General features: G+C 63.8%; 52 protein-coding genes, 2 tRNA genes, 1 pseudogene and 1 riboswitch (2 of these 56 cut by a window edge). Of the genes and pseudogenes, 29 read left to right on the top strand and 26 right to left on the bottom strand.

The annotated features are described in order from the left end of the window. Positions 1 to 572 carry the 3' portion of an alkaline phosphatase D family protein gene (locus V1278_RS03740; protein ID WP_334379738.1) on the top strand. 1,003 nt of this gene lie to the left of the window's left edge, so 572 of the gene's 1,575 nt are visible here — the last part of the coding sequence; its start codon lies beyond the left edge, outside the window; it ends in the stop codon at positions 570 to 572. A 372-nt stretch (positions 573 to 944) separates the two neighbouring features. Next, the gene (gene typA, locus V1278_RS03735) at positions 945 to 2,771 is read left to right on the top strand and encodes a translational GTPase TypA (RefSeq protein WP_334365669.1); all 1,827 of its coding nucleotides are present in this window, start codon (positions 945 to 947) and stop codon (positions 2,769 to 2,771) included. Between the two features lies 1 nt (position 2,772). Here the strand turns inward: typA and V1278_RS03730 are convergent, their stop codons facing one another. After that, complete coding sequence (locus V1278_RS03730) at positions 2,773 to 4,626, bottom strand: hypothetical protein (RefSeq protein ID WP_334365670.1); 1,854 nt, start codon at positions 4,624 to 4,626, stop codon at positions 2,773 to 2,775. A gap of 163 nt (positions 4,627 to 4,789) precedes the next feature. Here V1278_RS03730 and V1278_RS03725 point away from each other — a divergent pair, with 163 nt between their 5' ends. After that, positions 4,790 to 6,040 carry a flavin monoamine oxidase family protein gene (locus V1278_RS03725; RefSeq protein WP_334365671.1) on the top strand — a complete coding sequence of 417 codons (1,251 nt, stop codon included), beginning with the start codon at positions 4,790 to 4,792 and terminating at the stop codon, positions 6,038 to 6,040. 149 nt (positions 6,041 to 6,189) lie between these two features. Here the strand turns inward: V1278_RS03725 and V1278_RS03720 are convergent, their stop codons facing one another. The 4 genes and pseudogenes from V1278_RS03720 to V1278_RS03705 all read right to left on the bottom strand — a co-directional run bounded on the left by V1278_RS03720 (position 6,190) and on the right by V1278_RS03705 (position 9,297). After that, on the bottom strand, positions 6,190 to 6,597 hold the full coding sequence (locus tag V1278_RS03720) for a thiol-disulfide oxidoreductase DCC family protein (protein WP_334379737.1): 408 nt from the start codon (positions 6,595 to 6,597) through the stop codon (positions 6,190 to 6,192). Between the two features lie 10 nt (positions 6,598 to 6,607). Further along, complete coding sequence (locus V1278_RS03715) at positions 6,608 to 7,927, bottom strand: SDR family oxidoreductase (protein WP_334379736.1); 1,320 nt, start codon at positions 7,925 to 7,927, stop codon at positions 6,608 to 6,610. 5 nt (positions 7,928 to 7,932) lie between these two features. Next, positions 7,933 to 8,400, bottom strand: coding sequence for a DUF2269 family protein (locus V1278_RS03710; protein ID WP_334379735.1), 468 nt, complete (start codon positions 8,398 to 8,400; stop codon positions 7,933 to 7,935). Further along, positions 8,397 to 9,297 (bottom strand): annotated as a pseudogene (locus V1278_RS03705) (alpha/beta hydrolase family protein). The gene V1278_RS03710 and the pseudogene V1278_RS03705 overlap by 4 nt, the downstream one beginning before the upstream one ends. 290 nt (positions 9,298 to 9,587) lie before the next feature. On the opposite strand from V1278_RS03705, the gene V1278_RS03700 reads away from it, so the two are divergent. Together V1278_RS03700 and ppa are read left to right on the top strand one after the other, a co-directional pair. Then, on the top strand, positions 9,588 to 10,097 hold the full coding sequence (locus V1278_RS03700) for a GNAT family N-acetyltransferase (RefSeq protein WP_057842744.1): 510 nt from the start codon (positions 9,588 to 9,590) through the stop codon (positions 10,095 to 10,097). Positions 10,098 to 10,196: 99 nt separating this feature from the next. Further along, the gene (gene ppa / locus V1278_RS03695) at positions 10,197 to 10,727 is read left to right on the top strand and encodes an inorganic diphosphatase (RefSeq protein ID WP_028348406.1); all 531 of its coding nucleotides are present in this window, start codon (positions 10,197 to 10,199) and stop codon (positions 10,725 to 10,727) included. A gap of 267 nt (positions 10,728 to 10,994) precedes the next feature. On the opposite strand, the gene folD is transcribed toward ppa, so the two are convergent. From folD to V1278_RS03680, 3 genes are all read right to left on the bottom strand, one after another. After that, positions 10,995 to 11,879, bottom strand: coding sequence for a bifunctional methylenetetrahydrofolate dehydrogenase/methenyltetrahydrofolate cyclohydrolase FolD (folD, locus tag V1278_RS03690; protein ID WP_334379734.1), 885 nt, complete (start codon positions 11,877 to 11,879; stop codon positions 10,995 to 10,997). 85 nt (positions 11,880 to 11,964) lie between these two features. Then, on the bottom strand, positions 11,965 to 12,282 hold the full coding sequence (locus tag V1278_RS03685) for a DUF167 domain-containing protein (protein ID WP_028348404.1): 318 nt from the start codon (positions 12,280 to 12,282) through the stop codon (positions 11,965 to 11,967). 27 nt (positions 12,283 to 12,309) lie between these two features. Then, positions 12,310 to 12,600, bottom strand: coding sequence for a YggT family protein (locus V1278_RS03680; protein ID WP_334365679.1), 291 nt, complete (start codon positions 12,598 to 12,600; stop codon positions 12,310 to 12,312). Between the two features lie 184 nt (positions 12,601 to 12,784). Here V1278_RS03680 and V1278_RS03675 point away from each other — a divergent pair. After that, positions 12,785 to 12,860, top strand: a tRNA-Ala gene (locus tag V1278_RS03675). A gap of 130 nt (positions 12,861 to 12,990) precedes the next feature. Here V1278_RS03675 and V1278_RS03670 read toward each other — a convergent pair. From V1278_RS03670 to V1278_RS03655, 4 genes are all read right to left on the bottom strand, one after another. After that, complete coding sequence (locus V1278_RS03670; RefSeq protein WP_334379733.1) at positions 12,991 to 13,803, bottom strand: enoyl-CoA hydratase; 813 nt, start codon at positions 13,801 to 13,803, stop codon at positions 12,991 to 12,993. A gap of 113 nt (positions 13,804 to 13,916) precedes the next feature. Further along, a complete protein-coding gene (locus tag V1278_RS03665) occupies positions 13,917 to 14,717 on the bottom strand; it encodes a glutamine amidotransferase (protein ID WP_334379732.1) in 801 nt (266 codons plus the stop codon). A gap of 166 nt (positions 14,718 to 14,883) precedes the next feature. Continuing rightward, positions 14,884 to 15,663: an SDR family NAD(P)-dependent oxidoreductase gene (locus tag V1278_RS03660; RefSeq protein WP_334379731.1), complete on the bottom strand. Its 780-nt coding sequence runs from the start codon at positions 15,661 to 15,663 to the stop codon at positions 14,884 to 14,886. 230 nt (positions 15,664 to 15,893) lie between these two features. After that, positions 15,894 to 16,397 carry a tellurite resistance TerB family protein gene (locus tag V1278_RS03655; RefSeq protein ID WP_334379730.1) on the bottom strand — a complete coding sequence of 168 codons (504 nt, stop codon included), beginning with the start codon at positions 16,395 to 16,397 and terminating at the stop codon, positions 15,894 to 15,896. A 371-nt stretch (positions 16,398 to 16,768) separates the two neighbouring features. Here V1278_RS03655 and V1278_RS03650 point away from each other — a divergent pair, with 371 nt between their 5' ends. Next, positions 16,769 to 17,245 (top strand): hypothetical protein, encoded by a 477-nt coding sequence (locus V1278_RS03650; protein ID WP_334379729.1) that lies wholly within the window; start codon positions 16,769 to 16,771, stop codon positions 17,243 to 17,245. A gap of 6 nt (positions 17,246 to 17,251) precedes the next feature. Here the strand turns inward: V1278_RS03650 and V1278_RS03645 are convergent, their stop codons facing one another. The 3 genes from V1278_RS03645 to V1278_RS03630 form a co-directional block, all read right to left on the bottom strand. Further along, positions 17,252 to 18,661, bottom strand: a complete 1,410-nt coding sequence (locus tag V1278_RS03645; protein ID WP_334379728.1) for an adenylate/guanylate cyclase domain-containing protein — start codon at positions 18,659 to 18,661, stop codon at positions 17,252 to 17,254. A gap of 103 nt (positions 18,662 to 18,764) precedes the next feature. Beyond that, complete coding sequence (locus tag V1278_RS03640; RefSeq protein ID WP_334379727.1) at positions 18,765 to 20,150, bottom strand: cytochrome P450; 1,386 nt, start codon at positions 20,148 to 20,150, stop codon at positions 18,765 to 18,767. A 519-nt stretch (positions 20,151 to 20,669) separates the two neighbouring features. Further along, entirely contained in the window at positions 20,670 to 21,119 is a 450-nt protein-coding gene (locus tag V1278_RS03630) for a cupin domain-containing protein (protein ID WP_334379726.1), read from the bottom strand. Between the two features lie 620 nt (positions 21,120 to 21,739). Here V1278_RS03630 and V1278_RS03625 point away from each other — a divergent pair. The 6 genes from V1278_RS03625 (at position 21,740) to V1278_RS03600 (ending at position 28,553) form a co-directional block, all read left to right on the top strand. Further along, positions 21,740 to 23,431: an MFS transporter gene (locus tag V1278_RS03625; RefSeq protein WP_334365690.1), complete on the top strand. Its 1,692-nt coding sequence runs from the start codon at positions 21,740 to 21,742 to the stop codon at positions 23,429 to 23,431. A gap of 318 nt (positions 23,432 to 23,749) precedes the next feature. Next, a complete protein-coding gene (locus tag V1278_RS03620; RefSeq protein ID WP_334365691.1) occupies positions 23,750 to 24,871 on the top strand; it encodes a TRAP transporter substrate-binding protein in 1,122 nt (373 codons plus the stop codon). 113 nt (positions 24,872 to 24,984) lie between these two features. Further along, positions 24,985 to 25,590, top strand: a complete 606-nt coding sequence (locus V1278_RS03615; protein WP_334365692.1) for a TRAP transporter small permease subunit — start codon at positions 24,985 to 24,987, stop codon at positions 25,588 to 25,590. Further along, entirely contained in the window at positions 25,587 to 26,936 is a 1,350-nt protein-coding gene (locus tag V1278_RS03610) for a TRAP transporter large permease (RefSeq protein WP_334365693.1), read from the top strand. The genes V1278_RS03615 and V1278_RS03610 overlap by 4 nt, the downstream gene beginning before the upstream one ends. A 31-nt stretch (positions 26,937 to 26,967) precedes the next feature. Next, positions 26,968 to 28,383 carry an amidase gene (locus tag V1278_RS03605; RefSeq protein WP_334379725.1) on the top strand — a complete coding sequence of 472 codons (1,416 nt, stop codon included), beginning with the start codon at positions 26,968 to 26,970 and terminating at the stop codon, positions 28,381 to 28,383. Continuing rightward, entirely contained in the window at positions 28,380 to 28,553 is a 174-nt protein-coding gene (locus tag V1278_RS03600) for a hypothetical protein (protein WP_334365695.1), read from the top strand. The genes V1278_RS03605 and V1278_RS03600 overlap by 4 nt, the downstream gene beginning before the upstream one ends. A 21-nt stretch (positions 28,554 to 28,574) precedes the next feature. Here V1278_RS03600 and V1278_RS03595 read toward each other — a convergent pair whose 3' ends face one another. Beyond that, complete coding sequence (locus V1278_RS03595; protein ID WP_334365696.1) at positions 28,575 to 28,796, bottom strand: hypothetical protein; 222 nt, start codon at positions 28,794 to 28,796, stop codon at positions 28,575 to 28,577. Between the two features lie 231 nt (positions 28,797 to 29,027). Then, on the bottom strand, positions 29,028 to 29,306 hold the full coding sequence (locus V1278_RS03590) for a hypothetical protein (RefSeq protein WP_334365697.1): 279 nt from the start codon (positions 29,304 to 29,306) through the stop codon (positions 29,028 to 29,030). Between the two features lie 208 nt (positions 29,307 to 29,514). On the opposite strand from V1278_RS03590, the gene V1278_RS03585 reads away from it, so the two are divergent. After that, entirely contained in the window at positions 29,515 to 30,543 is a 1,029-nt protein-coding gene (locus tag V1278_RS03585; RefSeq protein WP_334365698.1) for a polysaccharide deacetylase family protein, read from the top strand. A gap of 75 nt (positions 30,544 to 30,618) precedes the next feature. Here V1278_RS03585 and V1278_RS03580 read toward each other — a convergent pair whose 3' ends face one another. From V1278_RS03580 to V1278_RS03560, 5 genes are all read right to left on the bottom strand, one after another. Further along, positions 30,619 to 31,023 carry a hypothetical protein gene (locus tag V1278_RS03580; RefSeq protein WP_334365699.1) on the bottom strand — a complete coding sequence of 135 codons (405 nt, stop codon included), beginning with the start codon at positions 31,021 to 31,023 and terminating at the stop codon, positions 30,619 to 30,621. Positions 31,024 to 31,145: 122 nt separating this feature from the next. Next, positions 31,146 to 31,221 (bottom strand) — tRNA-Thr (locus V1278_RS03575). 95 nt (positions 31,222 to 31,316) lie between these two features. Next, complete coding sequence (locus tag V1278_RS03570) at positions 31,317 to 33,095, bottom strand: heme biosynthesis protein HemY (protein WP_334379724.1); 1,779 nt, start codon at positions 33,093 to 33,095, stop codon at positions 31,317 to 31,319. Positions 33,096 to 33,103: 8 nt separating this feature from the next. Continuing rightward, positions 33,104 to 34,324, bottom strand: a complete 1,221-nt coding sequence (locus V1278_RS03565) for a COG4223 family protein (protein WP_334379723.1) — start codon at positions 34,322 to 34,324, stop codon at positions 33,104 to 33,106. Between the two features lie 110 nt (positions 34,325 to 34,434). Then, a complete protein-coding gene (locus tag V1278_RS03560; protein ID WP_334379722.1) occupies positions 34,435 to 35,190 on the bottom strand; it encodes a uroporphyrinogen-III synthase in 756 nt (251 codons plus the stop codon). A gap of 144 nt (positions 35,191 to 35,334) precedes the next feature. Here V1278_RS03560 and tsaD point away from each other — a divergent pair, with 144 nt between their 5' ends. From tsaD to V1278_RS03545, 3 genes are read left to right on the top strand one after another with little or no spacing between them, the layout of a single operon-like run. Beyond that, positions 35,335 to 36,408, top strand: coding sequence for a tRNA (adenosine(37)-N6)-threonylcarbamoyltransferase complex transferase subunit TsaD (gene tsaD, locus V1278_RS03555; protein WP_334369082.1), 1,074 nt, complete (start codon positions 35,335 to 35,337; stop codon positions 36,406 to 36,408). Position 36,409: 1 nt separating this feature from the next. Beyond that, the gene (locus V1278_RS03550; RefSeq protein ID WP_334379721.1) at positions 36,410 to 37,390 is read left to right on the top strand and encodes an NAD(P)H-dependent glycerol-3-phosphate dehydrogenase; all 981 of its coding nucleotides are present in this window, start codon (positions 36,410 to 36,412) and stop codon (positions 37,388 to 37,390) included. A 2-nt stretch (positions 37,391 to 37,392) separates the two neighbouring features. Further along, entirely contained in the window at positions 37,393 to 37,806 is a 414-nt protein-coding gene (locus V1278_RS03545) for an EVE domain-containing protein (RefSeq protein ID WP_334365704.1), read from the top strand. Positions 37,807 to 37,875: 69 nt separating this feature from the next. On the opposite strand, the gene V1278_RS03540 is transcribed toward V1278_RS03545, so the two are convergent. Continuing rightward, entirely contained in the window at positions 37,876 to 39,030 is a 1,155-nt protein-coding gene (locus tag V1278_RS03540; RefSeq protein WP_334365705.1) for a DNA topoisomerase IB, read from the bottom strand. Between the two features lie 369 nt (positions 39,031 to 39,399). Here V1278_RS03540 and acs point away from each other — a divergent pair, with 369 nt between their 5' ends. The 6 genes from acs to cysN all read left to right on the top strand — a co-directional run bounded on the left by acs (position 39,400) and on the right by cysN (position 48,130). Continuing rightward, positions 39,400 to 41,352: an acetate--CoA ligase gene (gene acs / locus V1278_RS03535; RefSeq protein WP_334379720.1), complete on the top strand. Its 1,953-nt coding sequence runs from the start codon at positions 39,400 to 39,402 to the stop codon at positions 41,350 to 41,352. A gap of 327 nt (positions 41,353 to 41,679) precedes the next feature. Next, the gene (locus V1278_RS03530) at positions 41,680 to 42,192 is read left to right on the top strand and encodes a L,D-transpeptidase (protein ID WP_334379719.1); all 513 of its coding nucleotides are present in this window, start codon (positions 41,680 to 41,682) and stop codon (positions 42,190 to 42,192) included. Between the two features lie 176 nt (positions 42,193 to 42,368). Beyond that, positions 42,369 to 44,087 (top strand): methyl-accepting chemotaxis protein, encoded by a 1,719-nt coding sequence (locus V1278_RS03525; RefSeq protein ID WP_334379718.1) that lies wholly within the window; start codon positions 42,369 to 42,371, stop codon positions 44,085 to 44,087. 160 nt (positions 44,088 to 44,247) lie between these two features. Next, positions 44,248 to 45,267, top strand: a complete 1,020-nt coding sequence (locus V1278_RS03520) for a sulfotransferase family protein (protein ID WP_334365709.1) — start codon at positions 44,248 to 44,250, stop codon at positions 45,265 to 45,267. A gap of 5 nt (positions 45,268 to 45,272) precedes the next feature. Beyond that, a complete protein-coding gene (cysD, locus tag V1278_RS03515; RefSeq protein WP_334365710.1) occupies positions 45,273 to 46,235 on the top strand; it encodes a sulfate adenylyltransferase subunit CysD in 963 nt (320 codons plus the stop codon). Then, positions 46,235 to 48,130, top strand: coding sequence for a sulfate adenylyltransferase subunit CysN (gene cysN / locus V1278_RS03510; RefSeq protein ID WP_334379717.1), 1,896 nt, complete (start codon positions 46,235 to 46,237; stop codon positions 48,128 to 48,130). Before cysD ends, cysN begins: the two co-directional genes overlap by 1 nt. Here the strand turns inward: cysN and V1278_RS03505 are convergent. Together V1278_RS03505 and V1278_RS03500 are read right to left on the bottom strand one after the other, a co-directional pair. Further along, positions 48,096 to 48,707: a thermonuclease family protein gene (locus V1278_RS03505; protein ID WP_442893690.1), complete on the bottom strand. Its 612-nt coding sequence runs from the start codon at positions 48,705 to 48,707 to the stop codon at positions 48,096 to 48,098. The two genes, cysN and V1278_RS03505, sit on opposite strands and share 35 nt — an antisense overlap. Positions 48,708 to 48,755: 48 nt before the next feature. Next, positions 48,756 to 48,965 (bottom strand): DUF1674 domain-containing protein, encoded by a 210-nt coding sequence (locus V1278_RS03500; protein ID WP_334365712.1) that lies wholly within the window; start codon positions 48,963 to 48,965, stop codon positions 48,756 to 48,758. Positions 48,966 to 49,124: 159 nt separating this feature from the next. Between V1278_RS03500 and V1278_RS03495 the strand changes: the two genes are divergently transcribed. The 5 genes from V1278_RS03495 (at position 49,125) to purH (ending at position 54,799) form a co-directional block, all read left to right on the top strand. Then, on the top strand, positions 49,125 to 50,474 hold the full coding sequence (locus V1278_RS03495; protein ID WP_334365713.1) for an RsmB/NOP family class I SAM-dependent RNA methyltransferase: 1,350 nt from the start codon (positions 49,125 to 49,127) through the stop codon (positions 50,472 to 50,474). Positions 50,475 to 50,637: 163 nt separating this feature from the next. Continuing rightward, positions 50,638 to 52,353, top strand: a complete 1,716-nt coding sequence (locus tag V1278_RS03490) for a heparinase II/III family protein (protein ID WP_334365714.1) — start codon at positions 50,638 to 50,640, stop codon at positions 52,351 to 52,353. A 67-nt stretch (positions 52,354 to 52,420) separates the two neighbouring features. Beyond that, a complete protein-coding gene (locus V1278_RS03485) occupies positions 52,421 to 52,696 on the top strand; it encodes a type II toxin-antitoxin system RelE/ParE family toxin (RefSeq protein ID WP_334369084.1) in 276 nt (91 codons plus the stop codon). An 11-nt stretch (positions 52,697 to 52,707) separates the two neighbouring features. Then, positions 52,708 to 53,022 (top strand): HigA family addiction module antitoxin, encoded by a 315-nt coding sequence (locus V1278_RS03480; RefSeq protein ID WP_334365715.1) that lies wholly within the window; start codon positions 52,708 to 52,710, stop codon positions 53,020 to 53,022. Positions 53,023 to 53,102: 80 nt separating this feature from the next. After that, positions 53,103 to 53,183: riboswitch (ZMP/ZTP riboswitch) on the top strand. Between the two features lie 23 nt (positions 53,184 to 53,206). Beyond that, on the top strand, positions 53,207 to 54,799 hold the full coding sequence (gene purH / locus V1278_RS03475) for a bifunctional phosphoribosylaminoimidazolecarboxamide formyltransferase/IMP cyclohydrolase (protein ID WP_334379716.1): 1,593 nt from the start codon (positions 53,207 to 53,209) through the stop codon (positions 54,797 to 54,799). A gap of 204 nt (positions 54,800 to 55,003) precedes the next feature. Here the strand turns inward: purH and V1278_RS03470 are convergent, their stop codons facing one another. Further along, positions 55,004 to 56,389, bottom strand: coding sequence for an MFS transporter (locus tag V1278_RS03470; protein WP_334379715.1), 1,386 nt, complete (start codon positions 56,387 to 56,389; stop codon positions 55,004 to 55,006). Positions 56,390 to 56,517: 128 nt separating this feature from the next. Here V1278_RS03470 and ggt point away from each other — a divergent pair, with 128 nt between their 5' ends. Continuing rightward, positions 56,518 to 56,683, top strand: the 5' end (the start) of a protein-coding gene (gene ggt / locus V1278_RS03465) for a gamma-glutamyltransferase (RefSeq protein ID WP_334379714.1). 1,574 nt of this gene lie beyond the right edge of the window; the window shows 166 of its 1,740 coding nt (coding positions 1-166); it begins with the start codon at positions 56,518 to 56,520; the stop codon falls past the right edge of the window.

Below are 56,683 nucleotides of genomic sequence, written 5' to 3'. Positions count from 1 at the left end.
CGGAAAGCTTTTTCCTCGGGCCGGCGCAACTCGCGTGGCTGAAACGGGAACTGTTGAACTCGCACGCCACCTGGAAGGTGATCGCATCCGACATGCCGCTCAGCATCATCGTCTATGACGATGCGCCCAACAGAAAAGGCTCGGAAGCCGTTGCGCAAAGCGACGGCCCGCCGCGCGGCCGCGAGCTGGAGATCGCCGACCTCCTGCGTTTCATCAAGACGTCGGGCGTGGTCAACACCGTGTGGCTGACCGCGGATGTGCACTACGCGGCCGCGCATTACTACAATCCCGACAAGGCGCAGTTTCAAGAATTCGATCCCTTCTGGGAGTTTGTCGCTGGTCCCCTGCACGCCGGCAGCTTCGGCCCGAACGACCTCGACAACACGTTCGGACCCGAGGTGAAGTTCATCAAGGCGCCGGGACCCGGCAAACAGAATTTGCCGCCGTCCGCCGGAATGCAGTTTTTCGGCCACGTCAGGATCGACGGCGGCAGCGGACAGATGACGGTGACCTTGCGCGACCGCGCCGATGTTGCGCTGTGGTCGACGACACTCGATCCCAAGCCGGTCTAAATCGAGCATGACGAGCAAGTCTCGACCATGGGATCGCTGCGGAACCGGTCCAGCCACTGCAAAGAGGCGGCCAAAGCCCAGTTTGACCAAGTTTTGCGCAGTTTATCCCACCCCCGAAACGGGCAGTCGAGCCCGGCGCCATACCCAAAATCGGCTAACCAAATGCCAAACGAACCATTGTTTTTTGGCGTTTTCTGAATATATTGCGCCGCAACGCGTAAGGTGTGCCCGGTCCTTTTGGCCGGGCTTCCTTTTTGGGGCAGGTTTGAGCCATGGCCCCGTTCGCATCCCAGGTTTGAGCGCGATCCGGAAAAGTGGGTCCCGGTTTTCCGGTGAGATCGCGCCTCCACATGCACGACCAGAAGAAGAGCCATGAACCTTCGTAACGTCGCCATCATCGCCCACGTCGACCACGGCAAGACCACCCTTGTCGACCGTCTGCTGCAGCAATCCGGCACCTATCGCGAGAACCAGAAGGTCACCGAGCGCGCGATGGACTCCAACGATCTGGAGCGCGAGCGCGGCATCACCATTTTGGCCAAGGCCGCCTCGGTGCAGTGGAAGGACACCCGCATCAACATCGTCGACACCCCCGGCCACGCCGATTTCGGCGGCGAAGTCGAGCGCATCCTGAACATGGTGGACGGCGCGCTGGTGCTGGTCGACGCCGCCGAAGGCCCGCTGCCGCAGACCAAGTTCGTGGTCTCCAAGGCGCTCAAGGTCGGGCTGAAGCCGATCGTCGTGATCAACAAGGTCGACCGTCCCGATGCGCGTCCGACCGAAGTCATCAACGAGGTATTCGACCTGTTCGCGGCGCTCGACGCCAGCGAGGAGCAGCTCGATTTCCCGATACTTTACGGGTCGGCCAAGCAGGGCTGGATGGCCGACAGCCCGGACGGCTCGCAGGATGCCGGCATGCAGCCGTTGTTCGACCTGATCGTGCGCCACGTCGCGCCGCCGAGCGTCGAGCAGGGCCCGTTCCGGATGATCGGCACCATTCTGGAAGCCAATCCCTATCTCGGCCGCATCATCACCGGTCGCATCACCTCAGGCGCGATCAAGCCGAACCAGCAGGTGAAGGTGCTGGGCGCTGACGGCAAGACAATCGAACAAGGGCGTATCACAAAGATCCTCGCCTTCCGCGGCATCGAGCGCACTCCGCTGGATGAAGCCGAAGCCGGCGACATCGTCGCGATTGCGGGCCTGACCAAAGGCACCGTCGCCGACACCTTCTGCGATCCTTCCGTCGAGATGCCGCTGGTGGCGCAGCCGATCGATCCGCCGACGGTGTCGATGTCATTCATCGTCAATAACTCGCCGCTCGCCGGCACTGAAGGCGACAAGGTGACCTCTCGCATGATCCGCGACCGCCTGCTGCGCGAGGCCGAAGGCAACGTCGCGCTGCGCGTGGTCGAGGCCGCCGACAAGGATTCCATGGAAGTATCGGGCCGCGGCGAATTGCAGCTCGCGATCCTGATCGAGACCATGCGCCGCGAAGGCTTTGAACTCTCGGTGTCGCGTCCGCGCGTCGTGCTGCAGAAGGACGAAGCCACCGGCCAGTGGCAGGAGCCGATCGAAGAAGTCGTGATCGACGTCGACGAGGAGCATTCCGGCGTCGTCGTGCAGAAGATGAGCGAGCGCAAGGCCGAGATGATCGAGATGCGCCCCTCCGGCGGCAACCGCCTGCGGCTGGTGTTCTACGCGCCGACCCGCGGCCTGATCGGCTACCAGGGCGAACTGCTCACCGATACCCGCGGCACCGCGATCATGAACCGCCTGTTCCACGGCTACGCGCCCTACAAGGGCGACATCCAGGGCCGCCGCAACGGCGTGCTGATCTCCAACGACCAGGGCGAAGCAGTGGCCTACGCGATGTTCAAGCTGGAAGACCGCGGCCCGATGATGATCGAGCCCGGCTGGAAGGTCTACAAGGGCATGATCGTCGGCGAGCACACCCGCGACAACGATCTCGAGATCAACGTGCTCAAGGGCAAGCAGCTCACCAACATCCGCACCACGTCAAAGGACGAGGCGGTGCGTCTGACGCCGCCGATCAAGATGACCCTGGAAAAGGCGCTGGCCTATATCGAGGACGACGAGCTGGTCGAAGTGACGCCGAAGTCGATCCGCCTGCGCAAGAAGTTCCTCGACGCCAACGACCGCAAGCGCGCGGAAAAGGCCAAGGAAGCGGTGGCGTAAACTATCCTGCTGCGTTGGATGCCAGGGCGCTGTCGACCACGGCGACGGCCTTGCCAATATCCGCAAGGTCGATGGCCTCCTGAAGCGCGATGACATGCGGGGCCTGAAACGTTTCAGGCTCGCGGCAAACGTCCCAATAAGCGGTATGGGTGAAGAAGTCCGCGGCGCCATCCCCACGCGTCGCGACCGGGTAGTCGACGATGTGCGACCCGAAGATCGGCGCGAGCTTGCCACCGATCGCGTCGCCCCAGAAGATCTGCACCATCGGAAAGAAGATGTTGGTCCATCGGGTCAGGCCGAACAGCGCGCCATGATGGACCTGTTTCTGCCCTGTCTTCGGATTGCGAAAAGTAAGCAGGCCGTCATTGTCGAGACGTTTCGGCGGGCAAGTCGGGAATTCGCGCTCGGCAACGCGACGGCAGAAATCGGATTCGAGAAGACGGCGGGTATTGCCGATGCACATCAGGAAGGTCGCATGGCTCAGCGCGCTTCCTAGTGTTACGAAATCGGTTACAAGCCATGTCTTTGTCTTTTTATCTTCACCGGCCTTTTCCGCTGCCGCCGCGATGCTCGCGACGGCACGTCGCGCTTTCTCCCGCAGGGCCTTCTTGTCGGCAGCGGATGCCGTGCCGCTTGGCTGCCAGGAGGCGGTGTCGATCTCGTCAAAATCGGTTCCGAAGGTCGTGACCGGAGGCAGATCTCGGCAAATCCGGCTGAAATAGGCGCGCAGCATGTCATATGCGACGACGGTTCCGAGGCTGTGGGCCACGACGATGATGCGGTCGTAATAGCCACTCTGGTGCAGGTTATGAAGCGCGTTCACCGCCTCTACTCGGATCGCGCGGCGCACTGCGACATTGGCCGGCGAGGCACGGAAATAGCGCGCCGCGTCGCCGAGATATGGCTGGAGGAACGCAGCGTTGACGATGAGATAGATGCCCAGGATGGCAAAGGCCACCGGCGCGCTCCAGGGTGAGTTCAAGCCCCAGGGCCATGCCGTAACCAAAGTCTCCATGAAGGGCGTGTCCGAATGCCAGAGTCGGTCGACGCCGACGAACATGCCGGCCACGATCAGCGATATTAGAAGCGCACGCCAGAACGCCCGCAAGCCGGGTTCTCCGGTTAGGAGGTAGGTGGCGATCAAGCCGATCAGCGTTGGGAGCGCTACGATGGTGGCGAGCTCGGCCGCATCCGGTAATTTCTCCGTCGGCTCCCAAAGCGGATTGAACTCAACGCCAAAGTAGACCGCGCTGACAATCACGCCGATCACGCAAAACGCGGCAAGCTTTCTGATGAGACGGAAAGCCCGCCATTTCAGCGCGATAAAGAAACCGAATACCAGCGAGCTGAAGATCAGCAGGAACGGAGCGACCAGCAGATTCTGGACGACAGAGACTTGCGCAAAAATGACCGCGCCCTTTAGCGCCAGCAGGGCGAGAGAAAGATTCATGAAAGACAGGAAGATGGACGCGACCCACCAGAGCCCGTTGATCCCCTCCTTCATGATCGGGCCCTTTCGGCAAAGCTCGTACAGCCAGAGCAAAACTGCGACCGGCTTGGTTTCGCTCATCAGGTGGGCCCAATAAAGTTCGTGGAAATCGACCGCGCGCTTGTCCCTTGATTCGGGCACCTCGTTGGTTGTCATTACCGTCAGGTCGATATCCGCGCCGTCCCGTTGGGGATGGCTCCACAACCTTCGGCCCGCGTCATAGGGATTTTCACTGTTCAACCAGACGCCCTTGACGACGCCACGTACGGTTTCCAGCGCCCGCTGGCTCCCAATGCCATGGACGACGAGCACCGCCGTTCGCTTGTGAACCTTGTCGAATTCGGCATCGGTCATGGTCATGGTCATGGGGAAAATTCCTGCCTAAAAAGTAAAAAGGGAATGGTTCATTCAACACAACTTCAGGCAGAGTGACAAGTAGCTTTGCGCTGGCCACGCAAATCGGCAACTGGCTTCAAGGCGGCGTTACGGCCTATTCAGCCCTCTGCGCGAACGTGCTAGAGCCTTGCGCATGACGTCTCTCCCCTCCTCAGTCGATGTCGCCATCATCGGCGCCGGCGCCGCCGGGCTTGGCGCCGCCAATGCGCTGAAAAATTCCGGCCTCTCCGTCATCGTGCTGGAAGCGCGTGAGCGCGTCGGCGGCCGCGCGCATACCATCATGGCCTCGCCTGACGTCACCTTCGACGTCGGCTGCGGCTGGCTGCATTCGGCGGATGAGAACTCTTTTGTCAAAATCGCCGAACAGCTCGGTTTCGCGATCAACAGGTCACTGCCGCCATGGCGCGAGCGCGCTCACGGCAAGGCATTTCCGCAAGCCGAGCGCGACGACTTTATGCACGCGCTCAATGCGTTCTACGACCGCGCCGAAGCTGCGGCGGCCGAAGCCGAGAAGAGTGGCCGCGACTGCGCCGCAAGCCTTTATCTGGAGCCTGGCAATCGCTGGAACCCGATGATCGATGCGATCTCGACTTACGTCAACGGCTGCGAGCTCGACCAGGTCTCGATCCTCGACATGGACGCCTATGAAGATACCGACATCAACTGGCGCATCCGCCGCGGCTATGGCGCGCTGATAGCGGCCTATGGCGCCACGTGCCCGCTTGCGCTCAACTGCGCGGTGACGCTGATCGATCATTCCACCAAGCGCGTCCGCATCGAGACGTCGCGCGGCACGCTGACGGCCGACAAGGTGGTCATCACGGTACCGACCAGCCTGATCGCCGACGAAGGAATCCGCTTTCACCCGCCGTTGCCGCAAAAGGTCGATGCCGCGCGCGGCCTGCCGCTTGGCCTCGCCGACAAGGTGACGCTGGCAGTGGATGAGCCCGAGGCGCTGCCCGTAGAGGGCAATCTGCGCGCCGCCACCATGCGCACCGAAATGGGCACCTATCACATCCGACCGTTCGGCCAGCCCTGCATCGAAGGCTTTTTCGGCGGCCGCTTTGCGCAATCGCTCGAAGATGCCGGCCCGGGCGCGCTGGCCGCAGCAAGCATCGACGAGATCGTCTCTATCCTCGGCAACGATTTTCGCCGCAAGCTGAAGCCGCTCGCGGAATCACGCTGGGCGCACGATCCCTTCGCCCGCGGCTCCTATTCACACGCGCTGCCGGGACATGCGGGAGATCGCGAGGTCCTCGCCGCGCCCGTCGATGGTCGGCTGTTCTTTGCAGGCGAAGCTACCTCGCCGGAGTTCTTCTCGACCGCGCATGGGGCAAGGGACAGCGGTGAGCGGGCGGCGGACGAAGTTTTGACCAAGCGCTGAGCCTGACATCCGTCATTGCGAGCCACCCGGTCGGCGCGAAGCGCCGCCGGATGACAGGCTCCGCGAAGCAATCCATTTCGCGGCTTGCCGAGACATGGATTGCTTCGTCGCTTTGCTCCTCGCAATGACGGTTGAGGCGACGTTCTTTCCTACTCCATCACCCTCGCCCGCATCTCCGCGTCCGGCACGAAGCACTCGTCATACTTCCCGAATATCCGATAGCGGTTTTTCGCTACGAGGCCGTACACCGCATCGCGCAGCGGCTTCGGTACGGCAAACAGCGCACGCGTCCATCGCCAGCCCGGCAGCATGCCGAGTACGGTCAAAGCGGCGTCCGATTTGAGATACGCGACGCCTCCATGCACCACCGCGTTGGTATCGGGATCATGAGGGTCGATACCAAACGCCTGTGCCAGCCGTGTGCCATAGGGCGACTGGATCGCGGTGAAACGAAACCTCCGCGCGACGTCGCGTTTCGCGACGAAGCGGACCCAGCGCGAGCAGAAGACGCAGACGCCGTCATAGAGGATCACGTCATCGTCGGGCCATCGGGTCACGGGTTTGGGCTCATCGGTTATCCAATGTCAGCAGCGCCACCAGCATCAGCACGACCGCAGGCCCCGTCTTCACCAGCGCGCCGAGCGGCTCGATCCAGAGGTCCGGCGTCAGGATTGCGGCACCGGCCATATAGCCGAGCGAGGCAATGATACCCGCCACCAGGCCAAATGCCGAGGTGCGGCGGAACGCGATCAGCACGCCGATGGTCATATCCATCAGGCTGGTACCCACCGTGATGGGCGCGACGAGCGCCGGCGGAAAGCCGTGGCCGCGCAGGATTCCTGCCGCCGCGTCATAGGAAATCACCAGCGCAATGAAGCCGGAGACGACCCAGAACAGCACGAGGCTTGCGATCATCAGCGCCTTGATCGGGAATAGCCGGGCGAACCATTTGTCCTGGATGGTCGCTACGCGTTTTCCCGCCATTTGCCCGATCGTCTTCGGTATGATGCCGGTGGCGGCCATCCAGCCCGCGGGGCTGCCGCTGACGCCGCGCCGCAGCTCCGCAATCGCCGTGGTTCGCATCGGCGGCGTCCAGCCGAGCAGGCTCGTGAGGTCGCCGAGCCTGGCGCCGAGATCGAGCAGGAACGCCGGCATCACAATGCGCCACCATTTGCCGGTGCCGAACACCTCGCGAAATTGATCGATCACGTCGCCGAGCGTGACCGGCTGCTCCTGCATCAGGTCCCACGTCACCGCGTTCGCCTCGCCCGGATCGCGCGCGGCCAGCCAGGCAATCGTCGCCGCGATATCCTCCATGGCGACCGGCTGGAATGGCGTCAACCGTTCGGCGGGCGAAAGATCGATCGGAAGTGCTGCGACCGAGCGCAGCATGGCGCTGCCGCCATAGGCAGCCAATGCCACCACGAAACCCGGCCGCAGGATCGTGTACGGGACGCCGGAATCGGCGATCAGCCGTTCGGCCTCGCGCTTGGTGGTGCTGAAAGCGGTGGCGTCGGTCTCGGCGACACCGGGAATCGAGATATGCACCAGCCGGATCGCGAGGCGGCTTTCGCGGATCGCATGCAACAGCCGCGCGACGAATTCGCGATGCACGGCGGCGGTGTCGCTGCCGGGGCCATCCTGCAGCACGCCGACGCAATTGACGACGAGGCCGATGCCGTGATCGCGCAGCAGTCGCGCAAGTGCTGCCGCATCCATCGACATGAGCGGCAGTTCGAGATCGAGCGCGCCGTTCTTTTGCGAAGCGGATAATTTCCGGGCGACGCCGACCACGCGAAACCCCCTCCCGCGCAGATCGTCGGTCACGAAGCGGCCGATCAGGCCGGAGGCGCCGAGCACGAGGATTTTTCGGATGTCGGCGTTCATGCTGCCTAGAACGGTTTGGCGATCATCAGCCAGAGAATAGCCATGACCGAGCCAAACCCGGGAATCCCAAACAGAAACCAGCGGTGGAAAAGTGCGAAGTAGCGCGACGGCAACTCCCGGTTTTGCTCCGCCGCCTTGCGCGCGAGATCGCGCATTTCAATCTGCATGAAGACGACCGGCACCCAGAACAGCCCCGCCACCGCATAGAGCCCGAGCGAGATCATCAGCCAGCGTTCGCTCCACGCGGTGGAAGACAGCCACATCAGCGCGCCACCGCTCACCGGCTGCAGCAGCACCGCCGTCAGCGTGAACAGCATGTCGGCGACCACGACGGTCTCTGCCGTGCGCGCGATGAACGCCACGTCCCGGCTGCGATGGGCCATCAGCATGAAAAATGCGATGCCGGCGCCGGTGCCGAGAATGACGATCGCGCCGAATACATGCAGATACTTGACGAGGAAATACAGCGTCATCGCTTGACGGCCGGGGTGCGGGACCGCGCCCTCAAGGCACGATCGAGTTCAGGTCCGGCAAGATTTACACCGCCTCCAGTTTCGACCAGCCAGTGGCCTTCACTGCCATGGGCCGGCAGCACGCGAAAATCGGCCTTGCCGCCCGCGGCGCGAAACGCATCGGGCCAGTTGACGCGACAACGCGGGCGAAAAGTAGCTGTCATTGGCCGCCACCAGCCAAGTCACCCTCACGCGTGCGGCCTTGCCGAATTCGCCCGCGGCAGCCATCAGCGTGTGCGGCGCGCAGACGCGGCTGGAAGAATCATCGGCATGCCCGCCGCGCCCCGGCGCGAACGCGATGATGGCCGCAACGTTCTTCGGATCTTCACCGGCCAGCGCCAGTGCACCCCAGGCACCGGCCGAATGGCCGATCACGACCATGCCCTCGGCACGGATGAAGGGCTGCTTGCGTATGAAGCCGGTGGCAGCGGCGATCGCATCCGCCACAACGCGGCCAGACTTGGCGTAATCAGCCTCGTCGCAACCGCCCTGATCCTCCAGGTATGTTCCGCCCGTCGCGCCGTGGCCCGGGCGTTCAGGAACCAGCACGGCAAAACCGCGGGCCACGAGCCATCCGGCGAGCGCGCGGTATTCGAGCGGCGGCATCTGCGCCCGCCGCAGCACGTTCTGGGTCGAGGCGTGCGCAATCACGGCAAGCGGAAACGGCCCCTTGCCCGGCGGCCTGAACAGCACCGCATGCGCGGCAGTGACAGGATCGGAAGCAGGCACCATCCATTGTTGCAACCGGTGCGGCTCGCCTTCGGGGCCCTGCGCGCCAAGGCTGGGCTGCGCGATGGCGGCCTTCACACCGAGCGCGGCAACGAGGACCAGCGCAGGAAGCATGTTTAGGGGACGCATGAAATGGCCTGGTGCAGCCGAGGGAAGGGCGTATTGCGAGGTCACCAACAGAATACCGCCGGCGAATCAAATCCTGCGCATTTTTCCGTGAACAGAATTCACCGAGCCGTTTGGTTGGATGATTTTAACAACGATTCCGCCGCCACTGCCTCGGCGAAACACCTGATGAGACAGCCACCTTGTCCTCTTTCGGTACAGAACGACACGAAACTGATGCAGAAAATCCACAGGTTAACCGATAATTAACGATGGACCTTGAAGCCGGCCCGCCGACTTGCTTTGATCAGGATATGAGCACAACCCTGATAGAGGTTCGACCGGCCAAGGCTGCGGATGCAGCCGCGGTGGCGTCTACCCATGATGAAGCCTGGCGCTCGGCCTATCAGGGCATCATTCCCGGCGCCGAGCTCGAAAAACTCATTAACCGTCGCGGCCCGCAATGGTGGGATAGCGCAATCCGCAAAGGCAGCCGCGTCAGCGTGCTAGTGTTCGGCGACAAGGTCGCAGGCTACGCCAATTACGGCCGCAACCGCGCCCGCAGCCTGCATTTCGAAGGCGAGATCTACGAGCTTTACCTGCGGCCGGAATTCCAGGGTCTCGGCTTCGGCCGCCGCCTGTTCACCGCCGCCCGGCGCGATCTGATGCAGAGCGGGCTGAAGAGCATGGTGATCTGGGCGCTGTCGGACAACGATCCGGCGACGGAATTCTACCGCGCGCTCGGCGGTCGCATGGTGGCCCGCTCCTCGGAGAAGTTCGGCGCCAAATCGCTCGATAAAGTCGCTTTCGCCTGGACCAACTGAAGCTATTTCAGGCTTTTCCCTGCTCGGCTGCGGGTCTAAAGGGACCCTGACGCGCGCCTGATTCCCGGCGTGCCCTTTAAACGCCAAGCGGAGCCCCTTATGCGCATTGACGCCATCCCGATCGGAGTAAATCCGCCACACGACGTCAACGTCATCATCGAGGTGCCTGTTGGCGGCGAGCCGATCAAATATGAGATGGACAAGGAAGCCGGCACGCTGGTGGTCGATCGCTTCCTCTATACGGCGATGCGCTATCCCGGCAATTACGGTTTCATCCCGCACACGCTGTCCGGCGACGGCGACCCCTGCGACGTGCTGATTGCCAATACGCGCGCCATCGTGCCGGGCGCCGTGATGAGTGTGCGGCCGGTCGGCGTCTTGCTGATGGAAGACGAGGCCGGCGGCGACGAGAAGATCATCGCCGTGCCATCCTCAAAACTCACCCAGCGCTACGACAAGGTCCGGAACTACAACGACCTGCCCGACATCACGCTGCAGCAGATCCAGCACTTCTTCGAGCACTACAAGGACCTCGAGAAGGGTAAATGGGTGAAGGTATTGCGCTGGTGCGGCGCCGAGGACGCCCACCGCCTGATCCTGGAAGGCATCGAGCGCGCGAAGAAGAAGTAGCGGCCTTCGTGTCCCGGACGCGGTGCAGCCTAGGCGATGCGAAGCATCGTCCGGTAACGCTGCGCCGCAGAGCCGGGACCCATTGCGCCTATGCGCCGCCTCATCGGGAACGCGGCGCGGCCATTTCCGCCGTCATTGCGAGCCACCCGGTCGGCGCGAAGCGCCGCCGGATGACAGGCTCCGCGAAGCAATCCATAGCTCCGCAAGCGGAGGAATGGATTGCTTCGTCGCTTGCGCTCCTCGCAATGACGAGGAGAGAGCGTCGCGTCACACCGCCGGCTTCGGCAGCCCGTGAATCGCACAGGCCGCACGTAGCGTATTCACCAGCAGGCACGCCACCGTCATCTGGCCGACGCCGCCCGGCACCGGCGTAATCGCGCCGGCGACTTCGGCGACTTCCTTGAAGGCGACATCGCCGACCAGCCGCGTCTTGCCGTCGGCTAAAGGCAGGCGGTTGATGCCGACGTCGATCACGGTGGCGCCCGGCTTGATCCAGTCGGCGCGCACCATCTCGGGCTTGCCGACCGCGGCATAGACCAGATCGGCGCGGGCGCAGAGTTGCGCCAGATCCTTTGAGCGCGAATGCGCGACCGTCACGGTCGCATTTTCATTCAGCAGCAATTGCAGCAGCGGGCGGCCAACCAGGTTGGAGCGGCCGATGACGATCGCGTTCATGCCTTCCAGCGAGGCATGCACGCTCTTGGTCAGGATGATACAACCGAGCGGCGTACACGGCGACAACGCGGCAAAGCCGCCGGCCAGCCGGCCAGCATTGTTGGGATGCAGCCCGTCGACATCCTTGGCGGGGTCGATCGCGTTGATGATGGTTTCGGTGTGAAGCGATTTCGGCAGCGGCAATTGCACGAGAATACCGTGCACGGCGGGATCGTGGTTGAGCTTTGCGATCAGCGCCAGGAGATCGGCTTGCGCGACGTCGGCGGGCAGCTTGTGCTCGAACGAGGCCATGCCGGCGGCCTGGGTCTGGGTGTGCTTGCTGCGAACATAGACCTCGCTGGCGGGGTCGTTGCCGACCAGCACCACCGCAAGGCCCGGTGTGACCTGATGCTCGCCTTTGACCCGCGCGACCTCTTCCGCGACACGGGCGCGAAGCTCCGCCGCAATGACCTTTCCGTCGACAATGCGTGCCGTCATCTCAATCCTTTGTCTTCGTCTTGACGCATGATCTTTTCGAAAAACCGGTTCTCACTTTGCGCTTCCGCGGCCCTCCGGGTCCGGATCATGCTTTGGCGGCGGCTACCTTTCGCAGCGTTTCGCCGAGAATTTTGGGATCGCCATCAACGGCGACCTGCTTGATGCGCGAGGTCATACCCGACAGGATCTTCACCCTCGCCTTCGGGACGCCGAGCACCTTGGCCAGCAGTTCCGTGACCGCACGGTTGGCCTCGCCGCCGTCGGCGATGGCGCGGACGCGAACCTTCACCACCGAGCGGCCGTTGGCGAGCGTTTCAATGCCATCGATATCGTCGCGGCCGCCGCGCGGCGTCACCCGCAGCGCGACACTGATGCCGTCGGTGGAGTAGCGCCAGGGATCCATCAGGCCTTCAGCTATCAGTGCTCGCGGTCAGATGACGTTGGGATAGATGTAGTAGAGGATTACCCGCTGGACGAGCATGATGATCAGGATCAGGATGATCGGCGAGATGTCGAGCCCACCCAGGTTGGGCATGAACCGGCGGATCGGTGCCAGCGCCGGCTCGGTAATTCGGTACAGGAATTCAGCCACCGCCGCGACGAACCCGTTGCGCGTGTTCACGACATTGAAGGCGATCAGCCAGGACAGGATGGCCGCGGCGATCAAAAGCCAGACGTATAGGTCAAGGACAATGATGACGATGTCGAGGATAGCGCGCATGGGAGGGGGAGCTCGCGAGGAGGGACAAACAGCTAGATATCGGTTCATCCTCTCGCAAACAAGGGAAGTTCCCGGCAAAATCACGCCAAAATCGGTACTTTCACCGTTCTTGACTTGGCCTAGGGCCGGACTGTAAATGGCGCCGATTGTCGGCTGCTTCGGACGATGTCGAGGCGGTCGCGACGGGGCCATAGCTCAGCTGGGAGAGCGCGTCGTTCGCAATGACGAGGTCGGCGGTTCGATCCCGCCTGGCTCCACCAGCCTTCGCTCGCTTCGCGAGCTTCGGCTGGGCAAGCCACACCGTGCCCTATCGTAGCGAAGCAAGCGAAGGCTGCCACGCCATAGCCCGCAGGGCGAAGGCGGGCCGACAGACCCGACCCCGATCCCCCTTCACTTCCCCGTAAACCGCGGCGGCCGCTTCTCGACAAAACTCGCCACCCCCTCCCGGAAATCGCTCCCCTTCAGCGCGATCTGCATTTCGCGGTTGGCATCGATGGTGGCTTCGGCGAGCGTCTGGAACGGCACGTCATAGAGCTGGCGCTTGATTACCGAAATCGCGCTGGGCGAGACGAAATCGGCGAGATCGAGCGCATAGGCATACGTCTGCTCGCGCAACTGGTCCGGCGGATAGATCCGGTTGACCAGCCCGATGCGCAAGGCTTCCTCGCTGGAAACCCGCCGCGCCGACATCAGCAAATCCAGCGCATTGGCGTGGCCGACGATGCGCGGCAGCATCCAGCTAATGCCGTGCTCGGCGATCAGCCCGCGGCGCGCAAACGAGGTGGTGAAGACGGTATTGTCGGCCGCAAAGCGCAGATCGCAATAGAGCGCGTGGACCAGGCCGATGCCGGCGGTAGCGCCGTTGAGCATGCCGATCACGGGCTTTGGGATGGCAGGATAATAGGCGTAGCGCGTCTGCCAGTCCGCCCGGCGGTTCATGTCGAAGGGCGGGATGTTCTCGCCGCGCCTGATCTCGCTGGGGTCGATGGCCTGCAACGCCTCCATGTCCGCACCTGCGCAGAAGGCGCGGCCGGCGCCGGTGAGCACGATGACGCGGACATCGTCATCGGCGCTGGCGGCCTCCATTGCATGGCGCACGTCGCGCTCCATGGTCGCGGTCCATGCGTTCATGCGGTCGGGGCGGTTGAGCGTGATGGTCGCGATCTTGTCGCTCACCTCGTAGAGAATATGCTGATAGATCACCGCGGGTCTCCCTGTCATTCTTGTCATTGCCGTGCGGGCTCAGGAGCGCGATCCTATCACATCAGCAGTTCTTGAAAGACGTGCGGTGGCGCGGATGAAATTCCGCGTGGCGGCTATTCGGCCGCTTCCAGCAGAGCCGCGTGCGGCGCGCGCACGATCCAGCCTGCAATGAAATTCTTCAGCCACGCCCGCTCGACGACGTCGTGCACGGCGCGGCCTTCGAAATGAAGGTGACGCGGCTGCGCGCCCGGCGAATCCATCCGCACGCATCCGCGCGTGGTCCAGCGATGCATCATGGCGTAGGTGACGTCGGGATGAAACTGGAAGCCGAACGCGTGGCCGTGCCGAAACGCCTGCACCGGAAAGTCATCGCCTTCGGCAAGCAGTTCGGCGCCATCAGGCAGTTGAAACCCTTCGCCGTGCCAGTGGTAGACGAGCTCCGGCCAGTCCGAACAGAGCGCGTGACCGGCAGCGGTTGGGCGGATCGGATAGTAACCGACCTCGACCCTGCCTTCATGATGCGGCGCGACCGGCGCGCCCAATTGTTTGGCAAGCATCTGGGCCCCCAGGCAGATGCCGAGAAACGGCCGCCGCTCGCGCAAGGGAATTTCGATCCAGTCAATCTCGCGGCGGACATACTCGTCGGAGTCGTTGGCGCTCATCGGGCCGCCGAAGATGACCGCGCCGGCATGCTGGGCCAGTGTTTCAGGCAACGGGTCGCCGAACCGCGGACGCCTGATATCGAGGGGATAGCCGAGCGCGCGCAGCGCGTTGCCGACCCGGCCGGGCGTCGAGCTTTCCTGGTGGAGAACGATCAGAACCGGTGACAGGGATGCGGCGTCAGGCGCGGCCAGCGCCCCTCTGCCCGGAAAGGGCACGATGTTGTCGCCATTTTTGCTCGACCGGAACGACATCGACGTTGCTCAGGTGCCTCGAATCGAAACCATACCTAAGTGAGTGTTAATTTCGGGTGAGTTCACGCACACATACAAAAATGTAAGCAAACCGCGGGCCAGATGCGGTCAGCGCGCTGGCCCGCGGTGCGAACAGGCAAGAACACCGGAAAAACTCGGGGTTTCTTCAGCGCTGGCGGAGCTGGAAGCGGCCGATCGCTCCGAGGACAAAGGAGCGCGGAACCAGCCGGAGCAGGAACGGCACAATCTTGATGCCGAGGCCCGGCAACACTGCCCGTTTGTTCGCCATCAATCCGCTGTAGGCCTGCTGCGCGACATCGGCCGACGACATATTGAGGATCGACGAATCATAGCCGGGTCTAAATCCGGCGCGCGCCTGAAATTCCGAAGGCACGGGTCCCGGACACAACACCGTCACGCGCACGCCATGTGGCGCCAGTTCTGCGCGCATCGCTTCGGTGAACGACAGCACATAGGCCTTGGACGCGTAATAGACCGCCATTCCCGGCCCCGGCAGAAAGCCCGCGATCGAGCCGACGTTGAGAAGGCCGCCGCGATTTCGAATCAGGTGATCGGAAAACCGCAGTGACAGGTCGGTCAGCGCGCGGATATTGACAGCGATTATCTCAAGCTGGTTGGAGCGATCACGCTGGATTGCTCTGCCAAACACGCCAAATCCGGCGTTGTTGACGAGGTATTCAACCTCCATGCCGGAGGCGGTCAAGGCCTCGGCAATCCTGTCGCCGCAGTCGGGTTGCGCTAGGTCGCAGGGAATGACGATCGGCGCCGCGCCGCCGGCCGCCTTGATTTCCGCCGCCAACGCTTCCAGGCGATCCGCGCGCCGCGCCACCAGCGCCACGCGATGACCCTTCGATGCAAAAACGCGCGCCAGCTCGGTGCCTATGCCCGCCGATGCACCAGTAATCAGCGTCACACGCTCGGTCACGGTTGAATGCTCTTAAAAATCAAATCAGGGTTATGCCGCCAGCACGGGAACGAGAGCATAGGCGCGCGGTGTGGCGCAAGCCATCCCCCAAACATGGCGCCATGCCGGCCTGTGTGCTCCCACATGCTGAAGTCCCTATGTTTTCAGGCTTATCGCGCACTGTCGCAGCCGGTTGCGGCGCACATCAAAGTTTCGTCATCTGCAATGATGCGTGGCTGCGCCGCGCATTGTCACATTGCTGCGTCTTCGGCCTTCGGCGCACCTGCAGACGAGACCGGCTGCCGCTCAGCCACCCGATGCTTGAGATCGATCCGGTCGCGCGAGGAAATGCCGAGCAGGTCAGCCGCGCGCCAGACGACGTTATCCTCGAACTCGCTGACCTGGCCGTCCGCGTATACCAGTTCCCACATCATCTCGATGATGCGAAGCCGGCCCTCTTCGTTCACCGAACGCATGATGACGCTGGTGAAACGATAGAGATCGACCGCATCGCCTTCCGCCCGCGTCGCCGACGCGATCAAATGATCCGCCGTCCCGGGATCGAGCTTGAAGCGGCTTTCGATCAAACTGTGCAATTTGCGCTTCTCGATCACGCTCGGCTCGCCGTCGAGCGAGACGACATGGACCAGTAGTGCAGTCGCCGCGAGAAGATACCCGGTATCGTCGAACGCGAAATCCTGATCCGCGTTGGGGGCGACGATGTCGGCAATGAATTGGCGCAGTCCGTCGAGCATCAATCTACCTGCAAAGTCTTGTAAAGCCTGTCGGTCGAATATGGGTTTAAAATCTGGCCTCCGCAATCAACGCCTGGCTGCGCGGGCAGATTAAATCGGCGTCACCTTTGAAGTAACCAAAACATCTGCATCGAGAATTTGGTTGTACCTGCAGGCAGTCACAGAGCCGTCGCTTATCGGTGAGTCAAAGCGCGCCGGCTGAGGTTCAAGAGCGCCACCGCCGAGTGCGTCGAAAGACAGGACATGTCCGCCAAGATCTGACCCGCGCGATTTGCCGCAGCCAGCAAGGTGTCATCCAATTGCAAATCATTCGCATTTGCATTAGAAAACGAACTCGTTGTTTCAATGAGTGATTTCTTGGGGGAACGCGCATGACCAACTTCCGCTTTGCGCTCGGCGCCGCCGTTGTGCTCGGAGTCGCCTCGGGCGCCGCGCTTGCGGCAGGTGACCTGTCGCGACAGACGCCGATCGAGGTGACGGTCGATCTCGGCTCGCCCGGCAAACACGAATTCGCGCCGAAGCAACTCAAGTTCGAAACCGGCAAGCTCTACAAGCTGATCCTACGCAATTCGAGCAACGATCCGCACTACTTCACCTCGCACGCGTTCTCGCAGATGGTGTTCACGCGCAAGGCGCAGGTGACGCAGCAGCAGAACGGCAAGACCGTTACGCTCGCCGAATTCAAGGGCGCGATTCGCGAGATCGAGGTCTATCCGGGACAATCCGCCGAATGGTGGCTGGTGCCAATCGCCGCCGGCCGTGCCAGCGACTTGCGCTGCGACATCAAGACCAGCGACGGCAAGACCCACGCCGAACTCGGCATGACCGGTGAGATCGTGATCGAGTAGTATCGTTTAAGGTATCTCGTACACCATCACCTTGTCGGCGATGCCGCGCAGTGCCGCTTCCTTCTGGATCGGCCTGATCGCCTGTTTCGCCAGAATGGTGGCAACGCCCGGCGATTCGATCACAGGTCCTGTGATGTGGATCTCCTGCGAGGTCGACAGGTGCTGCACCCTTGAAGCGATGTTGACGGTCTGACCGAAATAGTCCTGTCGCTCGTTCAGCATGACCGCCAGGCACGGACCTTCGTGGATGCCGATCTTGATAATCAGGTCCTCCCGGCCGCGCTCGGCATTCAGCGTCGCCATTGCCGCCCGCATGCGCAGGCCCGCGACGATCGCATGTTCCGGCCTGATGAAGGTCGCCATCACGGCATCGCCGATCGTCTTCACGACCGCGCCCTTCTCCGATGCGATGATTTCGAGCAGCGCGTGGAAATGCGCCCGCACCAGGTCGAAGGCGGCGAGATCGCCGACCCGCTCATAGAGCGCGGTGGAGCCCTTGAGGTCCGTAAACAGGAAGGTCAGCGAGGTGATCTTGAGGCGCTGATCGACGTTGAGGTTATCCGCCTTGAAGACGTCGCGAAAAGTCTGGTTGGACAGCATCCGCTTGGCGGTCAGGATCGGCTTGCGTTTGCCGAGCAGCTCATGGAGCGTGTCGTTGGCGATCCAGACCGCGGGCAGCACCCGGTGGTCCGTCTGGTTTTCCAGCGACAGCCGTAGCGGTCCCGGCCGCATCACCGTCGAGCCCGTAGGCGGGTGCAGCTTGTTGAAGACGATCGAAAACTGTTGCCGCTCGCGGGTCGGTTCGCCCTGGACATCGAAGAAATGCGCCGAATGCGTCACCGGCTCGAACACGATCACGAACTGGTTGGGCAATTGCAGCGACAGCACTGCCTTTTCGCCCGCCGGCAACTCGATGGCTTCGAGCGAGACTTCATCGATGAGCCGCTTGATCGATTCCTCGCTCAGGTCCATCCCCGAGCTCCAGAACATCTGGCGGTTATATTCCCAGATCGGCAGCGTGTTGGGATCGTGTGCCGCAATGCGCCTGACGCGCGGGCTGACCGTGAAGGCGACCTCGACGCGGTCGTCGACCGACGCCTCGTAACCTTGGGCGCATAGCGCGCAATTGTAATCGTCGTGGCGCAGCGATTTCAGGGTGTTGTGCGCGCCGAGCACGCCACCGCAGCCGGGGCACAGCACATTCCAGGTGAGATCGAACAGCCCGAGCCGCGCCGAATGCAGGAAGGCCGAGATGACCTTTTCCTCGTCGAGCCCGTAGCGCGCGGAGAAATCCAACAGGTTGATTCGGTTGAGGTCGCGGTCCTCGCCCTTGGCGATCAGTTGCGAGATGGCGTCGACCACCGCGGGGTCGGCGGTCTGCTTCAAGACTGCGAACTGGGCCTGAGTATCGCTCATGGTGACAACCTAGATGACGCTCCCAAGACGACTGCGCAAGGTGTGCTCCCTTGTCTGACGCATTTTCTTCGCGTGGTCCGGCAATCGGCCGATCAAAAAAAGACTACCGAGGCGTGATGGCAAACATCGGCGAACGGTCGGGCTGCGTCGTCACCACGCCGATCGGCATCACCGGATCCTTGTCGACCAGCGTGACGCGAAACGCGCCGATCATCTTCGCCAGCGCCAGCGTCGCCTCGACCAGCGCGAAATGCGCGCCGATGCAAACGCGGGCGCCGACGCCGAACGGCAGATAGGCGAAGCGGTCGGGCGGCGTTCCCGTCATGAAGCGGGACGGGATAAACGCGCTCGGATCCCGCCACAGCTTTTCGTGCCGATGAAGCAGCCACGGCGCGATCAGGATGACGTCCTTCTTCTTGACCGGCAGACCCGCGATAGTATCCGGCCCGATCGCCGCGCGGGCGATCAGGAACGCCGGTGGATAGAGCCGCATCGTTTCGTCGATCACCGCGCGGGTGAATTTCAGCCGCTCGATATCGGACGCGCCGTTGACGGCCGCGGTCTGTACTTCGCTCGCCACCTGCTCCTGCGTGGCAGGATCGAGCGCCAGGAGATAGAGCGCCCAGAACAGTGCGGTCGCCGTCGTCTCATGGCCGGCGAGAATCATGGTCGCGACCTGATCGCCGAGTTGTTCGTCGGAGAAGGCTTCGCCGGTTTCCGGATCGCGCGCATCGCCCATCAGGTCAAACAGATCGCGCGCCGGCGCGCCCTCCTGCTTGCCGGCAGCGCGGCGCTCGGCCATCAGCATGCCGATGAATGCAGTCCAGCGCTTGCGGAAGCGGCCGCGCGCAATGTCCTGCGGGCTTGGCCAGTTCAGCGGCAACAGCAAATCCAGAAAATGCGGGCGCGCCAGCCGCTCGCCATATTCCATCACGAAATCGCGCAAGGCGGCGCCATGGCGATCCATCCCGAACGAGAACATGGTGCGGCCGGCGATCTCGAGCGCCATCCGCTGCATCGCCTCGCGCAGGTCAACGTGTCCATTGCTGGTGCCTCTCAGCTTGGCGACTGTCTGGTCGGTCGCCGCCAGCATGTGCGGAATGAGCGGCATCACCGCGCGCGGCGTGAATGCCGGCGCCAACGTGCGGCGCTGATGCTTCCACGCGCGCCCTTCCGCGATCAAAAGGCCCTCGCCGAGAATTGGACGCAGCACCCGGATGCCGGCAGGCGTGCGCGTATAATTTTCGTAATTGTCGACCAGCACATGCTTGATCGCATCCGGCGCGTTGAGAATGAACGTGCTGCGTCCGAAGAAGCGGCCCTGGACGATATCTTCCTCATAGGCCCGCTGGCCCCAGCTACCGATCGGGCTTTCGCGGATGGCCTTCATCCGCCCGAACACTGTCATGTCGTCGGGCGCCCGCGGCGGGCTCGGCGGCACCAGCGGTGCGCGCGCGACCGTCGTGTCGTAGGCTTCGGCTATGCTCATCGGCGCCACTCTCGTAGCCCGGACAGTCGCGCGAATGCGCGCCCCGTTGGCTCATGCGGGCTACGGCTCCAACTATGCATTCGATCCGGGCGCCACAAAGGCGCTCCTGTCAGGAAACAGCTAATAAGTCAGTTCGGCAACCGCAATCCGGTTCTCGGAGGCCGGCCAGGCCCGCGCCACGATCCGCTCCTGGTTGAATAATGCCACCACGGGGCGGTTGACCTCCGCGTTGCTTGACAGCCTGGCCGAGCTCGCGGCGCTGGTCTTCGGTCGAGGAACGGTTCGGTTGTTCGAGCTTGTCATCGGAGCGTGATGGCCAGCAGGTTGTGTCGAAGGTCGGACTTAGTTCGCTGAGCCCGGACTGCTTGCAATATCATTGCATCGCCCCAGAGGCGTTCAGTCCGCAATTAACGCGCTCAGTCACTTGTCAATAGGTAAGTCTGCGCCCGATTCAATCAGCCACCCACGTCGGCGGCTGAATTGAATTGCGGAAGCGGATCATGTCGCCACGACAAGCGGCTATTTCGCCGCTACGGTTGTGGGTTTTCCCTCCTCGCCGGCGAAGACTACCAGGACCTTAGCCGGAACATTGCCCTTATTGAAAAGCTGGTGCGGGTGATTGAGAGCCTCGATGTACGCTTCGCCGGCTTTGTATTGATGCGGCTGTCCGCCGTGACTCTGCAACTCTACCTCGCCCTCTAGGACGTACACGTAGGTCGGTACCGGGTGCTCATGCAATGGCGTGCGGCCGCCTGGCTCGATGATCCCAATAACGGAGATGATCTCTGGCTTGTCTGTCTTCGGATAGGCAATCGGCTGCTTGTCTCGAGTTTGACCCGTTTTCAGCAGCGGCTGGGTCTTGAACCCGGCCGGCAGCGCACTGTCCTGGGCACGTACTGTCGCGGCTGCCGCCACGAGCCAGATTGCGGCCAGCGTGCCAGCAGTTGAAACAAAACGCGTGGGCGTCATGGAATGTCCTCCTGGTTGCGAATGCGGCCCCCACGAGAGCAGACAGGATCATGCGCCAGGCTCGCAACGCCCGCAGCGGATAGCTGTTGTCGTCTTCTCCGAATGATTACCTCGCATCTGGTCGAGCCGCTGTTCGCGCGCGTCGCGGAACCGCTCAATTCCAATCGTCATGGCGTGTCCCGCTTTGGGGTCACATTCAATGATTAACTGGAATGATATCAACCCCAAGCACGCGTTCTATGCGCAATTTGCCGCGCATCGCGAAAGCGATGGCCATGAGCATCGTTCGGAGCCCGCTGGAACCTTCTTGCAGGTCAGGGCCGGACACTGCCCTTGAGTCCTTCCGCCTTCTTTGCTGCGAGCGCTTCCCTGGTGCGCTGGCTGATCAACCGGCGCTCCTTCTCTGCAGGGGCGGCGTAGAGCAAGAGATCGGCGTCAGCGCCCAAGCACCAACCGCCGCGACAGCCGCATTCTGAAACCTTCCGTTGCTTTTCAATGCCTTAGCTGTGCGATAGCACCGCCGATAGTGCTGCTTCGACTGGACAGGCCAGGGCTTTCGCAGGCATCACTTTACATTCGCATGGAATCAAGCCGGTGACAGAACGCCAACGGAACCGATCATGACCGACCAGCCGAAACGCTCGCGTCTTGCGACTGACGGGATCGCAGCGCCGTTGCGGCACGCGGTGTTCCGGCGCATCTGGCTCGCCAGCCTCGTTTCCAACCTGGGGATCTTGATCCAGGGCGTCGGCGCGGCCTGGGCGATGACGCAGATGACTGCTTCGGCCGACAAGGTCGCGCTGGTGCAGACCGCGCTGATGCTGCCGATCATGCTGATCTCGATGCCGGCCGGCGCCATCGCCGATATGCACGACCGCCGCATCGTCGCGCTGGTCTCGCTCGGCATCGCGCTTGTCGGCGCAACCGCGCTCACGGTGCTGGCGTGGCTCGGCCTCGTTACGCCGAATATCCTCCTGGCGCTGTGCTTCGTCGTCGGCAGCGGCATGGCGCTGTTCGGGCCGGCCTGGCAGGCCTCGGTGACCGAGCAGGTGCCGGCGGAGACGCTGCCGGCGGCGGTCGCACTCAACGGCATCAGCTACAACATTGCGCGCAGCTTCGGTCCGGCGATCGGCGGCATCGTAGTCGCCACATCAGGCGCCGTGGCGGCGTTTGCCGTCAATGCGGTGCTGTATCTGCCGCTGATGGTGGTGATGTTTCTGTGGAATCGCGCCAACGAGCCGTCGCGCCTGCCGCGCGAACGGCTCAACCGCGCCATGGTCTCCGGCGTGCGCTACATCACCAATTCGCCGTCGATCAAGATCGTGCTGACGCGCACGCTGGTCACCGGCATCATTGGCGGCTCGGTCTCGGCGCTGATGCCGCTGGTCGCCCGCGATCTCCTGCATGGCGGCGCGCAAACCTACGGCATCATGCTCGGGGCCTTCGGCATGGGCGCGGTGTTCGGCGCGCTGAATATCGGCGAGGTACGGCGGCGCATGAGCGGCGAGGCCGCAGTACGCGCCTGCGCGATATCGATGGCCGGCGCGATCGCGGCGGTCGCCCTGAGCACCAACGCGGTCCTGACGGCGATTGCGCTCGTGCTCGCTGGCGCGGTGTGGATGCTGGCGGTCGCCCTGTTCAATATCGGCGTGCAGCTCTCAGCGCCGCGCTGGGTTGCGGGCCGCTCGCTGGCGGCTTTCCAGGCGTCGATCGCCGGCGGCATTGCGGTCGGAAGCTGGGGCTGGGGACACCTCACCGACCTCGCCGGCGTGGAGATTGCGCTATTGGTTTCGGCTGGCCTGATGCTGATCTCGCCCCTGCTCGGCATCTGGCTGCGCATGCCGCCGGTCGGCGCGCGCAACGAGGATGCCACCGAACTGCTTGCCGATCCCGAGGTGCGGCTGTCGCTCACGGGGCGCAGCGGACCGCTGGTGGTCGAGATCGAATATCGCGTCGCGCAGGATAACGCGCGCGCGTTTCACAATGTGATGCAGGAAGTGCAGCTCAGCCGCCAGCGCAACGGCGCCTATGGCTGGTCGATCGCGCGCGACATCGGCGACCCCGAATTATGGACCGAGCGCTACCATTGCCCGACCTGGCTCGATTATCTGCGCCAGCGTAACCGTGCGACGCAGTCCGAGCGCGCCCTGCACCAGCGCGCGATCGACTTTCACCTCGGGCCGGAGCCGATCCGCGTCCGCCGCATGCTGGAGCGGCCGTTCGGCTCGGTCCGCTGGAAGGAAGATACCCCCGACCGCGCCGCCAACGAGGTCTTGCCGGTGGTCGCGACCGCAGCCGGCAGCAGCACCTGATCCATCGATAAGGGCGACGCGCCGCGGCCATTGGGCGCAGAAATGGCGCGGGAATAAATCAGCCCAACTTGATTCAGCGTACCGCCGACACCGCGCCACCGATTTCCTGCGACTAAAGTGCAAGACGTCGGTGCGCCGCCGAACGCGAACAGGTCCTGCTTCGCGCCTGCGAGATAGCAACGTTACCCTGCCAATTGAGCGATTCATAACGAGCCCGCGCACTTCCCGCTTGCCAAAATGCCGCGCAAGCCTTTGACTTGTCGTTGAGACAAACAAGCCTGCGGCGACAGCGGGCGACATCTCAACCGGGAGGAGCTCATGAGCAAGCGTAGCGATACAAAAACGACGCGGCGCCGTTTCCTGACGGCCGCGGCCGCCGGCGGTGCGGCGATTGCGATGCCACAAGTCAGCCGGGCGCAGACGGCGACCTTGAAGATGCAGGGCTCGTGGGGCAAGGCCGACGTCTTCAACGAGATGGCCGAAGATTATGTGAAGCGCGTCAACGAGATGGCGGGAGGCCGGCTGCGTATTGACTATCTGGTGGGCGGTTCGGTTGTGCATCCGTTCCAGGTATTCGACGGCGTGCATGGCGGCCAGATCGACGCGGCCCATACGGTGACCGTCTACTGGTACGGCAAGCACAAGGCCGCATCGCTGTTCGGCACCGGGCCGGTGTTCGGCTTTAATGCCAACGAGGGTCTTGGCTGGATTCACAACGGCGGTGGCAAGGAGCTGTTCGAAGAACTCCAGACCCAGATCATGAAGGTCAATATCAAGAGCTTCTTCGCAATGCCGATGCCGACCCAGCCGCTCGGCTGGTTCAAAAAGCCGATCACCAGTGATGCCGACCTGAAGGGGCTCAAGTACCGCACCGTGGGTCTGGCTGCCGACTTGTTCCAGGTGATGGGCGCCTCTGTCGCGCAGCTTCCGGGCGGCGAAATCGTGCCGGCCATGGAGCGCGGCGTGATCGATGGATTCGAGTTCAACAACCCGACATCGGACAGGCGCTTCGGCGCGCAGGACGTCGCCAAAAACTACATGTTAGGCAGCCACCATCAGGCGACGGAATATTTCGAGATCATGTTCAACCGCACGAAATACAATGCGCTGGCGGCCGAGCAGAAGGCGATCCTGCAGTATGCTGCAGAGGCAGTCTCCTCCGCCAACGAATGGAAGGGGATGGACTATTACTCCAAGGACCTGCAGGAGCTGATCAACAAGGACAAGGTCAACGTCCAGCGGACGCCGAAGTCCGTATTCGATGCGCAGATCAAGGCATGGGACGGCTTGATCGCCCAGCTCGGGTCGGATCCATTCATGAAGAAGGTGATGGACTCGCAGAAGGCATGGGTGCGCCGCGTGGTTTACTACAACATGACCAACGCGACGGATTATCGTGGCGCCTTCGAGCATCACTTCCCGGGTGTGCTCAAGGTCTGACGAGCTCGCAGCGCTTGATCGGCGGTACGAATAATGGGCGGCGCGGTTGACGCGCCGCTCAGCCAGCAACTGGGGGACATCCGGATGTGCGATTTACCGCGAGCTCAACTCGCATGAAGAAATTTCTGTTTTTCATCGATGAACTCAGCACATGGGTCGGCAAGGCGTTCGCCTGGCTGATTCTCGTCCTCACGCTCGGTGTCAGCTACGAGGTGTTCATGCGCTACGTGCTGCGTGCGCCGACCACCTGGGCGTTCGACATCAGCTACATCACCTATGGCGCGATGTTCCTGATGGCCGGCGCCTATACGCTGTCGCGCAACGGCCATGTGCGCGCCGACGTGGTCTACCGCCTCTGGTCGCCGCGCACGCAGGCGACGATGGATCTCATTCTTTACATTCTGTTCTTCCTGCCGGCGATTGCGGCATTGATGTATTCGGGCTGGAATTATGCCGATATGTCGGTGCGCTTCCGCGAAGTCAGCATCTTCAGTCCGGCCGGCGTGCCGGTGTTTCCGCTGAAAGCGCTGATCCCGATCACCGGCTTCCTTTTGTTTCTGCAGGGGCTCGCTGAAGTGATCCGCTGCGTGCTGTGCATCCGCACCGGCCGATGGCCGCAACGCCTGCACGACGTTGAGGAGACCGAAAGCCTGATCATCCGCGAGCATCAACAGCAGCAGGCAGCAGCGGAGCCAAGCGAGAGGGGGGCGGGCGCATGACCGACCCTCAACTCGGCATGTTGATGCTGGGGCTTTTCATCTTCATCATCATGCTCGGCTTCCCGATCGCCTTCACGCTGATGGCGATGGGCGTCTCGTTCGGCTACTACGCGTACTACACGCCCGGTCAGGAGTTCTTCCAGAACCGCATCTTCACGCTGCTGGTGCAGAAGACGTTCGAGGTCACATCCAGCGACGTGCTGGTCGCAGTGCCGCTGTTTCTCTTCATGGGCTATCTGGTCGAACGCGCCAATATTCTCGACCGCCTGTTCCACTCGCTGCAATTGTCGATGAAGAACGTGCCCGGCGCGCTCGCGGTGGCCACGCTCATCACCTGCGCAATGTTCGCGACCGCCACCGGCATCGTCGGCGCCGTTGTCACGCTGATGGGCCTGCTGGCATTGCCGGCGATGCTGCGCGCGGGTTACGACACCAAGCTGTCGGCTGGCGTGGTCTGCGCCGGCGGCTGCCTCGGCATCCTGATTCCGCCGAGCATTCTCCTGATCGTCTATGCAGCGACCGCCGGCGTTTCGGCGGTCAAGCTCTATGCGGCCGCATTCTTTCCGGGGTTCTTGCTGGCCTTGTTCTATGTCCTCTACGCGATGGCGCGGGCGATCATCAATCCCGCGCTGGCGCCGAAGCTGCCGCCCGAGCAGACCAATGTGCCTCTCAGCACGGTGATCTGGGCGCTCGCCACGTCATTCCTGCCGCTGGCGCTCCTCATCGTCGCCGTGCTCGGCGCCATCCTGTTCGGCTTGGCGACGCCGTCCGAAGCGGCGGCGGTAGGCGCTCTCATGAGCATCGTTCTGGCAGCGGCCTATCGCTCGCTCAACTACACGATGATGCGCGAGTCGGTGTATCTGACCGTGCGCGCGACCGCGATGGTCTGCTATCTGTTCATCGGATCGTGGACGTTCTCCGCGGTGTTTGCTGTCCTCGGCGGACAGTCGGTGGTCGAGCAGTTCTTCACCTCGCTGAATCTGTCGCCGGTGCAGTTCCTGCTGCTGACCCAGATCATCATCTTCCTGCTCGGCTGGCCACTGGAGTGGACCGAGATCATCATCATCTTCGTGCCGATCTTCCTGCCGCTGCTTCCCCAGTACGGCATCGATCCAATTTTCTTCGGCATCCTGGTCGCATTGAACACGCAGACAGCGTTCAATACGCCGCCCGTCGCGATGGCCGCCTTCTATTTGAAGGGCGTGGCGCCGCCGCAGGTGAAGCTCACCGACATCTTCTCCGGCGCGCTTCCCTTTGTCGGCCTGGTCTTTCTCACCATGGCTCTGGTCTACATCTTCCCGGAAATTGCGTTGTGGTTGCCCAGCTATCTCTATGGATCGCGGTGAGCCGGCCCGGTAAAGCGCTGAAAGGATGCGCATGAGCCTCAATGCGCTCGGGCTTGCGGAAGCGGCGGCCGGCATCCGCGACGGCCGGCTCAGCTCAGTGGAGCTTGTCGCCGACTGTTTGAAACGCATCGACGAGGCCGATCGCGACATCGAGGCGTGGGCATTCCTCGATCGCGACTACGCGATGCGGCAGGCCGAGGCCGCCGACGACCATCGCAAGCAGGGCAAGGCCACAGGCCCGCTGCATGGCGTGCCGCTGGGCATCAAGGACATCTTCGATACCGGCGACATGCCGACGGAACTCGGATCCAGCCTGTGGGCCGGACGCACGCCGCGCCGCGATGCGACGGCGGTGGCGCGCCTGCGGGCCGCAGGGGCCGTGATCCTCGGCAAGACGGTGACGACCGAGTATGCCTATTTCAATCCCGGCAAGACCCGAAATCCGCACAACCCGGCTCACACGCCGGGCGGATCGTCGTCGGGCTCCGCCGCGGCGGTTGCGGCGCTGATGGTGCCGGGCGCCATCGGCTCGCAGACCAACGGGTCCGTGATCCGCCCTGCTGCCTTCTGCGGGGTGGTTGGCTTCAAGCCGACACACGGTCTCATTCCACGGAGTGGCGCGCTACTGCTATCGCGGGCACTCGATCATGTCGGCGTGTTTGCGCGATCGGTCGACGACGCAGCACTGCTGGCACAGACGCTTGCGGGTTTCGACGAGGAAGATCCGGATGCGCGCCCTCTTGCCCCTCCCCGCTTTGTCGAAATGGCGGCAAGCGAGCCGCCATTACCGCCGCGGTTCGCCTTCGTGCGCTCGCCCGCGTGGAAGCATGTCGAGCAGGTGACGACGGAGGCGTTTGCCGAATTGGTGGAAGTGCTGGGCGAGCAAGTTTCCGAGGTCGAGATCGGCCCGAGTTTCGACCGCGCTGTCGACATGCACCGCACCGTCATGGAAGTGGAGATGGCGCACAACCTGCATCGCGATTTCGAGCAGGGCGGCGAATCCCTAAGCCAGGTACTGCGCGCGCTGATCGAGCGCGGGCGCCAGGTTCCGGCCGTCGACTACACACGCGCCTTGGCCGGCAGCGCGCCGCTCAACGCGACGCTCGACGGCGTGTTTGGCGAATACGACGCGATTCTGACCCCGTCTGCACCGGGCCCGGCGCCGCGCGGCCTCGACAGTACCGGCAACCCCGTGTTCTGCTCGATGTGGACCTATCTCGGCACGCCGGCGGTGACGCTGCCGCTGCTGCAATCGGACAGCGGCCTGCCCATTGGCGTTCAGTTGATTGGGCGCCGCGGCAACGATGCGCGGCTCCTGCGGACGGCCAACTGGCTAGTCAAAACTCTCGGAAAAGGCGGCCGCGACAGAGCCGCGCCTGCCAAAACCGGTGCCAAGACCCGTGCTAAGACCAGTGCGCGTCGCGCGAAAACAAGGAGCGACAGATGACGAATTTGATCACCGGACTGATCGGCCTCGCCGGTGTCTGCGCTTTTCTCGGCATCCTGCTCTGGTGGATCAAGGCAGTGCCGCTGATCATCATCTGCGTGTTGGTGATGGCGCTGCTGATCTACGATTTCTACCAATCGCTGCGCGCCAACGGAAACGGAGCGGGATAGATCGCGGCCGCCCGGCGCCTTCTACTGCCCGGCGCCCGCTAGCTTCCGCTGGCAGGCCTTGCTGATCCGTGAGCGGTTCTGCTTCAGGCAGGCCAGAATGACCTGATCACCATCCTGCATCTGCGCCCGGCAATACCGCGAGACGTCGCGCGCGCACTCGTCATGCCCCTCTCTTTTTTGTGTTTGTGCCGACACGCTTGAGGCCATCAGGATCAGCGGAATGACGAAAAGGATCTTGGTCATTTGTTATGCCTTCGTAGCCGGGAAACGCGATCAGCGCGCTCTATAGCGTTTTCTGGCGAGGTTGGAACCGGTCCGCGTCAGGAAAACGCGTCAAACAGGAATCCAGCGCGCCAGAATCCCGGCCGCACGCATTTGTGAACGGTGAAATGCCTCGTTCGCGTTGTGAACGCCGCAAAACGAAAAACGCCTGCGTCGCATCGCCGCAAGCGTTCCCGGAAGCCGGAGGGCCGACTATTGCGCGGCGAGCTTGCCCTTCTTCGCCGCGAGATCGCGATCCATCACGGTGCGGCAGCCCGCGCTCAGGTCGGCGCGATGCTTGATCATGCAGGCGGTGATTTTCGGAATATTCGGGATTTCCGAGCTGCAGAGGCGGAATGCGTCGCCGGTGCACATCTGCTGCTGCTCAGAGGTGAAGGCGAAGCTCGCGGTCGACGAAGCAGCGGCGAACGAGGCGGTCAAGGCCAGCACTAGACTGACCTTGCGAACGGCATTGAAGAACACTGCGGTCATTGTCGGCTCCTGTTGGCTCGGCAGGCGAGCCCGTTGTTGGTGGCAGGAGCATGCGCTCGGAACCGCGGGGCGACTGTGACTGACCTCACTCGCGCATAACACCCTCATTTCCTTGTCCTAACCGGCGCTTGTTCGCGAGACGTTAAGACATTGTTGGCATTAATGGCCCGTTGCGTGTGTGTACCCCGAGTATGTGGAAAGAGTAGCGATGCGTAATGCGTTGGGCCTGATGCTGGCCAGTGTAGTGACGGCGCTGGTGATCACCGGCGTTTGGTTCTGGACCTCCTCGCCGCGGGCCGACGCGGTTGCACCCCAAACCGTTGCCGCCCGTGCGGCCGAGCCGGCGCCCGCCGCAGCCAGGCCCGCACTGAGGGACGACGTCGAGACCACGGGCTCGCTCTCGAAGCCGACCCCTGCCCCCGCGCCCATTCCCGCAGCCCAGCCGATGCGATCGGCCTGCGCCAATCCCGACGCACTCGGCGTCAGCCGCACAGTCGTGATCGACACCACCGGCGGCCCCGGCTTCGGCTTCCTGCAATACAAGCAGTTCGACTTCCTGACTGAGAAGGAGGTCGTGCTGACCTTCGACGACGGCCCGTGGCCGACCACGCCCGCTGTGCTCAAGGCGCTATCGGATGAATGCACCAAGGCCCTGTTCTTCCCGGTCGGCAAGCACACGACTTATCATCCCGAGATTCTCAAGCAGGTCGCGACCGCCGGCCACACCATCGGCTCGCATACCTGGTCGCACGCCCATCTCGACGGCAAGAAGCTGACCGAGCCGCAGGTGAGAGAGGAGATCGAGAAGGGCTTTAGCGCCGTGAAGATGGCGCTGGGAACGGCACCCGCGCCGTTCTTCCGCTTCCCGGGGCTCGCGCACACGCAGGCCGCGCTCGGCTATCTCGCCTCGCGCAACATCTCGATGTTTTCAGTTGATGTCGATTCCAACGACTTCAAATCGTCGGGTCCGGACCAGGTGATCCAGAACGTCATGACCAAGCTCGACAAGCAGGGCAAGGGCGTCATCCTGATGCACGATCTGCAGAAAAATACCGCACTGGCTTTGCCGACGCTGCTGCGCCGCCTCAAAGCCGGCGGCTACAAGGTCGTGCAGATGAAGGCCAAGGAGCAGCTCGAAACCCTGCCCGAATATGACGCGATGCTGGTGAAGGACCAGAAAATGCCGGCAGTTGCCAGCCGCCCGATCAGCAGCGTGGTGCAGACGGTTTCGCAGTAAGCCGATAGGCTCAAGCGTCACGCAAAACGCGCCCCTCGGAGTAATCCCGAGGGGCGCGTTTTGCTTTGGCAGTGTTTACCAGTAGATCCCGTGGCGATGCAGCTCGCGGACGATGCGCGCTTCGATCCAGTGGTGCCTGCGGCGCGGCTTCATGTTTCTCGACATGAACGCCGTTCTCCGGGCAACGGGCCTCCCGCGCTCGGCTCTCGACCGCTCAGCGGCCGGCTGTTGAACCTTTGCCGCCACCTTGGGCGCCTCGGCCTTCGATGTCTCAGCCTTCGGAGTCTCGGCCTTGGGCTCGATCGCCGGCCGCTCGACATATTTCGGCGGTTCCGGCGGCTGCGGGACTTCAGCGGTTTTCGGTGCATCGACGGCCTTCGCGGACGCCCGCTCGATGCCACCCAGCGACAAGCTCCGATCCCCAGCCTGAGCAGCAGCGGATGCCAGAACGAATCCTGCGATGAGAATGAGCTTACGCATGTCGGTGTCTCCCCTTGAGGTCGAGGCGGAGACTAGGCCGGGCAGGCGGTGCTTTATGTGAGACAGGTCACGCAACGGAGTTGTGAGCGTGCCTGACGAGTTCTGAGAATTTCGGAAAAGCGTGGTGCCGCAAACAGGACTCGAACCTGTGACCCCGTCATTACGAATGACGTGCTCTACCAACTGAGCTATTGCGGCGGACCGAAGCGGCGTCCGGGCGTTAGCCGCGAACGCCCGCACCTGATATCGGGGAGCGCCCCGATTGGCAAGAAAAACGCTAGGCCTCCGAAACGCTAGCTGCCGCCCCAACGTGACAAAAATCCCCGCCAGCCGCCGGCCTGGGCCTTGGGCGGGGCGAGTTGTTCCGCGAATTCGTCCGCCGGGCCGTCCTCGTCGATACCAGGGTCGTCCGGGGCTCGAATGAGGGGGATTACGGCGGGAATCGAGGCCGGAACCGTCTTTGGAATATCCTGCCGCGAACGGAACAGCGGGGCCGGCTGGCTTGGTACCGGTTCGGCCGGCTTGGGCGGGGCTGGCTCCGGCGTCGGAAGAATGGTGGCTGCTTCGGGGCGGGGAGCCTCGGCGGGAGGCACTTCGGCGACAGCCGCGGGTGGCGGCACATTGTCCTGCGCGGCCGGTGCCGCGGGCGTTTCGGGCGTGACCGGGGCGGCGGGCTCGGCGGGCTGCTCTTCCACGGCCTCGGGCGGTGCAATCACCACGGCACGGCGCGGCGTTGCCAACATGGCTTCCTCGAACGGGGAGGATTCGATCGTGCTCGCCTTGTCGGACGGCAGCGCCGCGACCGGCGTCTGCCACTGGAAGGCATCGAGCCGGCCGGTGACGGGGGAGACCGGCCGCCAGCGATCACTGACATAGCCGTCCGCGGTCCAGGCCGGATCGTGCAGCGCGCGCACCGCGCGCAAGGTCCACGCGCGCGCACGGCCACTATCGCCGTGCTCGGTGCGCTCGATCTCGGCCATCAACAGCGCGACCCGCTGCGTCGGCTGAGCGATGAAGGGCGCCAGCGCCTCGCGTGCCTTGGTAAACTCAGACGCATCGATCGCAGCGCGCGCGATCGCCAGCGCGCCCTCGATGTGACCAGGCACTTTCGCTGCCAGCGTCTCCACCCGCACCAGCCGTTGCCGCGCGGAATCCCCCAACTTCACATGGGCATAGGCATCGGCCAGATCCGGATGCGGCTGCGCCAGCCACGCCGTCTCGACAAGCCGCATCGAGCGCCGCACCTGGTGCGCTTCGCTCTCGAACTTGCTCGCCAGCACCGCGGCGGGCACCAGCGTCGGCGCCAGCTTGACCGCTTCCATCACGCTCTCGCGCGCCAGGTCGCGATCGACCTTTTCCAGTTCGAGCGCGCGCGCGGTCAGCAGCACGCCACGCTGCCGGCGATAGGTCGCCTTGTCGATCAGCCCGGCCGATTGATTGTTGTCGAGGATCTTTAGCGCGCCGCCCCAGTCGCCCTTGGCGCAGCAGAAGCCGAGCACGGCGTGCGATGCCCATGACGACGACGGCGACAGCTTTAGTGCTTCCTCGGCGAGCACGACGGCGGCGACGGGATCGTCGGCGCGCTGCGCCTCGATGAACAGGCCGCGCAAGCCCAACAGCCGCGTGTCTTCACGCTCGGCCATGGCGCGGAAGGCGCGCTGCGCGCCCTCGCGGTCGCCGTCGAGCTGCGCCGATTGCGCGTGCAGCAGCAGGGCCAGCGGATCATGCGCCGCATGCTTTCGCGCAGCGTCCGCGTGGATGCGGGCAGCCGTGGAATCGCCATGGCCGATCGCGAGCAAGCCTTGCGTGATCGCATGCCGGCCGCGGGCCTGACGGCGTTCGCGCCGATTGCGGCGGATCCGTTGCGGTGTGCGCCACAGGCCGCGCAGGGTCGCCCACAGCATCATCGCCGCGACGATGACGATGCCGAGCGCCAGCATGAACACCGGCAGCGTGGTCTGCGCGCGATAGCCGCCCCACGAAAGCACGACATCGCCGGTCTGCTCGGCAATCCAGGCCGCGCCCGCTGCACCGAGCGCGATCAACAGCAGAAACAGAATGATCCGGACCATTGAAATCCTTATTGCGCCGGTTTGGCGAGCACAGCCATGGCCTCAGTCGCAAATTGACGGGATGCGGCCAGCGCGGCGTCGCGCGCATCGGCCGACTCAAGCCATGATTGCGCCGCGGCGCGATCGGCTGGCTCCAGTGTCTTCAATTCTCGCCGCGCCTCGTTGAAATCGTTGCGCAGCGCAGCCGCCGTGATACGCGCCACCACAGCGCCGCGGTCCGTGCCGGCGGTATCGGTGCGCTCGATCTTGACCAGTTTGGCAGCGCCCGCCTGCAAACGATCGACGATGCCGGTGCCGGTGGTGGCGGCGCTCTGTTGGGCCGGCAACAGTTTTGGCACCAGCGCCAACAGTTCCGTGCTCAGCTTGCCGGCGTTCGGCACGCCCTTCTCCGCAAATTCATCGAGCGCCTTCAGCGCTTCGGGATTTGGTGCCAGCGCCTTGGCTGCGGCGAGCGCCGTCGGATAGGGATCGCCGATTCTGACCAGCACATCGAGCAGCGCTGCCGATACCACACGGCGCAGCGGCATATCATCCGCAGGTTTGGCGTCGGCTGTCGTGTCGGCAAGCTTGCTGCCTTGTTGCGCAATCTCGGCGCTTTGCGCCCGCATCTGGCTCTCGACCTTGGCGATGCGTTCGGCGAAAGCGGCGAGATCAGGCGACACGGTGCCGTCGCCGCGCGGCGCCGACTTCACCTCGTTGATGGCAGATGCCAGCTTCTCACTTTGCGCACGCGCCGTGGCGAGTTCCCCGCGCAGCGTCGCGACCGATTTTTCAAGTGCGTCAGTGCGCGCGGCCGCGGCGGGATCGGCCACCGGTTTGCCCACCTTGGATTCGAGGCCGGCGATTTGCGCGGTCAAACCGTCGATGGCGGCGGCGTTGAGCTGTGCGGTCTGCGATACGGAGGCCGGCTGAATCGCGGGCCAGCCCAGCATCCAGCCGACGCCGATCACCAGCGCCGCCGCGACCGCGCCGGAAACCGGCGCGACGACCCAGGGCGACACGGGCCGGGACGGCGGCTCCGCAACCCGTGACTCCTCAACTGGAGCCTCCTCAACCGGCGCTTGGGCGACCTCGGGCGCGGGTTCAGCCTCAGGCTCGGATGGCGCCTCGCCAGCACTCTTGGTCTCGCTCGATACTTCGGAGGCATCGAGATCGATGGTCGGCGGCTCACGCTTCGGCCGCCCCGATTCGGGCAACGATCCAGTGTCTTCGGGCCTGTTATCGACCATCACGCGGTTCCCTTAAGGTGGTTAGATGCCGGAACTTAGCAGAATCGAGACGTCTTAGAGCATGATCCGGCCGTGGCGGCACCGGTTTTCCGATAAGACCATGCTCAGACTTAAAGATTAGGACCCGATCGGGCCTGCAACGCCCGGTCCAGCGCCTCGAACAGGGCGTTTTCATCCGGTGAAACCGCCGTCGTGACCTGGGTCGCGCCGGCGTCCCGCAACACCGCGGCGACGCCTGCCGAAATGCAGCACTGCGGCAGCGCCAATGCCGAGATTTCGACGCCGCCGAAGCGCGCCGCCTCCAGAAACGCACGCGCGCTACGCCGCGAGTAATGCAGCACGGCCTCGACCTCATGCGCCAAGAAAGCGTCAGATATCTCCCGCGGCAGGCTGGGCACCGGCACCATCCGGTAGGTGGTATGCGTCACCACCGTAAAACCCTTCTCCCCGAGTTCGCCGGCAAGGTCGCGCGCGAGGTCGGCGCCGGCAAGGTACAGGATCGGGCTCGTCTTCTTCAGTTGCCTCGATTTCGCGTTCGCCAGCACCAGATCGCGTAACGCGCCGGCGTCGCCCCTGGAGGCGATCACGTCGCCAAACCCCGCATCGCGGGCCGCCGCCGCGGTATTTTCTCCGACCGCGAACAACGGCAGTTTGAGAAGCCGGCTGTCGGCAAGATGGGGCGCGATGGCGCGCAGCGCGTTGGCGCTGGTGACGATGACGACGCCATAGGCCGCGTCCGCATCGTCTTGGAACGGCACCGGCTCGAACCGCAGCATCGGCGCGCGCAGCACATCGAACCCCCGCGCGTGGAGGGCCTTCGCCGTCATCTCATCATCCGGACTTGGTCGCGTCACGAGAACGGCCATATTTCAGATCTCCGCCAAACCGGTTTCAGGCACGCGCAGGCGATTGCACGTTGTGACCTCGTAATGCTACCCGGTTACGGAAGCGTTGTTTTTGGCGATAGCGCAAGGGCTAAACAAGGGTTCAAATTGGACAACGACAAGCCGATGCTGGTGCTGGGTATCGAGACCACCTGCGATGAAACCGCAGCCGCCGTGGTCGAGCGCCAGCGCGACGGAAGCGGAAAGATTCTATCCAATATCGTGCGCTCGCAGACCTCAGAACACGCCCGTTTCGGCGGCGTGGTGCCGGAGATCGCGGCGCGCGCCCATGTCGACCTGCTCGACGGGATCGTCGGCCAGGCCATGGAGGACGCCAATGTCGGCTTCGCGCAATTGTCGGCGGTAGCGGCCGCTGCAGGCCCCGGCCTGATCGGCGGCGTGATTGTCGGACTCACCACCGCCAAGGCCATTGCGATGGTGCATGACACGCCGCTGATTGCGGTCAATCATCTCGAAGCGCACGCGCTGACGCCGCGGCTCACTTGCGCGCTCGTCTTTCCCTATTGCCTGTTTCTCGCCTCCGGCGGTCACACCCAGATCGTCGCCGTGGTCGGTGTCGGCAAATATGTCCGGCTCGGCACCACCGTCGACGACGCGATGGGGGAAGCCTTCGACAAGGTCGCAAAGATGTTGTCGCTGCCCTATCCGGGCGGCCCTGAGGTCGAGCGCGCGGCGGGAAGTGGCGACGCCAAACGTTTCGCCTTTCCGCGGCCGATGCTCGGCCGGCCGGATGCGAATTTCTCGCTGTCGGGATTGAAGACGGCGGTTCGCAATGAGGCCAACCGCCTGGCGCCGCTGGAGCCGCAGGACGTCAGCGACCTCTGCGCCAGTTTTCAGGCCGCGGTGCTGGAATCGACCGCAGATCGGCTGAGCGTCGGCTTGCGACTGTTTCATGAGCAATTCGGCCCGCCCCGCGCGTTGGTCGCCGCCGGTGGCGTCGCCGCCAATCATGCCATTCGCGGGGCGCTGCAGGATGTGGCCTCGAAGGCGCAGACCACGCTGATCATTCCGCCGCCTGCGCTCTGCACCGATAACGGCGCCATGATCGCCTGGGCCGGCGCGGAGCGGATGGCGCTGGGATTGACCGATACGATGGATGCGCCGCCGCGCGCGCGCTGGCTGCTCGACGCCAACGCAACCGCACCGGCCGGCTTCGCCAACACCCGCGCAGGATTCTGACATGGCGTCCTTCAATTCCGTCGCGGTAATCGGCGGTGGCGCCTATGGCACCGCGCTCGCCTGCGCCGCGGTGCGCACCGGCCGCAAGGTCGTGCTCTATGCGCGAAGCGCCGAAAGCGCCGCGCAGATGCAGACGACGCGAAACAATCCAAAACTACCCGGCGTGAGCCTCGACAGCAGCATCGGCGTCACGGCCGACATCGCTGCCGCGGCGCGCGCGGACATCGTCCTGCTTGCGACGCCTGCGCAAAGCTTGCGCGAAGCCGCGGCGACGCTAGCGCCGCACCTCAAGCCAAAGACACCCGTCGTCGCCTGTGCCAAGGGTATCGAGCGCGGCACCCACCGGTTCATGACCGAGATCATTGCCGAGACCATACCGGAAGCAATCCCGGCGATCCTGTCGGGACCGAACTTCGCCGACGACGTCGCGCGAGGCCTTCCGACCGCCGTGACGCTTGCGGCAAGGGACGAAAAGCTGGCGAGCCGTCTGGTGCAGGCGCTGGGCTCATCAACCTTCCGGCCCTATCACACCACGGATGTTCGCGGCGTCGAGATCGGCGGCGCGGCCAAGAACGTGCTGGCGATCGCAGCCGGGATCGTCGTCGGCCGCCAGCTCGGCGCCTCGGCGCTGGCCGCACTGACCACGCGCGGCTTCAGCGAACTCGCGCGCCTCGGCCGCGCCTGCGGCGCGCGCAGCGAAACGCTGGCGGGCCTGTCGGGTCTCGGCGATCTGATCCTGAGCTGCTCCAGTCCGCAGTCTCGCAATTTGGCATTCGGCATCGCGCTTGGGCGCGGCGAGCCGCCGAACCGCGGCAAGCTCGCCGAAGGCGAATTCACCGCACCGGTCTTGATCGAACTGGCGGCTTCGCAGAACGTCGATATGCCGGTATCAAATGCGGTCGCGGCGATCCTCGGCGGCAAGGTGACGATCGACGCGGCGATCGAGGGCCTGCTGACGCGGCCGTTCAAGGCGGAGGAATGACGATGGCGTACTGGCTGGTGAAATCCGAACCGTCGGCCTGGTCATGGGACCAGCAGGTCGCGAAGGGAGCAAAGGGCGAAGCCTGGACAGGCGTGCGCAATTTCACCGCGCGGCAGAATCTGGTGAACATGAAGAAGGGCGACAAAGCCTTCTTCTACCATTCCAACGAGGGCAAGGAGATCGTCGGCATCGCGGAGGTCATCAAGGAAGCCTATCCCGATCCGACCGACAAGACCGGCAAATTCGTCTGCGTCGACATCAAGGCCGACAAGCCGTTGAAGACCCCGGTGACGATGGCCGCGATCAAGGCTGACAAGAAGCTCGCCGGCATGGCGCTGGTGAAATATTCGCGGCTGTCGGTGCAGCCGGTCACGGCGGAAGAGTGGAAGCTGGTCTGCAAGATGGGCGGGATGTAGCGCGCGTCACTGCGTAGGACCGCCATTGAGTAGGGTGGCAAAGCCAACGGCTTCTACGAGAGCTACGTTTTACGCAGCAGCCGCCGCCGTCACCACCTGCGCCAGCAGCGCTTCGCGTTTCGCTTGCGTTCGGTAGCCCTTCATCGTCGCGGCAAAGCGCTCGAGGATGCCGTCTTCGAACGCGGTGACGATGGTGTCGTGGACGTAGCTCTTGCGGCAGATCGCCGGCGTGTTCGAGAGTTCGTCGGCCGCCGCGCGCACGGCTTCGAGCACCTGCTTCTTGCGGCCGCGCTCACTTGCTGCGGGTGTAATCCGCGACAGCGATTCCAGCACCACGGCCGATGCCATCAGCGTGCGGAAATCCTTCAGCGAAATCTTGATACCGGCGATCTCGCGCAGGAACGCATTCACGGCCGTGGTCGAGGCGGCGCGCACGACGCCAGACCTGTCGCGGTACTGGAACATGCGCTTGCCCGGCACGGTGCGCAGGATGCCGATCGCGCGCACCAGCTTGGCGGCGTCGCATTCCTTGCGCACGGCCTTGCCGCCCTTGGCCTTGAAGGTGAGGACGAGGCAATCGTCCTCCAGCGTGACGTTCGATTTCAACAGCGTGGTGGCGCCGCGGGTGCCGTTGAGGCGGGCATAGGATTCATTGCCCGGACGGATGGCGGTGCGCGCGATCAACTCGATCACGGCCGAGAGTGCGAACTCCCGCGTCGGCTCCTCGCCCGACAGATACGCAGAGACCTTCCGCCGGATCTTGGGCAGCGCCGCGACCAGTTTGGCCAGGCGGTGCGCCTTGCGGTGCTCGCGAACCTTTTCCCAATCGGCGTGGTAGCGATACTGCAACCGGCCAGCGGCATCGAAGCCGACCGCCTGCAGATGCGAGTTCGGATCGGCCGAATAGCGAACGTCGCGATAGGCCGGCGGCACCGCCATCGAATGCAGGCGCCGGATCGTTCCGGCGTGGCGGATCTGCGTGCCATTGGCGCGAATGAATGAATAACTTTTTCCGCGCTTGATGCGGCGGATGGTCAGGCCGTTTTGATCGCCGAGTTTGAGGCCAAGTTCCTGTGCCAGTGCTTCGACGGAGGCGATGATGTGCGGCTTTGCCGCGGACGATTTGGACGGTTCCTTTGGCAGTTGCCCGAGCGCTTCGGCCAATGCAACGGCAGGATCGGCGGAAACGGGCCGCGTAGCCTCGAAATTCTGCTGATCCATCATATGCGTTGTCGCCCTACTCCGCCTGTTTCGCCGGTAATGCCGTTTGTTATGGCTTGTTCCGGGAGGCCGCCGGCCCCGGGGAGGCCATTTAGGGGGTAACGAACCACTTTGCGAGTCCCGATTCCGTCATTGACGGTTATTAGATACCGGCCATGGGAGCCATTCCGCCGATAACGTTGATTTGCCCTGAGCGGGACCCGCGAAAATGACCTGACTTTGATCCGCGACAAGGCCGGAAACCGGCTGGCCGACCAAGGTCGCACACGTTCCGCCTTGTCCGGGCATCGTCCCGCGACGCATAATCGCTGCAACAATCAGGGACGACTTGTGGCCGCCGAGCATCCGGCCGCAATGAGTGGGAGGGTAAACATGTCCGAGAAGATCTACGACGTATCCGCCGATTGGGCCAAACGCGCCTATGTCGATGACGCCAAGTACCGCGAAATGTACGCCCGCTCGGTCTCGGACCCCAATGGTTTCTGGGCCGAACAGGCCAAGCGCATCGACTGGATGAAGCCCTTCCACAAGGTCGAAAACGCCTCCTTCGCCCCCGGCAACATCTCGATCAAATGGTTCGAGGATGGCGTCCTGAACGCCGCCTGGAACTGCATCGACCGGCATCTCGACAAGCGCGGCGATCAGACCGCCATTATCTGGGAGGGCGACGATCCCTCGCAGTCCAAGCATATCACCTATCGCCAGTTGCACGACGAAGTCTGCAAGATGGCCAACATCCTGCGCACGCGGAACGTCAAGAAGGGCGACCGCGTCACCATCTATCTGCCGATGATCCCGGAAGCCGCCTATGCAATGCTGGCCTGCGCGCGGATCGGCGCCATTCATTCGGTGGTGTTCGCCGGCTTCTCACCGGACAGCCTCGCCCAGCGCATTACCGACTGCCAGTCCAAGGTCATCATCACCGCCGACGAGGGACTGCGCGGCGGCAAGAAGGTGCCGCTTAAGGCCAATGTCGACGCCGCGATCGAGAAAGCGGGTGGCGTCGATTGGGTCGTCGTCGTGAGACACACTGGCGCTGCCGTCGACATGAATCCAACGCGCGATTTCTGGCACCACGAAGTGGCCAAGCTGGTGACGACGGAATGCCCGTGCGAGCACATGCACGCGGAAGACCCGCTGTTCATCCTCTACACATCGGGCTCCACCGGTCAGCCGAAGGGCGTGCTGCACACCACGGGCGGCTATCTCGTATACGCGTCGATGACGCATCAATACGTGTTCGACTATCACGACGGCGACATCTTCTGGTGCACCGCCGACGTCGGCTGGGTCACCGGCCACAGCTACATCGTCTATGGGCCGCTGGCGAACGGCGCCACCACGCTGATGTTCGAGGGCGTGCCGAATTACCCTGACACCTCCAGGTTCTGGAACGTCATCGACAAGCACAAGGTCAACATCTTCTACACCGCACCGACCGCGATCCGCGCGCTGATGCAGGGCGGTGACGAGCCGGTGAAAAAGACCTCGCGCAAGAGCCTGCGGCTGCTCGGCACCGTTGGCGAGCCGATCAATCCGGAAGCCTGGGAATGGTATTATCGCGTGGTCGGCGAAGGCCGCTGTCCGATCGTCGACACCTGGTGGCAGACCGAGACCGGCGGCATCCTGATCACGCCGCTGCCGGGCGCCACAAAACTCAAGCCGGGTTCGGCGACGCGGCCGTTCTTCGGCGTGGTGCCTGAGATCGTCGATGCCGACGGCAAGGTGCTCGAGGGCGAAGTCACGGGCAATCTCTGCCTCATCAAGTCCTGGCCCGGGATGATGCGCACGGTCTATGGCGACCACGCCCGTTTTGAGCAGACCTATTTCTCGACCTACAAGGGCAAGTATTTCACCGGCGACGGCTGCCGCAGGGATGCCGACGGCTATTACTGGATCACCGGCCGCGTCGACGACGTCATCAACGTCTCCGGCCACCGCATGGGCACCGCCGAGGTCGAAAGCTCGCTGGTGGCGCATGCCAAGGTGTCGGAAGCGGCTGTGGTCGGCTATCCCCACGACATCAAGGGCCAGGGCATTTACGCCTATGTGACGTTGATGGCCGGTACCGAGCCGACCGAGGAGCTGCGGAAAGAGCTGGTCGCCTGGGTGCGCAAGGACATCGGCCCGATCGCGTCCCCCGACCAGATCCAGTTCGCACCGGGCCTGCCGAAAACCCGCTCCGGCAAGATCATGCGCCGCATCCTGCGCAAGATCGCCGAGGATGAGCCCTCCAGTCTCGGCGACACTTCGACGCTCGCCGACCCCGCCGTGGTCGATGACCTCGTGAAGAACCGGCAGAACAAGAAGTCGGCGCCGGCGTAGAACGACGCTATAGCAAGCCTCTCGTCCCGGGACCCCCGGGACGAGGCGAGTGCCGAATTTTGCGGCAATCCCATCGCTCACGCGTTTGTCAGTGGCGAGCCCGCCTCACGGGACTCTTCGCCGCTGCGTGTTGTTTTACGGTCATTTACTTTATTTCGAACATTCCCTTTGTTCCCTCCATCGAAAACAATCTCGAAGGCTGGCGTTGAAACCAGCCGGTCAGTTCGTGCGACTAAACTGAAAACGGGTGGACGAGACAGCGGGCCGTCAAGGCTTGAAAGGACATTTTGAGGGCCCCTGAGAGGGCGGGCAGAGCGGAGCTGGGGAATGTCAAAAAGGATTGCGGTGGCGTTGGCCGCCACCTTGGCTGCGGGCACTATGATGTCGTCGCAGGCACAAGCGGGGCCGGAGCTGGTCGATGTCAGCGGCGAATACGCGCCGGGCACGATCGTGGTGAAGACCGGCGAGCGACGTCTCTATCTCATTCTCGAATCCGGCCGCGCCATGCGCTATCCGGTCGGCGTCGGCAAGGCCGGCAAGCAATGGTCGGGCACCACAAAGATCGACGGCAAGTATCTCAACCCGGCCTGGTCGCCCCCGAGCGAAGTCAGGCGCGACAAGCCTTATATGCCCGACGTGATTCCCGGCGGCTCGCCGCGCAACCCGATGGGCGTCGCGGCGATGACGCTGGCCGGGGGGGAGTATGCCATTCACGGCACCAACGTGCCGGGCTCGGTCGGCGGCTTCGTGTCCTACGGTTGTATCCGCATGCTCAACGACGACATCTCCGATCTCTATCAACGCGTGCCGGTCGGAACCACCGTGACCGTCACGCGCTGATCGTCCCACATCATTTTCACCTGAAAAAGCTGCGCCTTGGCGCAGCTTTTTTGTTTCGGTAGTTCTGCAGAACGCGGTTTTGCGGAACTCTCCCTGTAGTTGTACGGGGTTTAGTTTTTACGTTTGGTTTAGTTGTATGTCGCCTACTGCTTCAACTGCAAGGGGAGCGGCGCGCCATGGGACGGTTCAAGTTTCGTATCGGTACAAAGCTGGGTCTGACGGCCGGTATCGGCGTCATTTTGGTGGGCGGCATTCTGACCAACCAGATGCTCGGCCACCGGTCGATTGTGGAATCCAACCGCCTGGTCATCATCAACTACCTCAACAAAGGCAATGCGCAGGCGACGCAGACGGCGATGGCGCGCGCGCAGCTCGCCGCTCTCGAGATCGGCTCCGCGCCGTCAGTTGCAGAGGTTGACAAGTTCCTCGAGATTCTCCGCACCCACGCAACTGAAGCCGGGACCGAAATCAACGCCGCAATGGAAAGGGCGACGCGGAAGGTCACACAGGATGCCTACCGGGAGACCAAGAGATTCGCGGATGCCTATCTGGCCAGTGCCGTCGAGCTGGCGACGGCGCAAAAGGCCGTCATCGGCGCTGCCGCCGGCGACGCCAAGGCCGCGGCCGAAACGGCGAAGGCGAGCATTCTCACAGGGCGTATGCGCCCGGCGGCCCAGGAAGTCAGCAAACGCATTGACGACTTGGTGGGCGTCGCCAACGAATTCGCGGCGCGACGCAGAGGCGAGTTGCTGGCGGAACTGGATCGTGTCGCCAACTTCGCGTTCATCGTCGGCGCATTCGTCATGGTGATGTTGATCGCCTCCGCGGTTTTTTCGGTGTTGAGCATCGCCCGCCCGATCCGGCGTATCGGCGACGTGCTCATGCAACTCGCCGGCGGTAATAAGGCCGTCGAGATTCCCTACACGGCCCGCGGCGACGAAGTCGGTGACAACGCCCGCGCGGCCCACACCTTCAAGGATAACCTGCTCCGCATCGAGCAGATGGAAGCCGAGCGGAAGGATCAGGAAGCCGCTGCGGCCGCACGACGCAAGTCGGAAATGATCAAGCTTGCCGACGCTTTCGAGTCCGCCGTCGGCGGCATCGTCAGCACGGTATCGTCGGCATCCCAGCAGCTCGAGGCCGCCGCCGGCACTCTGTCGGGCACCGCTGAGCAGACGCAGCAGCTCTCCGGCTTGGTCGCCGCGGCTTCCGAGGAGGCTTCCACCAATGTTGGCGCGGTGGCTTCCGCCGCCGAGGAGATGAGCACGTCGGTTGTCGAGATCAGCCGGCAGGTCCACGATTCCAGCCGCATTGCGAACGAGGCCGTGAGGCAGGCGGAGCAGACCGACCTGCGCATCAATGAACTGCTGAAGGCAGCGAGCCGGATCGGCGACGTCGTCAAGCTCATCACCGCGATCGCGGAACAGACCAACCTGCTGGCGCTGAATGCTACCATCGAGGCTGCGCGCGCCGGCGAATCCGGCCGCGGCTTCGCCGTGGTGGCGAGCGAGGTGAAGGCACTGGCGGCTCAGACGGCCAAGGCCACCGACGAGATCGGCGCACAGATCATGGGCATGCAGGCGGCGACCGAAGACGCGGTCAGCGCGATCAAGGAGATCGGCGCCACCATCGCCAGGATTTCGGACATCTCGACGACCATCGCTGCAACCATCGAGGAGCAGGGTGCCGCAACGGCCGAGATCGCCCGCAATGTCAGCGAAGCAGCCAAGGGCACCGCCGAGGTCGCGGAGAGGATCACCCAGGTCAACTCCGGCGCGAGTTCCACCGGTTCGGCCTCGGCCCAGGTGCTGGCATCGGCGCGCTCACTGTCCAGCGAAAGCGGTCTCTTGAGGGCGGAGGTCGAGAAGTTCCTCAACACTGTGCGGGCCGCCTGAGCCGCCAACAAGGCAGCGAGCACACGTTCGGCGCTCGCTCGATATACGCAGCACGCCCCGGGATTGTACGGGTTTGACCGACACTGTCGAACAACTATAGGTTGGCTGAGAAGCCACAAGCAACCTCGCTTGCGGAACCTGCCTCAGTGAGCCTCCCGACATGAACATCCACGCGACCTCAGCCGATTCGCTCGAACGAATCGCCGATCTGGTTCGGCAACAGCACAGTTCCCTCGACACCATGCTGCTTTCGCCAGTTGGCGAATTCCAGACCAGGACCGTCGCGCTCGAAACCTTGATGCGCGAAGTGACGGAGTGCCTTGCCGAGAACTTCCGGCATCGCCCGGCGCAAGACTTCCCGATGCTTTATTTCGCATGCGGCAAGGCCCGGGTCGGATCGACAGCTCTGAGCAACCTGTTCGGCATGATCGGGATGCCTTCATACTATCAGCCGCTGAAGGCGATCCTGCGCGATGCGCTCGTCGGCCAGTCGCTGACGCCCTGGATCGTGCCGTCGGCGACCGATGAGCCTGACATCTTCAGCAAGGAGACGATCGGGCCCTACGTGCTCGCCGAGAGCCTGTTCAATCCGCTGCAGCTCTTGATCGAGGCGGGCTATCCGCAGGCCCGGCTGCACCTCATCATGCTCGATCGCGAGCCGGCGAGTGCGCTGGCGTCATGGATCGAGAAGCTGATCTCTCGCGCGCCGGAAAGTACGTTGCTACAGCATTATGTCATCGCCGCGCTGAGCGCGGTTCGGGTGGAAAGCTACGCCAAGCGACAGGGCGTTCCGGTCACTCACTACGTTTACGAGGTGAGCAAGGAGGCCATATCGTCGGTCCGTGTCCTGTTCGACCGCCTTGGCCTTTCGAGCAGCTTTACCGAAAATGCCGTGACGTCGTGGCGGGAGCCGGGACAAGCGCAGGTGAACAACGCGCGCGTCATCTTCCCGAGCGAAGCGACGATTTACAAGGTGCCCAATCTACACACCTCCGATAGCGCCTATCGCTACCAGTGCCGCGCAACGGCCTCGCTGAGCGAAGCCCAACTGGACATCCTGGAGCGGTGCGGGGTCAATGATGCCTATCGCGCCTCGGTTGCGGCGTGTGTTCGGGATCTTGGCCTGAGTGCGGCCACGTCGGAGCGCTTGTTCGGCGATTGGTTCGCCGCGGCCGCGTGATCGCCATGCTGGACATTCGCACGATCGCCGAGCCAGCCCTCCCTGGAAGGGCTGGCAAGCAGCCCCGCACCGCCACCAGCCATCTGCAGCGCCTGGAGTCCGAAAGCATCCACATCATACGCGAGGTGGCGGCCGGATTCCGTAAACCCGTGATGCTCTATTCCGTCGGCAAGGACTCCTCGGTGCTCTTGCACCTGGCGATGAAGGCGTTCTATCCCGGCAAGCCGCCGTTTCCGCTGCTGCATGTCGATACGACCTGGAAGTTTCGCGAGATGATCGCGTTTCGCGATCAGCGCGCAAGCGAGCTTGGGCTCGATCTGATCGTCCATGTCAACGCCGACGGTCTGAGGCAGGGCATCGGCCCGTTCAGCCACGGCTCGGCGCTTCATACCGACGTGATGAAGACGCAGGCGCTGCGGCAGGCACTGGAAGCCGGCGGCTTCGATGCCGCGATCGGCGGTGCGCGCCGTGACGAGGAGAAATCGCGCGCCAAGGAGCGCATCTTCTCGCATCGAAGCGCCACGCACCGCTGGGACCCGAAGCAGCAGCGGCCGGAGCTGTGGAGCCTGTACAACACCATGCTCGCGCCCGGCGAGAGCATGCGGGTGTTTCCGCTGTCGAACTGGACCGAGCTCGACGTCTGGGAATACATCCTGATCGAGAACATCCCGATCGTGCCCTTGTACTTTGCCGCGCGGCGGCCGGTGGTCGAGCGCGACGGCGCGCTGATCATGGTCGACGACGAGCGGATGCCGCTGCGCGCTGGCGAGCAGCCGATGTGGCGCTCGGTGAGATTTCGCACGCTCGGCTGCTATCCCCTGACCGGCGCAATGCCGTCGACGGCGGCCAACCTGCCGGAGATCGTCCATGAGATGATGATTTCGCGAACGTCCGAACGGCAAGGACGCGTCATCGACCGCGACTCGACCGCGTCGATGGAACGGAAAAAAGCGGAGGGCTATTTCTGATGTCTTATCACGAGGCGCCCGCGGTAGCCGTTCTCGACGCGTTGCAGCTCGGGCAGGATGACCGGCCGACGCTGCGCTTCGTCACCTGCGGCAGCGTCGACGATGGCAAGAGCACACTGGTCGGCCGCTTGCTCTACGATTCGAAGACGCTGCTCGACGACCAACTGGCGGCGCTCGCCTCCGAGAGCAAGGTCGCCGGCACCACCGGCGACGATCTCGACTTTGCGCTTTTGGTCGACGGCCTGCAGGCGGAGCGCGAGCAGGGCATCACGATCGACGTCGCCTACCGTTTCTTCGCCACCCAGCGCCGCCGCTTCGTCGTCGCCGACACGCCGGGCCACGCCCAGTATACCCGGAACATGGCGACCGGCGCGTCCGCTGCCGATCTCGCGGTGGTGCTGATCGACGCGCGCAAGGGCGTGATCACGCAGACCCGCCGCCACAGCCATATCCTCACGTTACTCGGCGTGCGCCACGTCGTGCTGGCCGTCAACAAGATGGATCTGGTCGGTTTCGATGCCGATCGTTTTGCCGCGATCGCCGCCGACTATCAAACGCTCGCGACCCGCCTCGGCATTCCGCAGGTTCAATGCATTCCCGTCGTGGCGCGCGACGGCGACAACATCTTCGCCGCGAGTACGCGGATGCCCTGGCACGACGGGCCGACGGTGATGGCGCATCTGGAGACGGTCGACGTGACCGGCGACATCGCAGAGCGACCGTTCCGGCTTCCGGTGCAATGGGTGAACCGGCCGAATGCGGAGTTTCGCGGCTTCAGCGGGCGAATCGCCAGCGGCACGGTGCGCATAGGCGACGCGATCAGCGTGCGGCCGTCCGGCCATCTCACCCATGTCGCCGGCATCATCACCGCCGCCGGCGAGCAGGACCACGCCACAGCCGGCCAATCGGTAACCCTCACGCTGACTGAGGAGATCGATGTCAGCCGCGGCGATGTGCTGACCGCGGGCGCCGCGCCGCTGGTATCGGATCAACTGGCCGCGCATCTCGTCTGGTTCGACGGCGACGCCATGCTGCCGGGCCGCCGCTACGTGCTCAAATGCAGCACCGCCTCGACCGGCGCGGTCATCTCGACGCTAAAGCACCGCGTCGCGATCGACACCATGGAGCATCAGGCCGCCACCACGCTCGCCGCCAACGAGATCGGCTACGTCAATCTTAGCCTCGACCGTCCGCTGGTCTGCGAGGCCTATCGCGAGGATCGCGAGCTCGGCAGCTTCATTCTGATCGACCCGATCAGCCACCGCACGGCGGCGGCAGGCATGATCGATTTCTCGCTGCGTCGCGCCACCAATATCCGCCGGCAGGCGCTCGACGTCGACAAATCCGTGCGCGCCCGTCTCAAGCAGCAGCGGCCCTGCGTGCTCTGGTTCACCGGCCTGAGCGGCGCCGGCAAGTCGACCATTGCCAATCTCGTCGATCGCCGCCTTGCCGAACTCGGGCGCCATGCCGCGCTGCTCGACGGCGACAATCTTCGTTACGGCATCAACCGCGACCTCGGCTTCACCAGCGAGGCGCGGGTCGAGAACATCCGCCGCGTCGCCGAGATCGCGGCGCTGTTCGTCGATGCCGGCCTGATCGCGCTGGTCTCGCTGATCTCCCCGTTCCGCGGCGATCGCGAAACGGCGCGGCGCCGGCTCGACGACGGCGAGTTCATCGAGATTCATGTCGCGACATCGCTGTCCGAATGCGAGCGCCGCGATTCCAAGGGACTCTATGCCCGGGCGCGCGCCGGCGAGTTGCCGAACTTCACCGGCATCGACCAGGCCTACGAGACGCCGCTTGCACCGGAAATCACCATCGACACGTCGGAGATGTCGGCCGAAGCGGCCTGCGAGCGCATCATCGCTTACTTGCGGGAGCATCGTTACCTGTAGCGGTCGCGCACCATCCGTTGCGGTGACCGCCGCCATAGCCGCGCGCATGGCCTGCCGCGAGCATGGCCGCCGAAACGTTCCCGGTGCGCCGGGTCGCGGCCTCCGCCACGACCCTGCCGCTATATTTGTCCGGTCCAATGTTGAAGATCGTGACGCCGCCTTCGCCGAGCAGCGCGCGCAGGGCACCGGTCGCGGCTTCCGCCATCTGCAATTCCCCAAGGCACGATGCCTTCAATTCGGGCGCGTCGATGCCGCGCAGGCGTATGCGCGTGGTCGGCTCAACGCCGGGCGACAAATGCACCCGCGCCTCAAACGTGTCGCCATCGATGGTCCGGATGACATCGACGGGATGGCGCACGTCAGGACTTCCAGAGCGCTTCCAGACCATCTCGGCATCACGCGCCGCCTGGCTGCCGGCGAAGTCAGGCAACGACCAGCGTACCCAGTCTCGCACCGGCCGCGTCGTCGCCGCCGCGACGCAAAGCACGAACATCCACGGCAAGGCCGCCGCAAACCAGCGGCGCCGCGGACCCCGGCGCGAGGTCCGGTAAGCATTTATCTTCTCGTACGGAGGCATATTCCCGACTAAGGGCTGAGTCGGGCCGTCCGGCAAGAGCCGGTGCCGTCAAAAATCCGAAGCGATCCCTTTGCGCTCCCAATCGCCGTAGCGGGTCGGTTCCAGGCCCTTCGGACCCTGGAATTCCTTCTGCAGCGGCATGGCGCTGGCGTCAGTGGCCTTGCGGCGCGCTTCGGCCTCGGCGAGCGCGCGCTCGGCTGCGGGCGTCAGCTTCTTTCGTTCCGCAACCGGCGCGGGGGATGAATAATTGTCGGCCATCGCAACTCTCCCATAGCACGGGATGAGCGCACAGATGACATCACAATCGAGAAATTGTCTGTGGCGATTCTTACATTTGGCATATTCGCATGCCAAATGAGCGTTTCATTTCATTGGCATGAGCCGAAACCTTTCCGCCTTCCGAGACATTCCTGCTTCATGCCCCCTTCAAGATTCGCAGTACCTTCAGAAGTGCCAGGCCTCGCGGCGCGGCGGATCGCGGCTGATATTCTCGACGGCGTGCTGCACAAGCATCGCACCCTCGACGACCAGCTCGACGGCGCGGGCGCCCATCCCGGACTGAAGGCGCTCGCCGATCGCGACCGCGCGTTGATGCGGCGGCTGGTGGCGACGATCCTGCGGCGGCTCGGCACGCTCGGCCATTTGCTGTCGCGCCTGCTCGATCGCGGCATTCCGACGGATGCGCCGCGGGCACAGAGCGCGCTTCTGATCGGCGCGGCGCAGATTCTCTGGATGGACGTGCCGGATCACGCCGCCGTCGATCTTTCGGTGCGGCTGGTGCAATCGGACCGCCGCGCCGCAAAGTATGCCGGCCTCGTCAACGCCGTGCTGCGCCGCTGCGCGCGCGAGGGACAGCCGCTGATCGAAGAAGTCAAGTCGCAGACGCTTGATGTTCCGCCGTGGCTGTTGACGCGCTGGATCGGCGCCTATGGCGAGACCACCGCGCGCGAGATGGCGCGCGCCATCGGCCACGAGCCGTCCCTCGACATCACCGTGAAGACGGACGCCGCGCAATGGGCGAGCCGCCTGCATGGCGAAGCCTTGCCGACCGGAACCGTGCGCACGCTGCTGCAGGGTTCGGTGACCATGCTGCCCGGTTTCTCCGAGGGACAGTGGTGGGTGCAGGACGCCGCCGCCGCACTGCCGGCGCGGCTGTTCGGCGATGTCGTCGGCAAGAGCATCGTCGATCTCTGCGCCGCGCCCGGCGGCAAGACCGCGCAGCTCGCGCACGCTGGCGCGCGCGTCACCGCGGTCGATCGCTCGCCGGCGCGCATGGCACGGCTGCGCGACAATCTGGCCCGGCTTTCGCTGCAGGCCGATGACGTGGTGACCGATGCAGCCGAATGGCAAGGCAGCGGCAATGGCGGTTACGACGGCGTGCTGGTGGATGCGCCCTGCACCTCCACCGGCACCATCCGCCGACACCCCGATGTCGCCTGGCTGCGTCAGGAAGCCGACATTGCGGCGCTGTCCGCGCTACAGAAACGGTTGCTGCAAAAGGCGGTCGCCCTGCTCAAGCCGGGCGGAATGCTGGTCTATTGTACCTGTTCGCTGGAGCCCGAGGAAGGCGAACAGGCGGTCGCGTCCCTGCTCGCTACCGAACCGGGCATGCGCCGTGTCCCGGTCGAGGCGGACGAGGTCGCAGGCCTCAGCGAGATCGTGACCGCAAGCGGTGATTTACGCACCCTTCCCTGCCATTTGCCCCATGACGACCCCCGGCTCGGCGGGCTGGATGGATTTTACGCAGCGCGGCTGGTTAAAACCTGATTTTAGACCGGAATCACCCTGCCTTCGGGTGATTCGTCGATTTTCAAGATGGTGTCTTACCGGCGTTTCCGGATTAAAAGGATTCGCCAGAATACCCCTCCCTCTCCTTAAGCCAAGGCACGGCGTGTCGGTCGCTCAACGCAGACGCATCTCGACGCTTATCATGAGCCGCTCGGCGCGGACCGTGATCGCGCGCGCGACCGGCGCCACCGTGGCGGTATCGCGGCTGTGGCCGGGGCGCGCCGACCGGCTGATCATCGCCCCGCACGATCTGCGCACCGCCGACGCCACCCGCGCCGCGGAAATCTATGCCGGCCGCTTCGTGTTCGCCGGCAAAATCGTCACTTGCCATGGCCGCTCGATCTTCGATCTGGAGCCGCCGTCGGAAGATTGGGAAGTCGCGCTGCTCGGCTTCGGCTGGCTGCGGCACCTGCGCGCTGCCGACACCGCGCTGACCCGCGCCAATGCCCGCTCGCTGGTCGACGACTGGATATCGAACCCGGCGCGCAGGCGGCCGCTCGAACGCCGCCCCGACGTGCTGGCGCGCCGCGTGATCTCGCTGTTGTCGCAGGCGCCGCTGGTGCTCGGCGACACCGACGGAAAATTCTATCGCAAATATCTGCGCGGGCTGACCCGCGAAATTCGATATCTTCGCTACACGATGCTCGACATCGCCGACGGCGTGCCGCGGCTGCAGGTCCTGATTGCGCTGTGCTACGCCTCGCTGTGCCTGGCCAATCAGGCGCGGCACATCCGCTCCGCCACGCGACGGCTTTCCGACGAATTGCAGCGCCAGATCCAACCCGACGGCGGGCACATCTCGCGCAACCCCGGCGCGCTGGTCGAACTGCTCAGCGACCTCCTGCCCCTGCGTCAGACCTTTGCGGCTCGCAACATCGCGCCGCCGCCCGCGCTGTTGAATGCGATCGACCGCATGATGCCGATGCTGCGCTTCTTCCGTCATGGCGACGGCAGCTTTGCGCTGTTCAACGGCATGAGCAACGCGCCCTCGGACCTGGTGGCGACGCTGCTGGCCTATGACGACACGCACGGCGTGCCGATGGCGAACATGCCGCATACTGGCTTCCAGCGCCTCGACGCCGGCACGACGACCGTCATCATCGATAGCGGCCCGCCGCCGCCGCCGAATGTCAGCCAGGAAGCGCACGCCGGGTGTCTCTCGTTCGAACTGTCTTCGGGGCCGAGCCGGATCGTGGTCAATTGCGGGATGCCCTCGACCGGCCGGGACAATTGGCGCACCTTTGCCCGCAGCACCGCAGCGCATTCGACCCTGACCTATCACGAGGCGTCCTCGTGCCAGTTCGTCGAATTATCGGCGATGAAGCGCCTCTTGCAGGGCGCGCCGGTCGTCAGCGGTCCGGCCAACGTGGAAAGCTACCGCGAGGCGGTGGCCGACGGCGATCTCCTGACCACCTCGCATGACGGCTATCTCGCACGCTTCGGCGTCGTGCATCGCCGGGTGCTGATGATCTCCCATGACGGCGCAAGGCTCGACGGCGAGGACACCGTGTCGCCGGCGCCGGGGACGCGCATCAAGGGCGCCGAGACCGATTATGCGCTGCGGTTTCATCTTCATCCCGCGGTGAAGGCGAGCCGCCTCAGCGATGCGCGCGGCGTCATGCTGGTATTGCCCAACCGCGAAGTCTGGACCTTCGAGGCGCTCGACGACAAGGTCGATCTCGAGGACAGCGTGTTTCTGGCCGGCAATGACGGCCCGCGCCGCACCGCCCAGATCGTGATCCGCCAGGATTCCCGCCACGCCTCCTCGATCCGCTGGAGCTTTGTCCGCTCGAGCACGTCGGCGGGCGCCGCCAACACCCGGCGCAATGCGCGGCGCGAGCCGGAATTGCCGCTCTGAGGCACCGCGCAGAACGTCCGCGAACGATCGGCTTGACCAACGTAAGCTATTTGCTTACATTGCTCGTGTGATCCGGTCCTTCAAGAGCAAGGCCCTCTCCGAGCTGTGGGCGAAGGGCAGGAGTTCGAAAATAGACGCAAAAATGCACAAGCGCATTTTCGCGAGGCTCGATCGTCTCGACGTCGCGGTCCGGCCGGAGGAAATGAACGTGCCGGGTTTTGACTTTCATTCCTTGCATGGATTCAATCCGAGGCGATATTCCGTCCACGTCAACGGACCTTGGTGCATTACCTTCGAGTTCGATGGTGAAGCGTGTCGTGTCGATTTCGAACAGTACCATTAGAGGAGCAAAACATGGCGTATGCGGCCAAGCGCGGCAAAAGCCGCTGCCCCACTCATCCCGGCGCGTTGCTTCGTGATGAGATTATTCCGGCCACCGGCCGGACCAAGTCGGAAATCGCGGGGCTGCTCGGGATTTCGCGGCAGCATCTTTACGACATCCTGCAGGAGAAAAAGCCGGTGTCCCCGACCGTGGCAGTTCGGCTCGGCAAGCTTTTTGGCGATGGGGCGGGAATTTGGACCAGAATGCAAGCCGCCTACGATACTTGGCAGGCGGAGCGAACTGAGGACGTCAGTCAGATCCCGACCATCAAGGCAAAGGCGGCTTGAGACGCCCTCATGCAGTTTCGAGAGCGCCGGAACAGCAATCCGCCCCCCATTGTGAACCCTGCCAAAAGCTGCTAACCAGCCGGCGCTCGCGCGACTGGCGACTTTGGATGGAGCACCATCGGGAAGCGCGAGAGTAATCGCCGCGCGCCTGGGCATAAGCATCCCCTAACAAAGGACCTTGCCCATGACTGATGCCACCCGCCGCGTAACCCGCGCTCTATTGTCCGTTTCCGACAAGACCGGCCTGATCGAATTCGCCAAGGCGCTCGCCGGCCATGGCGTCGAGCTCGTCTCCACCGGTGGCACCGCGAAGGCCATTGCGGCGGCGGGCCTGGAGGTGAAAGACGTTTCCGAACTCACCGGCTTCCCCGAGATGATGGACGGCCGGGTCAAGACGCTGCATCCGAAGGTGCATGGCGGCCTGCTCGCGATCCGCGACAACAAGGAGCACGCCGACGCCATGAAGGCGCACGGCATCGCGCCGATCGACCTGCTCGTCGTCAACCTCTACCCGTTCGAGGCGACCGTCGACAAAGGCGCTGCTTACGAAGACTGCATCGAGAATATCGATATCGGTGGGCCCGCGATGATCCGGGCGGCCGCCAAGAACCACGACGATGTTGCCGTCGTCGTCGAGGCGCAGGACTATCAGGCCGTGCTCGACGAACTCGCCGCCAACAAGGGCGCAACGACGCTCGCGTTGCGCCGCCGCCTCGCCGCAAAGGCCTATGCGCGCACTGCCGCCTACGATGCCGCGATCTCGAACTGGTTTGCCACAGAGCTCAAGGACAACGCGCCGGATTTCCGCGCCTTCGGCGGCCGGCTGATCCAGTCCTTGCGCTATGGCGAGAACCCGCACCAGACCGCGGCGTTTTATGCGACGCCCGACAAGCGGCCCGGCGTCTCCACCGCGCGGCAGTTGCAGGGCAAGGAGCTTTCCTACAACAACATCAACGATACCGATGCAGCTTACGAATGCGTCGGTGAATTCGATCCGAAGCGCACGGCCGCCTGCGTTATCGTGAAACATGCAAACCCGTGCGGCGTTGCGGAGGGACCTGATCTCGTCACCGCCTATCGCCGCGCGCTCGCCTGCGACTCGACGTCGGCCTACGGCGGCATCATCGCAGTCAACCGCACGCTGGACGCGGAGGCCGCGCGCGCCATCATCGGCATTTTCACCGAAGTAATCATCGCCCCCGACGCCACTGAAGAGGCGATCTCGATCATCGGCAGCAGGCGTAATTTGCGCCTGTTGCTCGCGGGCGGCCTGCCCGACCCGCGCACGGTCGGCCTGACCGCCAAGACGGTTGCCGGCGGCTTGCTGCTGCAGAGCCACGACAACGCGGTGGTTGAGGACATGGACATCAAGGTCGCAACCAAACGCGCGCCGACCGACGCCGAACTGCGCGATCTCAAATTCGCCTTCCGCGTAGCCAAGCACGTCAAGTCGAACACCATCATCTACGCCAAGGATCTCGCCACTGTGGGCATCGGCGCCGGCCAGATGAGCCGGGTCGATTCGGCGCGTATTGCCGCCCGCAAAGCACAGGACGCTGCGGCCGAAATGAAGCTTGCCGAACCGCTGACCAAAGGCTCCGTGGTCGCATCCGATGCGTTCTTCCCCTTCGCCGACGGCATGCTGGCCTGCATCGAAGCCGGCGCAACGGCGGTAATCCAGCCCGGCGGTTCGATGCGCGATGAAGAAGTCATCAAGGCCGCCGACGACCACGGCATCGCCATGGTGTTCACCGGCGTCAGGCATTTCAGGCACTGATGCATGGGCAAAAGAGAATGCAAACCTCGGGCGCGATGCGCCGCGAGATAGTGAAGCTGTATCCACGTCATTGCGAGCGAAGCAATCCACGCCTCAGCGCGGGGATAGATGGATTGCTTCGCTTCGCTCGCAATGACGTGGATGGACCGCGGCAAAACCGGAAACCCGCCTTCGTGGAGAGCAATGCGCGACCGTCGTCCACCCTCACTGCCGCACGCGCGCCAGCAGCGCCAGGCCCGCGACGAAGAACACCACCAGCAGCGCCATGCCGGCCTTCTGGCTTGCGGTGATGGCCGTGATCGCGCCGATCAGGAGCGGACCGATGAACGACGTCACCTTGCCGGTCAGCGCGAACAATCCAAAGTATTGCGCGATGCGATCCTTCGGCGCGAGACGGATCAGCAGCGTGCGCGACGCGGCCTGCAGCGGGCCGCCGGCCGCGCCGATCAGGCACCCGAGCACGAGATAAGCGCGCTCGGCGGCGCCGGAGAACAGCACGCCGCCCGGAGCTGGTGGCGCGACCTTCACGAACAGGATCGAATCCTTGTCGACCAGCAAGATCGCAGCGAGCGCAAGCAGCAGGATCGTGAGGCTGCCGGCGATGACGCGCTTGGGTCCGAACCTGTCGTCGAGCTTGCCGCCGAGCCAGGCGCCGAAGGTACCCGCAATCGCCAGTAGAATTCCGAACGTCCCGATCTGGATCGTATGCCAGCCGAAGGTGCCGGCGGCGTAGATGCCGCCGAACGCGAACAGCGACACCAGTCCGTCGGTATAGATCATGTTGGCGAGCAGGAACGTCGCCATCGATTTCTGCTTCGGCAATTCGCCGAGCGTTCGCTTGAGCCCGCTCAATCCTTCGCGCAACGCCTCGCGGATCGGACGCTTGGCCGGATAATCCGGTGTGAGCAGAAACATCGGCGTCACGAAAATGACGAACCAGATGCCGGTCAAGGGCCCGGTGATGCGATCGCCCTGGTGCGTGACCGGATCGAGACCGAACAACGGCGCGAGGCCGAACAATGTCCGCCCGGTCTCAGGACTGGCCGCCAGAAAGCCGAGCACGAGGATGAGGCTGAGGATACCGCCGATATAGCCGGTCGCCCATCCGGTGCCGGACAACCGCCCGATTCTGTCCGGCGGCACCAGCGTCGGCATCATCGCATTGTTGAAGACGGTGGCGAATTCGACACCGATGCTCGCAATAGCATAGGCCAACAGCAGTGGCGGGATGACGCTGGGGTCGCCCGGCTTTCCGAACCACATCAGGCAAGAGCCGATCACCAAAAGCGACCCGAAGCCGGCGATCCACGGCTTGCGGCGCCCGCTGGCGTCGGCGATGGCACCCAGCACCGGCGACAGCAGCGCGATCACGAGACCGGCGGCAGCAGTGGCGAATCCCCACAGCGCCTGTCCCCTCGCCGGATCTGGCGCCACGAAGCCCGCGAAATAGGGCGCGAAGACAAACGTGGTGATCAGCGTGAAATAAGGCTGCGCGGCCCAATCGAAGAAGATCCAGCTCACGACGGCGGCGCGGCGCGGATAGGCCTGCGGAATCTCGGCGCCAACTGCCTCGGAAGCGATCACCGCCATGCCGGATATTTCCTTCAAAAGTCTCGCGAAGCGTTTTGCGTGCCGAAGCCGAACCCATATAGCATGCGTCACCAACGCTGGCGCTGTTGCCCACGCGCCACACAGGCTCAAACTGCGGCGGATTTTCGATGACACTCTTTCAAATCAGCCGGCGCAAGGCGATTGCCGCAATCGCGCTGGTATTCGCCTGCGGCACGACTACCTTCGCGCAAGAACGCCGCTTTTATTCGCCGGACCTCTCCGCCGTTCGTTCCATTCCAGCCGAATACGGCATGGCGGTCGCCCAGGAAAGGA

This window comes from Bradyrhizobium sp. AZCC 1577, from assembly GCF_036924575.1.
GTDB lineage: Bacteria > Pseudomonadota > Alphaproteobacteria > Rhizobiales > Xanthobacteraceae > Bradyrhizobium.
The sequence above is the reverse complement of the archived record's forward strand: the minus strand, read 5'-3'. Positions and strand labels throughout refer to the sequence as shown.

Bases quoted from the DNA above. Each gene is read 5' to 3' on its own strand.
- V1278_RS03665 (WP_334379732.1), bottom strand. From the start codon at position 14,717: ATGTCGTTCCGGTCGAGCAAAAATGGCGACAACATCGTGCCCTTTCCG.
- V1278_RS03550 (WP_334379721.1), top strand. From the start codon at position 36,410: ATGGCGTCCTTCAATTCCGTCGCGGTAATCGGCGGTGGCGCCTATGGC.
- V1278_RS03700 (WP_057842744.1), top strand. From the start codon at position 9,588: ATGAGCACAACCCTGATAGAGGTTCGACCGGCCAAGGCTGCGGATGCA.
- V1278_RS03730 (WP_334365670.1), bottom strand. From the start codon at position 4,626: ATGACCATGACCATGACCGATGCCGAATTCGACAAGGTTCACAAGCGA.
- cysD (WP_334365710.1), top strand. From the start codon at position 45,273: ATGCTGGACATTCGCACGATCGCCGAGCCAGCCCTCCCTGGAAGGGCT.
- V1278_RS03645 (WP_334379728.1), bottom strand. From the start codon at position 18,661: ATGAGCGATACTCAGGCCCAGTTCGCAGTCTTGAAGCAGACCGCCGAC.
- V1278_RS03625 (WP_334365690.1), top strand. From the start codon at position 21,740: ATGACCGACCAGCCGAAACGCTCGCGTCTTGCGACTGACGGGATCGCA.
- folD (WP_334379734.1), bottom strand. From the start codon at position 11,879: ATGACGGCACGCATTGTCGACGGAAAGGTCATTGCGGCGGAGCTTCGC.
- V1278_RS03600 (WP_334365695.1), top strand. From the start codon at position 28,380: ATGACGAATTTGATCACCGGACTGATCGGCCTCGCCGGTGTCTGCGCT.
- V1278_RS03650 (WP_334379729.1), top strand. From the start codon at position 16,769: ATGACCAACTTCCGCTTTGCGCTCGGCGCCGCCGTTGTGCTCGGAGTC.
- V1278_RS03490 (WP_334365714.1), top strand. From the start codon at position 50,638: ATGAGCCGCTCGGCGCGGACCGTGATCGCGCGCGCGACCGGCGCCACC.
- V1278_RS03595 (WP_334365696.1), bottom strand. From the start codon at position 28,796: ATGACCAAGATCCTTTTCGTCATTCCGCTGATCCTGATGGCCTCAAGC.
- V1278_RS03505 (WP_442893690.1), bottom strand. From the start codon at position 48,707: ATGCCTCCGTACGAGAAGATAAATGCTTACCGGACCTCGCGCCGGGGT.
- V1278_RS03530 (WP_334379719.1), top strand. From the start codon at position 41,680: ATGTCAAAAAGGATTGCGGTGGCGTTGGCCGCCACCTTGGCTGCGGGC.
- V1278_RS03470 (WP_334379715.1), bottom strand. From the start codon at position 56,389: ATGGCGGTGATCGCTTCCGAGGCAGTTGGCGCCGAGATTCCGCAGGCC.
- V1278_RS03655 (WP_334379730.1), bottom strand. From the start codon at position 16,397: ATGCTCGACGGACTGCGCCAATTCATTGCCGACATCGTCGCCCCCAAC.
- purH (WP_334379716.1), top strand. From the start codon at position 53,207: ATGACTGATGCCACCCGCCGCGTAACCCGCGCTCTATTGTCCGTTTCC.
- acs (WP_334379720.1), top strand. From the start codon at position 39,400: ATGTCCGAGAAGATCTACGACGTATCCGCCGATTGGGCCAAACGCGCC.
- V1278_RS03640 (WP_334379727.1), bottom strand. From the start codon at position 20,150: ATGAGCATAGCCGAAGCCTACGACACGACGGTCGCGCGCGCACCGCTG.
- V1278_RS03610 (WP_334365693.1), top strand. From the start codon at position 25,587: ATGACCGACCCTCAACTCGGCATGTTGATGCTGGGGCTTTTCATCTTC.
- V1278_RS03540 (WP_334365705.1), bottom strand. From the start codon at position 39,030: ATGATGGATCAGCAGAATTTCGAGGCTACGCGGCCCGTTTCCGCCGAT.
- V1278_RS03630 (WP_334379726.1), bottom strand. From the start codon at position 21,119: ATGACGCCCACGCGTTTTGTTTCAACTGCTGGCACGCTGGCCGCAATC.
- cysN (WP_334379717.1), top strand. From the start codon at position 46,235: ATGTCTTATCACGAGGCGCCCGCGGTAGCCGTTCTCGACGCGTTGCAG.
- V1278_RS03570 (WP_334379724.1), bottom strand. From the start codon at position 33,095: ATGGTCCGGATCATTCTGTTTCTGCTGTTGATCGCGCTCGGTGCAGCG.
- V1278_RS03685 (WP_028348404.1), bottom strand. From the start codon at position 12,282: ATGGATCCCTGGCGCTACTCCACCGACGGCATCAGTGTCGCGCTGCGG.
- V1278_RS03480 (WP_334365715.1), top strand. From the start codon at position 52,708: ATGGCGTATGCGGCCAAGCGCGGCAAAAGCCGCTGCCCCACTCATCCC.
- V1278_RS03580 (WP_334365699.1), bottom strand. From the start codon at position 31,023: ATGCGTAAGCTCATTCTCATCGCAGGATTCGTTCTGGCATCCGCTGCT.
- V1278_RS03545 (WP_334365704.1), top strand. From the start codon at position 37,393: ATGGCGTACTGGCTGGTGAAATCCGAACCGTCGGCCTGGTCATGGGAC.
- V1278_RS03590 (WP_334365697.1), bottom strand. From the start codon at position 29,306: ATGACCGCAGTGTTCTTCAATGCCGTTCGCAAGGTCAGTCTAGTGCTG.
- V1278_RS03525 (WP_334379718.1), top strand. From the start codon at position 42,369: ATGGGACGGTTCAAGTTTCGTATCGGTACAAAGCTGGGTCTGACGGCC.
- tsaD (WP_334369082.1), top strand. From the start codon at position 35,335: ATGCTGGTGCTGGGTATCGAGACCACCTGCGATGAAACCGCAGCCGCC.
- V1278_RS03605 (WP_334379725.1), top strand. From the start codon at position 26,968: ATGAGCCTCAATGCGCTCGGGCTTGCGGAAGCGGCGGCCGGCATCCGC.
- V1278_RS03495 (WP_334365713.1), top strand. From the start codon at position 49,125: ATGCCCCCTTCAAGATTCGCAGTACCTTCAGAAGTGCCAGGCCTCGCG.
- V1278_RS03715 (WP_334379736.1), bottom strand. From the start codon at position 7,927: ATGAACGCCGACATCCGAAAAATCCTCGTGCTCGGCGCCTCCGGCCTG.
- V1278_RS03725 (WP_334365671.1), top strand. From the start codon at position 4,790: ATGACGTCTCTCCCCTCCTCAGTCGATGTCGCCATCATCGGCGCCGGC.
- V1278_RS03710 (WP_334379735.1), bottom strand. From the start codon at position 8,400: ATGACGCTGTATTTCCTCGTCAAGTATCTGCATGTATTCGGCGCGATC.
- V1278_RS03500 (WP_334365712.1), bottom strand. From the start codon at position 48,965: ATGGCCGACAATTATTCATCCCCCGCGCCGGTTGCGGAACGAAAGAAG.
- V1278_RS03680 (WP_334365679.1), bottom strand. From the start codon at position 12,600: ATGCGCGCTATCCTCGACATCGTCATCATTGTCCTTGACCTATACGTC.
- V1278_RS03520 (WP_334365709.1), top strand. From the start codon at position 44,248: ATGAACATCCACGCGACCTCAGCCGATTCGCTCGAACGAATCGCCGAT.
- typA (WP_334365669.1), top strand. From the start codon at position 945: ATGAACCTTCGTAACGTCGCCATCATCGCCCACGTCGACCACGGCAAG.
- V1278_RS03560 (WP_334379722.1), bottom strand. From the start codon at position 35,190: ATGGCCGTTCTCGTGACGCGACCAAGTCCGGATGATGAGATGACGGCG.
- ppa (WP_028348406.1), top strand. From the start codon at position 10,197: ATGCGCATTGACGCCATCCCGATCGGAGTAAATCCGCCACACGACGTC.
- V1278_RS03585 (WP_334365698.1), top strand. From the start codon at position 29,515: ATGCGTAATGCGTTGGGCCTGATGCTGGCCAGTGTAGTGACGGCGCTG.
- V1278_RS03615 (WP_334365692.1), top strand. From the start codon at position 24,985: ATGAAGAAATTTCTGTTTTTCATCGATGAACTCAGCACATGGGTCGGC.
- V1278_RS03620 (WP_334365691.1), top strand. From the start codon at position 23,750: ATGAGCAAGCGTAGCGATACAAAAACGACGCGGCGCCGTTTCCTGACG.
- V1278_RS03565 (WP_334379723.1), bottom strand. From the start codon at position 34,324: ATGGTCGATAACAGGCCCGAAGACACTGGATCGTTGCCCGAATCGGGG.